This window comes from Pseudomonas sp. 13B_2.1_Bac1 (genome assembly GCF_025466155.1).
Lineage (GTDB): Bacteria > Pseudomonadota > Gammaproteobacteria > Pseudomonadales > Pseudomonadaceae > Aquipseudomonas > Aquipseudomonas aylmerensis.
In genome coordinates, this window is sequence record NZ_JANLOH010000049.1 from 1 (window position 1) to 57671 (window position 57671).

Genomic DNA, 57671 nt, shown 5'->3' on the forward strand with positions numbered 1-57671 from the left:
ACTGCGTACCTCAATCAGGCGATGCTCTGCGTCGTAGGCAAAGTGCTGTACGCCGCGTAGGGCGCTGCGCTTTTCGATCATTCGACCGAAACCATCGTAGCGGTAGCGTTTATCCTGATAGGTCATCAGCTTGTTATGCACCACCAGGCCCGCACTGGCCTGTGGTCCGTCCAGCAGATTGGCGGCGGCGTCGTAGGCGAAGGTTTCGCGCTGGCCGTGCAGGCTGTCCTGGCTGGCGATGATTCGCCCGGTCGCGTCGTAGTGCAGCAGTTGACGCTGGTCCCGATGCTTGTCGCGGTCACGCTCCAGACGGCCGATCAGGTTGTCGGCTGGGTCATAGTCGAAGTGTTTTTGCTGGGCTGCCGGCAGCTGCGTGGGCTGGCCACTGGGGCGGCGTATACGTGAGCGCAGGCGGCCGCTGCGGTCATATTCACTGCGAGTGGTGATCTGGCCTTGGGTACGCAGGACTTCACGGTGCAGGCGGTCGCGCTCGAAGTCGCTGATGACGCGGCCGTCGAGGTTGATCTGGTGCAGGTGGCCACTGCCGTAGTACAGGCGGTTGAGCCAACGGCCGTCGGGCAACTGCGTCTGGATCAGGTTGCCGAGCTCATCGTAGTGGTAGTTCAGGCTGCCGGCGGCGCTTTGTTCGATGAGCAGTTGGCCGCGCGCGTCGTAGGTGAAGGCCAGTGCCTGGATGATTTCGTCATTGCCGATGAAGGTGACAGCGGTGAGTTGGTCCAGCGGGTCATAGGCGTATTCGGTGCGGCCATCATCAGTTTGCTTCAACAGCAAGCGTCCCACTGCATCTCGTGCGAGTCGATGCACAATTGAAGGCTCAGGTGTCTGCCCGGTGGGCACGTACTCAACGGCGGCTACGTTATCCAGAAGATCATAGGCATAACGTCGGGCGCTGCCGTCGAGGTCTTGTTGCTCAACGAGGCGATCGCCCTGATCCCAGGCGAAACGGTAGCTTTCGGCGTTTTCATTGGTCAGGGTTTGCAACCGGCCATAGGCGTCGTAGCGGAACTCAATCTGCCTGCCGTGGGCATCTATTCGTTGGCGCACTTGCCCGCGGCGGCCGTATTGGTAGCGGGTGGTGTGACCCGCTGCATCGGTATAGCCGATCAACAGACCGCTGGTGTCGCGCAGGTACTGTTCGATGCGGCCGTCTGGCATTTCGGTTTGCAGTAGGCGGCCTTGGTTGTCGTGTTGATAACGCTGCCGCTCACCCAAAGCGTCGATGACTACCTGCAAATGGCCCTGGCGATCGTACTCAAACGCTGTGGGGTACCCCGAACAATCGACATGCTGAATTAACTGTCCGGCTTCATTCCAACGCAGGGTTTTGCTTTTGCCCGTGGCGTCGATGATCTCCACCACCTGTCCAAACGTATCGTAGCGATACCGTGTGACATGTCCCAAGGGGTCGATTTCACTGACGCAATTGCCCCGCTGGTCGTACTGAAATTGCCACGCTTGGCCTGCCGCATCGGTCTCCACCAACGGTAGTGACCAATGCTCCAGCCACAACGTGGATTCGATCCGCCCCAACGGATCCTGAGTGCTGCACAGGTTGCCGGATTCATCGTAGCCGAACTGCCATTTACCGCCTTGAGGATCAGTCGCACCGAGCAACTGACGCTCATCGTTCCACTCGAATTGCCAAGCCTTTCCCAGATTGTCGGTGTATTCGGTGATCTGGTACTGCGGGTTCCAGCGGCGCGTGCTTACGCGTTGCAAGCCGTCCGTAATCTGGGTCAAACCGGCCGACAGGTCATAGTCGAACCGATACTCGTCACCTTCGTCGGTCCAGTGCCGTACTACACGCCATTCGCTATCTTCGACATATTCCCACTGGTAGTAGCACCTTAGCCCTGCAGGCAACTGGTGCTCGACCATGCGCTGGCCGGCGTCATAGGCGAAGCGTCGTTGCACATTTGCGGCGGCGTCGCGAACTTCGGCCAGGTCGCCGCGAATGTCGTAGGCATAGCTGACGAGGGTTTCCCGACTGTGATCCGGGTAAACGCGATCGACTTGCTCTACCCGCGCCGGCCATTGTTGGCTGTAGCTCAGCTCGACGCGCACATGATCGAAAGTATCTCGCAAACGGCTCAGCCGACCCTGGGCGTCATAGTCGAGAAAAATGCGGTTGTCATTGCGATCCCCTAACTGGCTGAGGCGCAAGTGCGAAGGGGCGCCTTGCGTTGGCTCGAACAGTCGATAGAGCCCATCAACGCTTTCAATCAGTAGTTGGCCATTGGTATTGCGCCGCACGCTCAAGCCTTCACCTGCGCTGAACACAGCACCACCGAGCGGGATCACGCCCATATCGATCTGGCGCGCTTGCTCATCGGTATAGACCAGTCGCTCGCCACCTTCGGGGTGTGCGCCAATCTCGACAAACACTTCGTAGATCACGCTCCAGCTGGCGCCGAACAAACCATTTCTGCGCTCGTCTCGACTGCTGTAGTAGCGCTGCCATTCGATGGGGAGCAAGCCGGGCAGGGCGAAGTCCAGGTCGTCCTCGCCATCCAATATTTTTGCGCCCGTGGAGCTATGCACCGGGTTGGGCGAGCCGACCACTGCAGAGGTAATTGCATTGGTAACCTGGCTGGTGCCCCACGACACCAGCCCGCCTACCACCATGCACGGCAGCTTGCTGAAGAACTTCGAACCACCGCCGCGCAGCATCAACAGTGCCGTTACCGCCAGACCGACACCCGGCGTCTTGCCGCTGCGAATCTCGCGGACCACCACCGGGCTACCACCTATGCGCACGTTGCTGGATATCACCCCAGACTCGACAATCGATGCGTCGCAGGTGCTGCGGTCGCCACTACGCGCAGCCGGCTGACCGTTGATAGTGACCTTGCTGGAGCCTTCGGCAATAAACTGCGGCGGCATCGGCGGATGCTTAGTGCAGATCACGATATCCAGCGGTTTGGGCACTGCACCTGGCGCAGGCACTGCCACCGTGGGGCGCCACATCTGCGAGAAAAAACCCTTGGCCATGTCCAGGTAACTGGCTTCTTCGGGGCTGCCACCTTCGGCGGGTTGTGAACTAACCGGGCCGATAGCGCCTGCGGCACGTGCAGAAGGTATGCCGTTGGTGAAAGTGTTGTGGGAGCCGGTGGCGATGGTTGCCATCACCACCGGCGGGAATAACGCATTGCCTATCCAGTCACAAACTTTTGTCAGTCCCTTGTCAGCCCCCGTCTTGCTCATGCCTATGCCGACGATGATGCCCACCACCGCGCCCAGTACGAAGCAGCCCAGCCCGCCGGTTACGACCGTAATTCCGGTGGCGGCCACAATCGCAGCAGTGGCAACGGCCGTAATAGCGATATTGGCCGCAATTTCCAGCACACCGCCCAAGATGTCGGCCATCGCCGAGGTATGCAGCAGGCCGTCACCTAGACGTGCCGCCCAGAGTGCGTCAGACATGGAATAGTGGCTTCAAGACTTGGGATTCAGCAGCAGCGTGCTTTTGATGGTTGCCCAATGGGCGCGTTCAGCATCGCCCAGGGGTTGGGCTTTGACATAACTCAGGGCGAGCATCTGCCGAGTGCCGGGTATCACAAGCGCTAACTGGTATTGATGGATACGCTCGGTGCCCTTGCTGAACTGGTTATGCACTTCGATGGCTTCTATGTCCTGCGCCGCACCTACACGAAGTACCTGCGCCGGTTGGTAGCGCAAGTCCTGCACCTGCTTCTCTAGCTTCGCCAGTTGCTCTTCGAAGTTACTTTGCAGCGTCTCACCATCTCCTAGAAGGCTACGGCTGACGATCAACGAAGTACCCAGAGCGGCGAACTTCAGGATATTGATGGAAGCATCCTGAACGTCATCGCTGGGCAGCGTGAATTGCAGTTCATTGAGTTGATAGGTCATGAAACAGAATCTCGTTATTGGCCGGAAGGTGGCTTGGGAAACATGGAGTTGACGGCCGCGTCGATTTCGCCCTTGATCCCTTGGCCCATGGGCGTGGTGCCGCCTTTGCCACCAATGTTCAAATGCAGATTGCCCCCGGTGTTGATCTCGGAGCTGCCTTCGGAATACACATTGATCTGCACGCCTGTGAGGTTAATCTGCCCGCTTGCATTGAGCTCCAGGACGCTCTTGCCACAGACCAGGCGCAGGTTTTCGCCCACCTCAATCAAGTAGCTTTTGCTGATGGCGTCGGTCTTGCTGAACCCCACCATGAGCATGTCGTCATGCTTGACTGCACGCACGCGGTCGTTGCCGACTTTTACCACTTCATCGTGGCCGATAGTCTTATTACGGTCATGCCCCACCGAGTGGCTTTCATCCACCTCCACCACGATGTCCTGGTTACGCTCGGCATGGATGTACAGCTGCTCCAGGCCCTTCTTGTCCTCCATACGGATTTCATTGAAGTTGGCCGGCGTGCCGCCCTTGCTCGAGCGGCTTTTCATGCCGCTCTGGGTCGCGTTTTCCGGCAGGTCGTAAGGCACCGTCTGCTCGGCGTTGTAGACGCGTCCGGTAATGATCGGCCGGTCCGGGTCACCTTCCAGAAAGCTCACAATCACTTCCTGGCCGATCCTTGGGATCTGCATCGAGCCCCAATTCTTGCCGGCCCAGGATTGCGACACACGAATCCAGCACGAGCTGTTTTCGTTGGATTGGTCGTGGCGGTCCCAGTAGAAATGCACCTTCACGCGACCGTACTGGTCGGTCCAGATTTCTTCGCCTTTGGGGCCGACCACCAGCGCGGTTTGCGGGCCCTTGACGATTGGGCGGTGGGTGTTGGCCAGTGGCCGGAAGCTTTGTTGCGCGTCGATGCAGGTCAGGCTGCTTTCGAACTGTGCAGACCCCGAGCCGCCGCCGCTTTCCAGGCTTTCCTGGACGATGTAGTAACGGCAGCCGACGATCAGGTATTCGCGGTTCTGGTCCTGGCGGCTGAAGCCGGTAAGGCTGAACAGGTGACCCGAACCCAGGCCGCGGGCATTGCCGCTGAACTCGATCTGCTCATGCAGGGTTTGCAGGGCTTCGATCCGGGTGCGGGCGTAGTGTTCGCCGTCTGCGCTTTGCACGTAGGTGCCGGGATAGTCATACAACGGGTAGTCGCCGGCGGTGTGCGGGCGCGGCATTGCCGAGCGCACGTCGATGCTGGCGCTGGGGCGCTGGAAGTCGTAGTCGTTGAGCTCCAGCGAGCCCGGTTGTACTTCCTGCGCCAGGTGCCAGTTGTGCATATGGTCGCGTTCGCGCTGCTGCTCGTCCTTGGGGTAGTACGGGATCGACGCGTAGCCGGGCACCGTGGCGTGGGCGCCGTAGGCGTCGGCCAGCACCAGCACGTGGCGGTCCTGTTCGTGGCGGAAGAAGTAGTAGATGCCTTCCTGTTCCATCAGGCGGCTGACGAAATCGAAACTGGTCTCGCGGTACTGCACGCAGTATTCCCACTCGCGGTACGGCCGGCTCAGGGCGTCCTCGAAGTCGGAAAAACCCAGGTCGCGAAACACCTGCTTGATGATCTGCGGGATGCTCAGGTTCTGGAAAATCCGGCAGTCTGAAGTGCGGCTCAGCAGCCACAGCCATGGGCGCAACGTCACCTGGTAGCTGGCGAACTGGCCCTGGTCGATATTCTGGCTGCAGCGCGCGACGATGCCGTGAAAGTGCCGCTCGCCACCGTCCGCCAACTGCAGGCCGACGCTCATCGGCTTGCCCAGCAACTGGTTGAGGTCGATGTTGGCGTCCAGCGAGGTCAGTTGCAGCTCGTAGTTGAACAACCGGCCCAACTCTTCACCGCCGCCCATTTCATTGAGCAGCAGCACATCCGGCCCCAGGGGGCTGGTGATCTTGGCCAGGCGTGTGGCTTGGTTGAATAGCATCGGTTAACCCGTAAATGACTTAATAACTGAAGAAACCGAATCCAATGTGGGAGTTGCCTTGTGTGGGAGCAGGCAAGCCAGCTCCCACACAAGGCAACTCCCACAGTTTTTATCGCATTCCGTCAGGTCAATCGTTGAAGTCGTAGTGCAATTCGTTATCCCTCGTGCTGATACGCACGCCCGCCAGCGCCTTGCCTTCGAGCATGCGCGTGAGGAATTCACGGCTCATGTCCGGTAGCAGGCTGTTGGTCAGAATGGTGTCGATCATGCGCCCGCCGCTTTCGGTTTCGGTGCAGCGCGAGACGATCAGGTCGACCACCGCGTCGTCGTAGTCGAAGGCGACCTTGTGGGTGCTCTCCACGCGCTTCTTGATGCGGTCCAGTTGCAGGCGAGTGATCGCCTTGAGCATCGTGTCGCTCAGCGGGTAGTAAGGAATGGTCACCAGGCGGCCGAGCAGCGCCGGCGGGAAAATCTCCAGCAACGGCTGGCGCAGGGCCTTGGCGATTTCTTCCGGTTCGGGCGTGTTCGCAGGGTCTTTGCAGACATGCGAAATCAGCTCGGTGCCGGCGTTGGTGGTCAGCAGGATCAGGGTGTTCTTGAAGTCGATCACCCGGCCTTCGCCGTCTTCCATCACGCCCTTGTCGAACACCTGGAAGAAGATCTCGTGCACGTCCGGGTGGGCTTTTTCCACCTCGTCCAGCAGCACCACGCTGTAGGGTTTGCGCCGCACTGCTTCGGTCAGCACGCCGCCTTCGCCGTAGCCGATGTAGCCCGGTGGCGCGCCCTTGAGGGTCGACACCGTGTGGGCTTCCTGGAACTCGCTCATGTTGATGGTGATCACGTTCTGCTCGCCGCCGTACATGGCTTCGGCCAGGGCCAGGGCGGTTTCGGTCTTGCCCACGCCCGACGTGCCGGCCAGCATGAACACGCCAATCGGCTTGCTCGGGTTGTCGAGGCCGGCGCGGGAGGTCTGGATGCGCTTGGCGATCATCTGCAACGCGTGGTCCTGGCCAATGATGCGCTTCTTCAGGTGCTGGTCGAGGTTGAGCACGGTCTCCAGCTCATTGCGCGCCATACGGCCCACCGGGATGCCGGTCCAGTCGGCGACTACCGAGGCCACGGCCTGGTAATCCACGGTCGGCAGGATCAGCGGGGTTTCGCCTTGCAGGGCCGTGAGGCGATATTGCAGGTCGACCAATTGGGCGCGCAGCTCATCGTTGCCGCTGTCCACCACGCCGGCTTTTTCACGCAAGGTTGCGCGGGTCGCCAGCAGTTCGTCGACCAAGGTTTTCTCTTCGGCCCAGCGGTTTTCCAAGGTGGCCAGGCGTTCACGCTCGGCACTCAGCAAGGCTTCGCTGTTGGCCTGGCGTGTACCGATGGCGACGCCGATCGCGTGTTCGCGGGCGATGATCTGCAACTCGGTTTCCAGCGCTTCGATGCGGCGGCGGCTGTCATCGACTTCAGCCGGCACGGCGTGCAGGCTGATGGCGACACGGGCGCAGGCGGTGTCCAGCAAACTCACGGATTTGTCCGGCAGCTGGCGGGCAGGAATGTAGCGGTGCGACAACTTCACCGAGGCTTCCAGGGCTTCGTCGAGAATCTGCACCTGATGGTGTTTTTCCATGGTCGAGGCCACGCCACGCATCATCAACAGTGCCTTGTCTTCCGACGGCTCGGCCACTTGCACAACCTGGAAACGCCGGGTCAGCGCCGGGTCCTTCTCGATGTGCTTTTTGTACTCGGCCCACGTCGTCGCGGCCACGGTACGCAAGGTGCCACGGGCGAGGGCAGGCTTGAGCAGGTTGGCGGCGTCACCGGTGCCGGCGGCGCCACCGGCACCTACCAGCGTGTGGGCTTCGTCGATGAAGAGGATGATCGGCTTGGGCGAAGCCTGGACGTCTTCGATGACCTGGCGCAGGCGCTGTTCGAACTCGCCTTTCATGCTCGCGCCGGCTTGCAGCAGGCCCACGTCGAGGCTGCGCAGTTCCACGTCTTTGAGCGCAGGCGGCACATCGCCGGCGACGATGCGCAGGGCGAAACCTTCGACCACGGCGGTCTTGCCCACCCCGGCTTCACCGGTGAGAATCGGGTTGTTCTGGCGCCGACGCATCAGGATATCCACCAACTGGCGGATCTCTTCGTCACGGCCCACGATCGGGTCGAGCTTGCCGCTGCGGGCCTGTTCGGTGAGGTCGACGGTGAAGCGCTTGAGGGCTTCCTGCTTGCCCATCGCACTCGGTGCCATCGCGCCGCTGGCTTCGCCTGGTACCGCACCGGCATTGAAACCGTCGCTGGCGCTCAAGGCATTTTCGGGCGAGTCGCCGACGTATTCATCAAAACGTTCGCTCAGGGCTTCGGCCTTGATCTTGTCGAACTCGGAAGACAAGCCCAGCAACGCGTGGCGCAGGCTCGGGGTCTTGAGAATACCGAGCACCAGGTAACCGGTGCGCACCTGGCTTTCGCCGAACATCAGGCTGCCGTAGACCCAGCCGCGTTCTACGGCTTCTTCGACGTGGGATGACAGGTCAGTGATCGAAGTCGAGCCGCGCGGCAGGCGGTCCAGCGCTTCGGTCAGGTCGCGGGCCAGGCGTGCCGGCTCGACGTTGAACTGGCGAATGATGCGGTGCAGGTCCGAGTCCTGCAGCTGCAGCAACTGGTGAAACCAGTGGGCCAGTTCCACGTACGGGTTGCCCCGCAGTTTGCAGAACACGGTGGCGGCTTCGATGGCCTTGTAGGCCACGCTGTTGAGTTTGCCGAACAGTGCGGCGCGACTGATTTCACCCATGCTCTGGATTCCTTGAGGTGGTGGCGTGATCGGCGTAGTGCCGGGCCAGGATTAGGTCGTTGGCGTCTTGTGCAGGTTTGCCGAGCCAGGTGTTGAAGCCCAGGCGGAACTGGCCGTTGAGTTGCAGCGTCGGCACTTCGGGTTGTTGCAAAACCAGGTTCAGGTCCCAGTCCAATTCATGGCCCAGGTACTCGGCCACCCACGCCACCAGCTCATTGAACGGCTGGCTGCCGGGCAGCATGCCCATGTAGTCATCGAGCTTGAGCGGGCCGAGGCGGATGCGAAATTTATGCTGGCGGTCCCACACGTGGCTGCCCAGGCAAAAGTCCACGCCCAGTTGATTGGCGCTCACGCTGACGCGGCTGCGCTCGGGCAGCTCGAGCCATTGACCGACGTATTCCTCGATCTCCACGGGCAGGCCGAAGTACTCGCCGAGGATCGCCTTCAAGCCGTCCGGATAGCGGGTTTGCGCCGACAGGTGACCGCTGTAGTGCAGCTTCGCGGTGTCCGGAATCAGGCCCTGGTTGAGCAGGCTCGGCATGCCGCGGCCACTCAAGGCCGCCAGGCGTGCGGACCAGTAGTCGTCGTCCGGACGGTCGTGGCTGACGGTCGGCCGCGCCTCGGCCCAGGCCCGGTAGAACAGGCTCAACAGTCGGTGGTGGAAAATATCCAGGAACTGTTTGCTGGTGCTGTCGGCGTTGTTGCGCTGACGCTCGCGCACGTACTCGGTGATGTGCAGCGGCAACGGGCCGTTGGGGCCGCCGAGGCCGAAGAAAAACTGCTCCAGCCGCGCCGGCTTGCCGTCGCCACCCGGATCGACCGAGGCCAGGGTCGCCGGGGCGAAGGTGCAGTCGGCCTGTTGCCCGAGGCGCAGCGGGTCATCCGCCAGGCGCAGGGAATGGCCCAGGCGTGGCAGCTCCGGCGATTCACACTCGATACGCCGCAATGCCTGGAAAAAATCGTATTCCCAGGGCTCCTGATGCATCGCATCCAGTGTATTCACAGGGTCGGACGCCGCCCGGGCTTGGCTTTCCATCGCATGATCTCGCCGCGTTCGGTGGTACGGATCACCGTCTCGGTAAAACTGTTGATCGACACGTAGCGTGCCAGGAAGCGCTCCAGCACTGCACCGAGCAGGAACACGCCAGTGCCGCGAAACGCGTTTTCATCGAATTCCAAGGTGATTTCCAGGCCGCGACCAAACACGATCGGGCCGGGCATCGGCAAGCGTCGGGTCACCGCTTTGCTGCTGACTTCGCGCAGGCCTTCGATCTGCAATTGCAGGGCGGCATCGTTGCTGTCGCCGTACAGGCGCAGCAGTTCGCGCAAGGCACCGGCGCCCTGGCCTTGTTCGCTTAGCGACAGGTAGTTGAGCGACAACTGGCTGATCAGGCGCCAGGCCTTGGCATCATGGGCGTGGCTGGCGCGTGGGCGGCTCGGGCCGGCAACGCAACGCACGGCCAATACCGGGGCGCTGTCGGCCAGGGTGAAGTCGGTCTTGCCGTTGCCCACACTCATGAACAGCGGCAAATCGCGGTTGGTGCACAGCGCGGTCACGCCGAGCTGGCGCAGGTCGTGGCGGTACGGCGCCTGCTGGCTGTCGACCAGGCTGACGAAGGTTTCACTGCCCACATACGTGGAGCGCGGGCCGTTGCGGCGCTGATCGCTGGACAGCACACGCGGCTCGCGCCGCACGGTGTAGTACGCCTGGTCACGGCCATAACGCGACGGATCGCGTACGGCGTAGAACGGCAAAAACGGCTGTTCCGGCCCCGTGCCGTGGCCGGTGATGCCGCTCAACGAATGAATCTCGAAGTCCATCGGCCGGGTGCGGTCGGCGATCACATGGTGTTCGTTGACCCGGTCGGACAAGTGGATGCGGTCCACCCGTTTCGGAAATAGGTTGATGGCCGGCGTGCAGAACGGCATGAACTGCGCGGCGCCGACACTGCCTTCCAGGCTCGGCTCGTGACGGTCGAACAGGACGATCAGCTCCAGCTCCTGGCCGTCGCAGCGTTTGACCGCGCGGCCCAGCTCGGCGAATTCGACGAACAGGAAACGGTGGGGCAGGGCGAAGTATTCCTGCAACAGGCGATAGCCCTGGAATGCCCGCGCGACCACGGGCATCGCCGCGTCGGCGTCGTCAAACCCCCGCGAGCGCAACGCGCCTTGAGGCAGGCGTTCGACCCAGTCGCCACCCGGCTTGCGCGCGAACACCGCGCAGGCATTGCCGAGCAATTGCTCGTAGAGACGGAACGGTTGCTCGTCGGCGCCGCTCAGGTACAGCGGCAGGTTATCGAGGTCGAGGCTGTTGAACGGCAATTCGGCGCCGGTGCGCAGGGTCAGGCGCAGGCCGGCCTTGGCTTTCGGCTCGCTGGCGGCCAGGCGGCCGAGCACGGCGGCGGGGTTGCCGAAGTACTCGGCGCCGCTGACTTGCAACGGCCACAACGTCACCGGGTGTGCGGTGCGGTACTCGCAGCAGGTCTGGGTCTCGCGGCCCAGCGCGGCACGCAACACCGTGTCGCGCGGCAGCGGGAAGCCACTGGCCAGGGAGCCTTCATCGGGATCGGTCTGCAATTGCACCACGGTCATCGACGGTGTCGGTGCCAGGTAGTGCGGGTAGGCGATTTCCAGCAGGTTGTGGGTGAAGGTCGGGTACTCGGCGTCGAGCTTGAGCTGTACGCGGGCCGTCAGGTAGGCAAAGCCTTCGAGCAGGCGTTCGACGTACGGGTCGGCGCAGTCCATGCCGGACAGGGTCAGCCGACTGGCGATCTTCGGGTATTCCTTGGCGAACTCGGCGGCGCTTTCGCGCACGTGGTGCAGTTCCTGGTTGTACAGCTCCAGCAGGCGCGGGTTCATGTGCGCCTCCGCTGGTCGGCATTCACCACGCGCACGTGGCCAGACTCCAGGTCGAGGTCGGTTTGCAGCAGCAGGCGCAACGGCACCGGTTGTGCCCACAGGTCGCCTTCGATCTCGAAACTCAGCGCGTTGTGGTTCATCTCGCCATGGCCGACGCGGGCTTTGACCCGCAAGGTGTGGCGCAGGATACGCGGCTCAAACGTGGCGATGGCCTGGTAGATCAGGGCTTCCAGGGCCTTGATATCGACGCTGGATACACTGTTGCCCGCCAGTGCCGGCAGGCCGTAGTTGACCACCGAAGTACCGGCCGGGGTGTGCAGGGTGGCATCGGCATCCAGCAACGACGTGGTGTTGAGCAGCCACGCCAGGTCGCGCAGAACCGAGGCTTTCAATTGGGTCAGGGACAGCACGCGTTTGTCGGCGCTTTCCTTGGGATTGGTCGGGTCGTCGTCGGTCAACCGGTCCAGCAGGGACGGTTGCAGACGGTCGCGGGAAGCGATTTCAGTTACCACCAAAGCAGCTCCACGGACGGGTTGCGAGAGGAACACAAAGCCTTGGGCCGTGGCGCCGGGCCACGGCCACAAGGGTTATCAGCGCTTGGTGTTGGAACGGATATTCCAGCCAAACTTGATCGCGCCGCCGTCTTTGGTGCCGTCGGCTTTCTGCGGCTGGTAGTCGACCATCACTTGGGCGAAGTTCAGGGTGACGTTTTCGGTCAGGCGGTCATCGGTGCCCGAACCGCCGGTGCTCAGCGAGGTGACCAGCACTTCTTCCAGGTTGATCACCATGTACTCGACCTGGCTCTCGCCACCGGCCTTGCGCACGGTCAGCTTGACCTTGTCGATGTGCTTGCCGCTGGCGCAGTGCATCATCAGGTTCGGCGACGCCTTGTCGACGTACTTGGTCAGCGACAGGTCCTGGATATTCACCTTGCCCGCACCGCCGCCACCGCCCACGTGCATGTTGCCGGACTGGGCCATGCCCCAGCTCCAGTTCAGCACGTCGATTTCGTCCTTGTGGGCCTTGTCCATGGACTCGCCCTTGATGTCGCCGATCTTGATGAAAATATCAACAGCCATGTTTTCTCCCTGTGTGGTCTCAGCCACGATATTTGGTTAACCCAAGGGCGGTGCTTTTCTGTGGGAGCCGGGCTTGCCCGCGATGGCATCACTGCGGTCTGACTGACAGACCGCGTCGCCTGCATCGCGGGCAAGCCCGGCTCCCACAAAAAGCCCGATCCCGGCGGATCGTTATTACGCGCTTTTCGCCGAAGGCAGCTTCGATACCAGGCGCAGCGACACCGTCAGCCCTTCGAGCTGGTAGTGCGGGCGCAGGTAGAACTTGGAGTTGTAGTACCCCGGGTTGCCTTCGACGTCTTCCACGATCACTTCGGCTGCCGCCAACGGGTGCTGGGCCTTGGTGGTTTCGGTGGAGTGCGCCGGGTCGCCGTCGACGTAGTTGAGGATCCAGTCCTGCAACCAGCGCTGCATCTCGTCCTTCTCTTTGAAGGAGCCGATCTTGTCGCGCACGATGCACTTCAAGTAGTGGGCGAAACGGCAGGTGGCGAACAGGTACGGCAGGCGTGCGGCCAGGTTGGCGTTGGCGGTGGCGTCCGGGTCGTCGTATTCGGCCGGTTTCTGCAGCGACTGCGCGCCAATGAATGCGGCGAAGTCGGTGTTTTTCTTGTGCAGCAGCGGCATGAAACCGTTCTTCGCCAGTTCCGCTTCGCGGCGGTCGCTGATGGCGATTTCGGTCGGGCACTTCATGTCCACGCCACCGTCATCGGTCGGGAACGTGTGGGCCGGCAGGTTTTCCACTTCACCGCCGGACTCCACGCCACGGATGCGCGAGCACCAGCCGTAGTGCTTGAACGAACGGTTGATGTTCACGGCCATCGCGTAGGCGGCGTTGGCCCAGGTGTATTTGGAGCTGTCGGCGCCGTCGGTGTTTTCTTCGAAGGCGAAGGCTTCCACCGGGTCGGTCTTGGCGCCATACGGCAGGCGCGCCAGGAAGCGCGGCATGGTCAGGCCGATGTAGCGCGAGTCTTCCGATTCGCGCAGCGAGCGCCAGCCGGCGTATTCCGGGGTGGTGAAGATCTTGGTCAGGTCGCGCGGGTTCGACAGTTCCTGCCACGAGCCCATGCCCATCACGGTCGGCGACGCCGCAGCGATGAACGGCGAGTGCATGGCGGCGCAGACTTTCGACAGCTCGCCCAGCAGCTCGACGTCGGGTGGTGACTGGTCGAAGTAGTAGTCGCCGACCAGGCAACCGTACGGTTCGCCGCCGAACTGGCCGTATTCTTCTTCGTACATCTTCTTGAAGATCGGGCTCTGGTCCCAGGCAGTGCCCTTGAATTTCTTCAGGGTCTTGTGCAGGTCCGGCTTGGAGATGTTGAGCACGCGGATCTTGAGCTGCTCATCGCTCTCGGTGTTGTTGACCAGGTAGTGCAGGCCACGCCAGGCGCTTTCCAGCTGCTGGAAATCCTGGTGGTGGATGATCTGGTTGACCTGGGCGGTGAGCTTGGCGTCGATGGCGGCGATGATCGATTCGATCGACTTGATCGCGTCATTGGACACCAGGTCGGTTTGCGCCAGGGCCTGCTCGGCCAGGGTGCGCACGGCGGTTTCCACGGCTTCGCGGGCACGCTCGGTCTTGGGCTTGAATTCTTGCAGCAGCAGGTTCGCGAACTCGCTGGCTTCTTCGGTAGCCCCCAGGATCTGGGAGCCTTCGCGGGCGGTATTGTCCGTCATGATTATTGGTCCCCTGCAGGCTTGGGTGCGCTGGCAAGTGCCTGGAGCAATGCCGGGTCCTTGATCGCCTTCATGATGATTTCTTCAGCGCCAGTCTTGCCGTCCATGTAGGTCAGCAGGTTGGCCAGCTGGGTACGGGCTTCGAGCAGCTGGTTCAGCGAATCGACCTTGCGGGCCACGGCCGCCGGGCTGAAGTCGTCCATGCTTTCGAAGGTGATGTCCAGGCTCAGGTTGCCTTCGCCGGTCAGCTCGTTGGGGACGTGGAATGCCACGCGCGGCTGCATGGCCTTGAGGCGCGAGTCGAAATTGTCGACATCGACTTCAAGGAACTTGCGGTCGGCCACGGGCGCCAGAGGCTCGGCTGGCTTGCCGGCGAGGTCGGCCATCACGCCCATCACGAAGGGCAGCTGGACCTTTTTCTCGGCGCCGTAGAGCTCGACGTCGTACTCGATCTGCACTCGAGGCGCGCGGTTGCGCGCGATGAATTTCTGAGAACTTTGCTTCGCCACGTTGCTGCTCCTGGTCGCTTGAGCGACGGTGTTGTTACTGCACGCTCGGGCGGCTTACTCGCCGTCCGGACCGCGCAGGTTTTCAAATTGGGACATGCCGTCGGGAATCAGGTTGCGCACGATGGCCGCGAAGTCGGCGTGCACCAGATTCTTGGCCCGGTTCAACAACACCGGCAGCGGGCTCGAAGGCTCGTGCCGGGTGTAGTACGCAAGGATTTTGTCGAGGCTGCGCAGCACGTCATCGCGGCTGGCGATGTCGCCAGTGGGGCGCGGTGCTGCGGGGGCTGCAGCGAAGTCGACCGAGGGGGCATTGTCGTCACTGACGGCCTCGGGTTCGCTGCGGGTGTCGCTGTTCGGTACGAATTGGTTGAGGATTTGCAGGGCCTGCTTGAGCGGTTGCTTCAACAGGCTGAGGTCGACGCCCTGGGCCGAACCGACCTGGTCGCTGACCTGTTGTTCGATGGCTTCGCAAGCGGCGCGCGCGGCGCCCAGGGCATCGCGGGTGGCCTGTAATTGCTCGGGGTCGCTGTCCAGGAACGCGGCGTTGAGTTGCTGCGCGCCGAGCTGCTCATCGGGGAAATTCATCAGGCCGCTGGCGTTCAGCGCGGCTCGCAGGCTGACCGGGCCGAAGGTGCGCGAGCGGGTGAGGATGCTTTCGCGCAGCAGGCGAATGGTCGCGTCGCTGGTCAGGCCGGACAGTGCGTTGATGCGAACCGTGGGGTCGTTATCGTCGTCGGCATCCAGGCGCGGGTGCAGGTCGGCCCAGTATTCGCGCAGCAGCGCGTTGATCAGCGTGAGCACTTCTGCGAGCCCGGCCACGCCTTGCAGGGCGAGCGAGCTTTGCAACAGGAAATGGGTGATTCGCAGGTCCTTGCTGCGCTGCAACAAGTCGAGGCTTTGCTGCTGGATGCTGCGCCATTCCGGCGGTTCAGCGGGCAAAATCGAATCGCCCATGCTGCGCTCGGGTTGGCCCTTGGCATCACGCTCCAGTTGGAGAAAGTCCGCGTCATATTCCATGTCTTCGCCACACGGCGAAGTTGCGGAAACGGCGGTGAGCAGCAACGGCACATCCACTGAAATTGATCTCCCTATCAGCCCGTTAGATGGCGGGCAATGCATGCATTAGTTGCGCGAGGAACTTTGCATGTTTTCTTGGTCATATAAGCAAGATGCCACTAATGTGCCATCACTGGTATTCAAGAAGTTGTGCATTTTTGGTGTAGTACTTAGGGCTTGTCAAGGTAAGCTATTCGCCCTCTGTGACAGATGTGCGGTGCTTAACAACCTGCACGACTGGTGGGTCGAACGGCGTACCCGGACAGGATTTTTGTCATGGAGCCCAGTTAAGATCAGCGATCATGCTGGTATCGGCAGGTTGTGGACGGTCGATTGCACGACCAGATGGGGATCTCCCGGGAACCGCTCGGCCCGGGAATCGACTGCGCGCGAAGTATCAGCAAGGAGGCAAGATGTCGCTGTGTTTGACTATCACTAGTTATCACAAGATCACCCCTGGGCAATGCTCGGAAAAGTCCATGAATCAGGGCTCGATGGCTATCGGCCGCAGCGCGGACAATGACTGGGTGTTGCCTGACCCTGAGCGGCTGGTGTCTTCACAACACTGCGTTATTCAATACAAAGAAGGCCGTTATTATTTAACCGATAACAGCACCAATGGCGTGGAGTTGGTCAACGCCGGTATTCGGATGCGCCGGGGTAACAGCGAACCCCTGCAAAATGGCGAGTTGATCCGCATCGGCGATTACGAGATCCAGGCGCGTATCGACTTCAACGTGCAGGCCGTCGACAGCCAGCCGTTTGCCGGGGATTCACCGAACAGTTTTGAAGCGCTGATGGGCGCCGTGGTGAGCACCCCCACGCCGACGCCGGTGATCGCGCCGCAGTTCCATGGGGCATCGTCGATGGACACGCTGCCGGACCTGTTCGACTTCCTCAGCCCCACTGCCGTGCCGCCCCCGACGGTACCGGACCACGTGCCGTCCGAGCAGCATGACTTCCGCCCCCCGACCCCTGTGGTCGTCGAGAAACCCGTGGTGCCGAGTTCGGTCATTCCCGAAGACTGGGACCTGTTTGGCGACGCGCCCGCACCGGTCGTCAGCGCACCGCCACCTCCGCCGTCACCTCCGCCTGCGCCCATTACCCCGCCGCCGCCCGTGGTCGAGCCCGTGCTCCCCGTGGCCGACAGCCAACAGCCGGATCTGTTGCAAGCCTTCCTGCGCGGTGCCGGCCTGGACCAGTTGCGCCTGGACCGGGCCGATGCCTGCGCGCAGATGGAAAGTATCGGCCGCAGCTACCGGCTGATGGTCGAAGGCTTGATCGATGTGCTGCGCGCCCGCGCCAGTCTCAAGGGCGAGTTCCGCATGCAGCAGACGATGATCCAGCCCGCTGAAAACAATCCGTTGAAATTCGCACCGAATGCCGACGAAGCGTTACTGCTGCTGCTTCGCCATGGCAACCAGGCGTTTATGGCGCCCGATGCTGCCGTGCGCGACAGTTTCGACGACCTGCGTGCCCACCAGTTGGCGGTGATGGCCGGTGTGGAAGCAGCGATCAAACACCTGCTCGGGCGTTTCGAGCCGGCGCAGCTGGAAGAGCGCATGGGCAAGCCCGGCGGGCTCTCGAGTCTTTTCAACGGCTCACGCCAGGCCCAGTACTGGCAGCAGTTCACCGAGCTCTACAGCAACATTTCCCGCGAGGCCCAGGAAGACTTCCAGGACCTGTTCGGCCGCGAATTCAGCCGAGCCTATGAGGAACACAGCGCACGCCAGCGTCGCTGACCCGCAACACATGGATTAACGGATAGCTAAGTACGTCATTGAGGACGCAGGATGATTCCCAGGTTTTTATTCGCAGTCGCCACACTGCTTCTGCTGACGGCGTGTGCCAAGGATGCCGCCAAACCCGACGCCGCCACCGAGGCACCAGCGGACACCGCCGCCGTGGAGCTGCACTTTCACGCGATTGCCGGGCTCAACCCCGGCGCCAACGGCCAGGCCGCCCCGGTACGGGTGCGCATCTTCGAACTGAAAAACGCCGCCACCTTCGCGCGCTCCGATTACTTCGCCCTGGCTGACCGCGCGCAATCCACCCTCGGCCTGGACCTGCTGGACCAGGATGAAGTCATGGTGCAGCCCGGCGAGCAACTGAGCATCCAGCGCGACCTCGACCCGTCCACGCGCCAGATCGGGCTATTGGTCGGCTATCGCGAATTGGACCGCGCGCAGTGGCGCACGGTGATCAACGTGCCAGCGCGCCAATACACCGAATACCAGATCAGCCTCGATGTGCGCGCGGTGCGCGCCGACGTCGTGGTTGCCCCATCCAGCCCTGCCCAATAACGCAATCGGAGCCCCCATGTCCTGGAACAATCGCGTGGTCTGGTCGGAAGGCATGTTCATCGGAACGCAGCACTTCCAGCAGCATGACCGTTACCTGGAAAACCTGATCGACGCCCGCAGCCGCCCGTTGTCCGTGGGCGCCTGGGGGTTCTCCGAGCTGCTGATCGACCAGGGTCTGCTGGCCCAGGGCAAGCTGGCGATCGTCTCGGCGCGCGGCCTGTTGCCCGACGGCACGCCGTTCAACATCCCCCAGGATGACCTGGCGCCAAGCCCGCTGAATATCGATGACTCCCTGCGCGACGGCCTGGTGTACCTGGCCTTGCCGCTCAAGCGTGCGGGTGCCCGTGATACCGTTGATGACGGCGAAGACTTGGGCGCTGCGCGCTATGTGAGCCAGGTACGCGAAGTGCGCGACGACAACGCGCCGTTCGAGAACCGCGCGCCGGTGGCCGTCGGTTCGCGCGCCTTGCGTCTGTTGACCGCGCAGGATGGCATCAGCGACTACGCCGCCATCGGCCTGGTGCGCATCAAGGAAAAGCGTGCCGACCGCGCACTCGTGCTCGATGACGGCTACATCCCGCCAGTCCTCGATGTGGCCGCGAGCAAACCGCTGACCGCGTTTCGCAGCGAACTGCTCGGCCTGCTGCACCAGCGTGGCGAAGCCCTGGCCGGCCGCGTGGTCGCCTCGGGCGCGGGAGGCGCCTCGGAGATTGCCGATTTCATGCTGCTGCAACTGGTCAACCGGGCGCAGCCGCTGCTCCAGCATTTCAGCCAATTGAGCCCGCTGCACCCGGAGCGCTTCTTCAGCGAACTGGTGAGCCTGGCCGGTGAGTTCTCGACCTTTTCCACTGCCGGCCGACGTCCGCAGGAATACCCGCAATACCAGCACGACGACCTGGCCCTGAGCTTCGCCCCGGTGATGGCGGCCCTGCGTGAGGCCCTGTCGATGCTGATCGACAGCAAGGCCACGCCGATCCCGATCGTCGAGAAAGCCTATGGCGTCCACGTGGCGATGCTGGCGGACAAAACCCTGCTCGACAGCGCCAGTTTCATCCTCGTGGTGCGCGCCGATGTGCCGGGCGAAACCCTGCGCGGGCGCTTCGGCCAGCAGAGCAAGGTCGGCTCGGTGGAGCACATCCGCGACCTGGTCAACCTGCAACTGCCGGGCATCGGCCTGCTGCCGCTGCCGGTGGCGCCGCGCCAGATCCCGTACCACGCAGGCTCCACTTACTACGAGCTGGACCGTGGCAGCGAGCACTGGCAGCAGTTGAGCAACTCCGGTGGTTTTGCCTTCCATATCGCCGGGCAATTCCCGGGCTTGAACCTGGCCTTCTGGGCGATCCGAGGATAATCCGCGATGCATCCCAATGACGATGACCGCACCCAGTTCATGCCGCGCCCGGGTGGCCGGGCGCCGGAGCCGGTGCGTGCACAACCGGCTCCGCTGTCGATGCCGGCGGCGCCGATCCTGACCGGCAAGAGCCAGGGCCTCAACCCGCTTGAAAGCGCCGCCGGCCCGCTGCTGGCACTGCTCACGCGCCTGCGCAGCACCATCGCCCATCCGGCGCCGGCGAGTCTGCGCGCGCAATTGCTGGCCTACCTGCGCCAGTTCGAAGAACGTGCCGAAGCCGCCGGTGTGGCGCGCAACGAAGTGCTGCTGGCGCGTTACGCGCTGTGCACCGCCCTTGACGAAGCAGTGCTGAGCACGCCGTGGGGCAGCATCAGCGACTGGGGCAAGCAGAGCCTGCTGATCACTGTGCACAACGAGGCCTGGGGCGGCGAAAAGGTCTTCCAGCTGCTCGACCACTGCCTGCAAAGCCCACGGGAACGCCTGTACCTGTTGGAGCTGTTGTACCTGTGCATGTGCCTGGGTTTCGAAGGCCGCTACCGCGTGATGAACGACGGTCGCAGCCAGTTGGAAGCCCTGCGCGAGCGCACCGCCGCAGCCATTCGCAGTGCGCGTGGCGAGCACGAGCGCGAGCTGTCGCCGCATTGGCGCGGCGTGACGGTGGCACGCGACCGGTTGGCGCAGTTCATGCCACCATGGATCGCCGTGGCCATCGGCCTGGCGCTGCTGCTGGCGCTGCTGTTTGGTTTGCGCATGAAGCTGGCCGCGGACGCCGAGCCGGTGTTCAAGAATATCCATGCCCTGGGCGAAATCCCGGTGCAGGCCATCGACCGTCCGGTGGCGCAGCCCAAAGTCATCGAACGGCCGCGCCTGGCGGGTTTCCTGGTGGAAGACATCAAGGCCGGTCGCGTTGCGGTGGAGGATGCCGTCGACCGTTCCGTGGTGACGATCCGCGGCGATGAACTGTTCGCCTCCGCCAGCTCCAGCATTGTCGATGACTACCAGCCGCTGATGCTGCGCATTGCCGATGCCATCCGCAAGGTCAAGGGCCAGGTGCACGTGACCGGGCACAGCGACAACCGCCCGATTGCCACGCTGCGCTTCCCATCGAACTGGGCGCTGTCCGAAGCACGCGCCAAGTCGGTGCTGGAAATCCTGGCGGCCAAGACCGGCCAGGCCGATCGCTTCAGTGCCGAAGGCAGAAGCGACACCGAGCCGGTGGCGACCAACGCCACTGCCGAAGGCCGTGCCCGCAATCGTCGGGTTGAAATCACCGTATTGGCGGAGGGCGTCGAGTGAAGGCGTTTTTCAGTTTCATGATTCGCTGGGTGATCCCCGTCCTGGGCCTGATCGCCCTGAGCCTGATCATCTGGTTTGTCGGGCCATTGCTCGACGTGCTGGTGCCCGAAGGACGACGCTGGGCGCTGATCATCCTGGTGTTTGCGCTGTGGATCGCCTACCGCGTGTTCCGCATCCTGCAGGCCCGGCGCCAGGCCGCCGAAGTGATGCGCAGCCTGGCGGCGGAAACCCCGGCAGACCCCAACAGCGTGGCCACCGCCGAAGAACTCACCACCCTGCGCCAGCGCATGGACGAAGCCCTGGCGCTGCTGAAAAAGGCCAAGCTGGGCGGTGATGAGCGGCGCAACCTTTACGAGCTGCCGTGGTACGTGATCATCGGCCCGCCGGGTTCGGGCAAGACCACTGCGCTGGTCAATTCCGGGCTGCACTTTCCTCTCGCCGCCCAGTTGGGCGCCGGAGCGGTGCGCGGTGTCGGTGGTACGCGCAACTGTGACTGGTGGTTTACCGACCAGGCCGTTTTGCTCGACACCGCCGGCCGCTACACCACCCAGGACAGCAACTCCACGGTGGACAAGGCTGCGTGGCTGGGCTTTCTCGACCTGCTGAAAAAGCAGCGTTCGCGCCGCCCGATCGATGGCGCCTTTATCGCCATCAGCCTGTCGGACCTGCTGCTGGGCAGTGACGAGGAACGCGCTGCCCACGCCGCCGCGATTCGCCTGCGGATCCAGGAGCTGTACACCCAGCTGGGCGTGCGCTTCCCGATCTACCTGATGCTGACCAAGCTCGACCTGGTGCCGGGCTTCATGGAGTTCTTCGACAACCTGAGCAAGGAAGAGCGCGCCCAGGTGTGGGGCATGACCTTTGCCCTCGATGACGGCAAGAACAGCGACAGCCCGCTGGCGCACTTGCAAAGCGAATTCGCCGGCCTGGAGCAGCGCCTCAACGAGCGCCTGGTCGAACGTCTGCAACAGGAACGCGACCCGGCGCGGCGCGACCTGATCTATGGCTTCCCGCAGCAGTTCGGCGCCTTGAAGGATTGCCTGCAGAGCTTTCTCGAGGGCGTGTTCAAGCCCAATGCCTTTGAAGAGCGCGTGCTGCTGCGCGGCGTGTACTTCACCAGCGGCACCCAGGAAGGCAGCCCGATCGACCGCCTGATCGGCGCGATGGCCCAGAGCATGAACCTGGACCGCCAGCACCTGGCGCGCCAGAGTGGCACCGGGCGCAGTTACTTCATCGAAAAACTCTTCACCGCCGTGGCCTTCGCCGAGCGCGGGCTGGTGGGGGTGAACCCGAAGGTCGAGCGCCGGCGCAAGTGGATCGCGCGCGGCGTGCTTGCGGCCACCGTGGCGTTGGTGGTGGTGGTCAGCGGCCTGTGGTGGGTGAGCTATCGCGCCAACCAGGCGTATATCGCCCAGGTCGACCAGAAGGTCGCGCCCCTCGGCCAGACCGTGCAGAACCTCAGCCCGGCGCAGCGTGATGTGCTCGCGGTGCTGCCGCTGCTCAACGCGGTTAAGAACCTGGCGGGCGACTCGCCGAGCTGGTCCGAAGGGTTGGGCCTGTATCAGGGCGACATGCTTGAAGCCGAGTCCGCGAGCGTCTATCGCAAGCTGTTGATCGCCGTCTTCGCGCCACGCCTGGTGACGCGCATCGAAGAGCAACTGCACGGCGGCGGCAATTCGGACTTCCTCTACGAGGGGCTCAAGGCTTACCTGATGCTCGCCGACACCGAGCACTACGACCCGGACTTCATCAAGGCCTGGATCGCCCTGGACTGGGATCGCAACCTGCCGCGCGACTTGCCGGCCGACCAGCGCCAGGCCTTGACCGGGCACTTGCAGGCCCTGTTCGAACGCCATCCGCCGAGCGCGCGGCTCGACCCGCGCCTGATCGACGACCTGCGTCGCCAGTTGCAGCAACTGCCGGTGGCGCAGCGCGTCTACGACCGGGTCAAGCGTCAGAAGCTGCCCGAAGGCATCCCGGACTTTCGCCTCAACGAAGCCGCTGGGCGTGACGCGGCGCTGGTGTTCAGCCGCAAGAGCGGCAAGCCGCTGGGCGAGCCGTTGAGTGGGTTCTTCACCGCCAAGGGCTATCGCCAGGCGTTCCTGCTGAGCAGCCTGAATCAGACCGGCACCCTGGCCGAGGAGCAATGGGTGCTCGGCCATGAGCAGGCCGACCAGCAAAACGTGGTGAGCCTGGCCGCCGATGTGCGGCGCCTGTATTTCCAGGATTACCAGCGCCAGTGGGATGCCTTGCTCGCCGATATCGACTTTGTGCCGATCACCAGCGTGGCCCAGGCCGCCGACGTGCTGCGGGTGATTTCCGGCCCGACCTCGCCGCTGAAAAAACTGCTGGTGGCGGTGGCCAGGGAAACCGATCTGCAGGCGGAAGAGCGCCAACTGGCGGCCAAGGGCGTACCGGTGGAAGGCGGCGTCGACAAGCTCAAGGAGCGCCTCGGCAGCCTGCTCGGCCAGGAGCAACCTGTCGCCAATGCACCGCAGGCGGCAGACGATCCGGTGACCGCGCACTTTGCCGAACTCAACAGCATCGTCAGCAAGAACGAAGGCGAGCCGGCAGCTATCGATGGCCTGCTGGCGGACATGAACGCGCTGTATGTGCAGGTCAGCGCCATGGTCGGCGCCAGCGGTGATGCCTTGCTCGGCGAGGCGAAGAACCAGGCAGCGGCGGCAGCCACGCGGGTCAGCCTGAATGCCGAACGCCAACCGCCGCTGGTGCAGGGCATGGTCAAGTCGGTGGTCAATTCCACTACCAACAGCATGATGGGCGGCGTGCGCAACCAGCTGAACGCGGCCTGGGTCAGTGAAGTGGTCAACGTGTACCGCCAGTCCCTGGCCGGGCGCTACCCGATGGCGCCGGGCAGCGCGCGGGATGCCACCCTGGATGACTTCGGCCAGTTCTTCGGCGTGGGCGGGGTGATGGACAACTACTTCCGCAAATACCTGCAGCCGTACGTGGACACCTCCGCGCAGACCTGGCGCTGGCAGCCGGGCGCGGCGCAGAAGCTCGGCATTGCGCCGGGCGTGCTGCAGACCTTCCAGCGCGCCGCGACGATTCGCGATGCGTTCTTCCGCGCCGGCGGCACCCAGCCGATCGTGCGGTTTGAACTCAAGCCGGTGTCGATGGACCCGACCATCACTCAGTTCCTGCTTGACCTCGACGGCCAGCAATTGAGTTACGACCATGGCCCGAGCCGCCCGGTGGCGATGCAATGGCCGAACCCCGGCAGCATTGGCGTGGTGCGTATTTCGATCATGCCGCCGTCGGCCAGCGGGCGTTCCGGGGTGACGTTGGACGGGCCGTGGGCATGGTTCCGCCTGCTGGAACAATCGGACCTGACCGCCGGCAACTCGCCGGATCGCTTCAATCTGCGCCTGCGGGTCGACGGCGCGAGCATTGCCTACGAGCTGCGCGCCAACAGCGCTTTCAACCCGTTCAAGAGCCGTGTGCTCAGTGGCTTCAGCCTGCCGGAGCGGCTATGACGACCCTGGGTTTCTACGGCAAGCTGGCCAGTCGCGGCGACTTTGTCAGCCGCGCCTTGCCGCAGAGCTTTATCGGCCCGTGGGACAGCTGGCTGGCGGCGGGTCTGCTCGCCAGCCAGCACAGCCTTGGCGCCGACTGGCTCAACGTGTATCTGGTCAGCCCGCTGTGGCGCTTTGTACTGGCGCCGGGCGTGTGCGGGCCGGACGCGGCGGCGGGCGTGGTGATGCCGAGCATCGACCGGGTCGGGCGCTATTTCCCGCTGGCGGTGGTGGCCTTGCTGGATCACGACACCAATCCTGCCTCGCTGGTGGGCGGGCCGGACACCTGGTTCGAGCACGCCGAAGAGCTGTTGCTCAGCACCCTGGATCCCGGCGCCTCGTTCGAAAGCTTCAATGCTGGCCTCGACAGCCTGGGCGTGCCGGCAAGCGCGTTGCGCGCGGTGGACAGTCGTTTCGCCGGCCTGCAACGCGTGGCGGCCAGCGAGCCCGAGCAGCGCATGAATGCGCTCGCCGAACAGGCCTGCGACGGGGCGAGCCTGTGGTGGGGCCGTGGTTCGCAGACGATTTCCCCTGGTTTATTGCGGTGTCAGGGCCTGCCTGCCACCGGCGATTTTGCGCAGTTTTTGCTCGGACAAGAAGGTGTGGTGTAGATGGGGTCGACGTACAAATCCGCGAGCAAAAGCCATGTGGGCATGGTCCGCCAGGTCAACGAAGACGCGTGCCTGGACCTGCCGGAGAATCGCCTGTGGGTGGTCGCCGATGGCATGGGCGGGCATGCGGCGGGGGACTACGTCAGCAGCCTGATCGTCGACAGCCTGCGCAGCCTCCCCGTGGGGCGTTCCCTCGACGAATACTCGGCGGCGCTGCGCAATGACTTGATCCGCATTAACGCGGCCGTGCGTGAAGAAACCGCCAACCGTGGCGTGACGATGATGGGCAGCACCGTGGTCGTGCTGGCCGCGCGCGGCTTGCGCGGCGTATGCCTGTGGGCGGGCGACAGTCGCCTGTACCGCCTGCGCGACGGCGTGCTCGAAGGCATCTCCCGCGACCACAGCTACGTCCAGGACCTGCAAGACAGCGGCCTGCTCAGCGAAGCCGACGCCCGTGTGCACCCGCGCGCCAACATTGTCACCCGCGCGATTGGCGTGGAAGCCCAGTTGGAGCTGGCGGTGATCGACCTGCTGATCGCCCCTGGCGACAGCTACCTGTTGTGCAGCGACGGCCTGAACAAAACCGTCGAAGACCATGAAATCCGCGAAGTGCTCAGCCACGATGCGCCGGATGAAATCGTGCGCAGCCTGGTGCACCTGGGGCTTAACCGGGGTGCGCCGGACAACATCACCGCCATCGTCGTGAAGGTATCGGCATGAACATCCTGATTCCCGGCTATGACATCGAAGGCGAAATCGGCGAAGGCGCCATGGCCAGCGTGTACCTGGCGACCCAGCGTTCGCTGGAGCGCAAGGTCGCGTTGAAGGTGATGGCGGCGGCACTGGCGGCCGACCCGAGCTTCTGCGAACGCTTCCTGCGCGAGGGCAAGACCCTGGCGCGTTTGTCGCACCCGCACACGGTGACCATCCATGACATCGGCAATGTCGGTGAGCTGTATTACATGGCCATGGAATACCTGCCCAACGGCACGCTGAAAGAGCGCATCGCCGCCGGCCTGACGCCGGAGCAGGGCGTGACACTGATTCGCCAGATCGCCTCGGCACTTGGCTATGCGCATGCCCAGGGCCTGGTGCACCGCGACGTCAAGCCGGCGAACATTCTGTTTCGCGCCGATGGCACGGCGGTACTGTCGGACTTCGGCATCGCCAAGTCCCTGGACGACCGCACCCAGTTCACCCAGGCCGGGTTTGCCGTGGGCACGCCGAGCTACATGAGCCCGGAGCAGGCGCGGGGCCAGGAGATCGATGGCCGCGCCGACCTGTATGCGTTGGGCGTGGTGTTGTATGAAATCCTCGTCGGCAAGCTGCCGTACAACGGCACTGATGCGCTGTCCACGGCGCTGGCGCACCTGACCGAGCCTTTGCCGGAGCTGCCGGTGCACCACGGGCGTTATCAGGACGTGCTGCGCAAGCTGTTGGCCAAGGACCCGGCGGAGCGTTTCCCGGATGCGGCGGCGTTGCTGGCAGCGCTGGACAACCTGCCAGCGGAGTCATTGGAAGCCACCCTGGTGCGGCCGTTGCCGATCCCGCTGAGCTTCGACCTGGCGGGCATGACACCGGTGACCATCGACATCCCGACCGATAAACCCCAGCCGCAGCCGGTGCGTCAGCCGGTGGTCACGCCGACCCAGCACAACGCCGTGTCCGAGCAGCGCCGTGGGCCGGTGTTGGCATTGGCCGCCGTGGCCGTGGCGGTCGCGTTGGCCATTGGTGGCGCGAGCTACTGGTGGCTGAGTGGCAACGATGAGTCCGCAAAGCCGCCGGCTGCCGTGCTGCCCAAGGCGCCGCCGGCTGAGGCGACACCGGCAGTGGCCGAGGTGGACGGCGGTCAGCGCCCGCTGCTGATGGCCGGCAAGAAGACCTTGTTCCAGCGCGTGCTCAGCAAGCCGGGCGCCAAGCTCTCGCATGATGCCGGTGGCGCGCCAGGCGAAGGACTGCCGGCGTTTTCCGTGCTCTACGTTTATCAGCGCAAGGACGTCGATGGCCGCCCGTGGGTCCGCGTCGGCGCCGCCACCGATGGCCGCAGCGATGGCTGGTTGCCGGCCGCGCAAGTCAGTGACTGGAAGCAGAGCCTGGTGCTCAAGTTCACCGAGCGCTCGGGCCGGGCGCCGGTGATGTTCCTGCGCCAGTCCAGCGAAGTCGAGAAGCTGCTGGCCGACCCCGCCGCCGCCAAGGGCGCGTTGGCCAAGGCGCAGAAAAACAGCGACGACAACGGCCAGGTGCTGGCCCTTGAACCGACCGCCAGTGCAGTGCCGCAGAACCAGTTCTACCTGCTGCCGATCTTCGATTCCAAAGAGAGTTTCGACGAAAACGGCCAGCCGGTGCAGTTGCTCAACGTGGCCTCCATCGACCCCGGCACCGCCGCTGCCAAGCCGGCCACGCCGGTGCTCAATGCCAACGCGGACGCCTTCCGTACCGCCGTGGTGCTGGTGGTCGATACCACCGTGTCCATGCAGCCCTATATCGACCAGATCCGCGATGTGGTGCACGAGCTGCAAACCCGCATCGCCGAGCGTGGCGAGTTAGACAGTGTCAGCTTCGGCATGGTCGGTTTTCGCAGCAGCATCAAGAAAACCCCGGGACTGGAATACGTGGCCAAGACCCTGATCACCCTCGACCAGGGCCGCGACCCGCAGCGTTTTCTCGACATGGCGCGCCAGGTCAAGGCGTCCACCGTGTCCAGCCACTCGTTCAACGAGGACGCGTTCGCCGGCGTGATGCAGGCCGTGGACGGCATGGACTGGTCCGGCTATGGCGGTCGCCTCATCCTGCTGGTCACCGATGCCGGCGCACTGCGCAAGAACGACCCTTTCGCGGCCACCCAGATGAACGAAGCCGAAGTACGCCAGGCTGCGCTGGGCAAGCAGATCAAGATCTACGCGCTGCACCTGCGCACCGACGCCGGCAAGAAAACCCACGCCGGTGCCGAGAGCCAGTACCGCATCCTCACGGCCGACGCCAACCCGCAGATCGCCGATCTGTACACGGCGGTGCCGGGTGGCGATGTGCGCAAGTTGGGTGAGCGTGTCGACGAGATCGGCACGGTGTTCGCCAACCTTGTCCACCAGGTGCGCAGCAATACGCCGCAGCCGGTACCGCAGTTGAGCAGTGCGCCGAGCCTGGCGGACAAATCGGCGGCGGTCGGCTACGCGATGCACATGGATTTCCTTGGGCGCAAAACCGCGAGTCAGGCGCCGCAGCTGGTCAGCGCCTGGACCGCCGACCGCGACCTGACCAACCCGGCGCTGCCGGCGTTCCAGGTGTGTGTGATGCTGACCAAGTTGCAGCTCAATGACCTGCAGCAGTCGCTGAAACTGATTGTCGACGCGGCGCGCAAGACCCAGACCTCGCCCAAGGATTTCTTCCAGGAAATTGCCAGCGCCTCGGCTTATATGAGCCGCGACCCGCAAGCCCTGCGCAAGGGCGGCAACCTGGCCGACGGCGGCATTCTCGGCGAATACCTGGAAGGCCTGCCGTACCGCAGCAAGTCGCTGAACATGACCCAGGACTTGTGGTTGTCGTTGAGCGTGGCCGAGCAGGAAGACTTTATCGACGAGCTGGACTCGAAGATCCGTCTCTACGAAACCTTCCACAATGACGTGGCCAACTGGGTCCGTTTCGGCGATGCCGAGCCGGGCGATGCGTTGTACCGTGTGCCGCTGTCGACGCTGCCTTGATGCTGAACCTGAGCGCGGTGCACAAGAGCCGGGGTGTCGGTAGCCAGCGTTACAGCCTGGTGATTCCGGCGCTGGCGCTGCGTGCCGGTGAGCAAGTGGCAATCGTCGGTCCGAGCGGCTGTGGCAAAAGCACCTTGCTGGATTTGCTCGCGCTGGTATTGGCGCCGGATCAAGTCGGTCAGTTTGACTTCCATCAGCAGGATATCGCCGCGTTGTGGCGCGCCGATCAGCAATCCACCCTGGCCGAGCTGCGCAGCAGGCACCTGGGTTATGTGCTGCAAACGGGCGGGCTGCTGGGGTTTCTGGATGTGCGCAGCAATATCGCGCTGTCGCGGCAACTGCTGGGCCTGAAGGATGACGGCAGCGTGGCGCGCCTGGCCGCGCAGTTGGAAATCAGTGATCAGTTGATGAAGAAGCCGGCAGCGCTGTCGGTGGGGCAACGCCAGCGTGTGAGCTGCGCCCGCGCGCTGGCCCATGCGCCGCAGCTGGTGCTGGCGGACGAGCCGACCGCCTCGCTTGACCCGCTGAACGCCGAGCGCGTGATGCACGCGCTGCTGGCCCAGGCCCGCGAGCATCGCGCTGCCTGTGTGATTGCCACCCATGACGAGGCCCTGGCGCGTGCCAGCGGCTTGCAGGTGCGGCGCATCAGTTGTCGTCGTGACACCGACGGCGGTGTCACCGCGACGCTCGGGGAGGCGAGCTGATGCGCATCCCTCTGGTGGCTTCCCTGGCTTGGCAGGATTACCGCAACGACGCGTGGCTGTCGGCCTGCTCGGTGCTGGCACTGGTCGCCGTGATCGCGCCGTTGCTGGTGTTATTCGGCCTGAAATTTGGACTGGTTAGCAGTTTGACCGAACGTTTGGAGACCGACCCCGCGACCCGTGAAATTATTCCGTTGGGCGGTGGTCGATTCAGCAGCGCATTTGTCGAGCAGCTGGGCCAGCGCCCGGATGTGACGTTTGCACTGCCACGTACGCGGCAGATTGCAGCCACCGCGCAAGTGGGCACGCTGACCCTGGAAATGCTGCCGACAGCGTCGGGCGATCCGTTGCTGGCGGGCGTGCCGATGCCGCGCGGGCTGGACCAGATCGTGCTGAGCCACACCGCCGCCGAAAAGCTCGCGGCGCGGCCAGGCGATTGGCTGGAAACCAGCTTTGCACGGCAAGTGGCGGGGCGCGTCGAGGCTCGGCGCACACGCCTGCAGGTGCTGGCGGTAGTGCCGCTGGAAGCCTTCGCGCGCGACGGGTTGTTTGCTGATTTGAGTTTGCTGGAAGCGGCCGAGGATTACCGCGATGGCCGCGCCGTACCGGCATTGGGTTGGGACGGTGAAGCCGTGGGCGTGAGCGAGCAGCGCGTGTACCCGGCGTTTCGCTTGTATGCGCGCAGCCTGGTCGACGTAGAGCCGCTGCGGGTGTATTTCGCCGGGCAGAACCTGCTGGTGTCGACCCAGGCGCACACCATCGCCCAGGTGCAGTCGTTGAGCCGCAACCTGTCGATTGTGTTCTGGATCATCGCCGGGTTGGCGTTGGCGGGGGCGTTCGCGGCGATCTTCGCCGGGGCGTTGGCTGCGGTGGCGCGCAAGCGTCGGGAATTGTCGGTGCTGCGCCTGCTGGGCTTTTCCACCGGCGCGCTGTTGCTGTTTGTGGTGATGCAGGCGCTGTACAGCGCAGGTTTCGCCGCCGTGCTGAGTGCCGGGCTGTATGCACTGGCCGAGGCGGGGTTGAATCAATTATTCGTGCAGGTGCCGGGCGAACACGCCAGCCACCTGCTGGCGCGTCATTACGCCCTGGCCCTGGTTGCAGTCCTTGGCGTCAGCGCCGTGGCGGCGGCCTGTGGCGGTTGGCGAGTGGCGCGTATCCAGGCTTCTGAAGGAATCAGAGATGTATAAGTTACTGGGCGCCTGTGTGGCGCTGAGCCTGGCCTCGATGGCCTGGGCCGATGAGGCAAGCGACAAGCTCGACAACCCCAAGCCGTTGCCCGGCGACGTCAGCCTGCCGCTGCCGTGCGAAGGCAATATGCTGTTTCGCTACGCCTACGTCCTGGCCCAGGGCACCCTGGACGATCGCGAGATCAGCCTCGGCTATCCCTTTGCCGAAGGTGAAGCCGGCTACCAGCAGTCGTTTATTTCCGGTTACCGCCGCGACTTCATCAACGGCCAGTTCACCCTCAAGGACCTGCCGAAGGAGTGGAACAAAGTCATCGCGCCACTGATGCCGAAGACCGACGCCAAGACCCCGCTCAAGCCCATGCTCTACTTCATCGGCAAGTACGAAGTGACTGCCCGCCAGTACGCCCAGGTGATGTCCCAGGCGCAGTCGCTGGCTAGCGGCGAGCCGGCGCCGGCCTGCGATGTTCCCAGCGGCATGGCCGGGCGTTTGCCCAAGGTCAAGCTCTCGCGCTTTGAGGCCGAGCGCTTCTCGGCGGTGTACAGCGCCTGGCTGATGAAATACCACCGCGACTTGCTGCCGGTCAGCGGGCGCGGTTCGTCGGCGGATGACGGCGGCCTGGGGTTTGTGCGCCTGCCCACCGAAGTGGAGTGGGAGTTCGCCGCGCGCGGCGGCCACGCGGTGAGCCGCCAGGATCTGGAAGGGCGCCTGTTCCCGCGCCGCACTGACGGCAGTGACAGCGACGGCCCGCTAGGTGATTACGCAGTCTTCAACCAGGTCGCCGGTGGCACCGGGCAGGCGGCGCGGCTGATGCCCATCGGCACTAAATTGCCCAACCCGATCGGTATGTTCGATGTGATCGGCAACGCCGCGGAAATGGTTCAGGAGTCTTTCCAGCTGGTGCACGCCGGGCGTCGCCAGGGCACCTACGGCGGCTTTGTGGTCAAGGGCGGCAACTACCTGGAAGGTGAGGGCACGCTGTTCACCGGCATGCGTCGCGAATATCCGCTGTTCGCTGCCGATGGCACCGAGCAGAGCAACGAAACCACGGGGTTTCGCGTGGCGATGGGGGCCTTGTCGGCGCCGCGCTCGCGCTACAAGGAACTGTTCGCGCAGTGGCAGAAAGAAGGTCGACTGGCCTCGCTGACCGACGCCATCGACGATGCCCAGGACCCGACCAAGCGCCTGGACAGCATCATCGCCGCCAGCGCCGACCCCAAGCTGCAGGCCGAGCTGGGGCTGGTCAACGAAGAGCTCAAGCGCAATGTCTCGCTGATCGCCCAGCAACGCGAAGAGGCGGCGGGCAACCTGATCCAGTCGGCCGCGTTGGTGGCCGAGACCATCAGTAACTACAACATCCGCCTGGCCAACCTGCAGAAGAGTCGCCAGCAGGCCCTGGACAACAAGGACGAGGCCAGCGCGCAGCTGTTCGCCACCGCCATCGACAACGGACGCAGTGCCCTCGACGGCGCGGTGGCGATCTACATCGACAACCTGGCCACCGGCACGCGCTACACCGACGCGGTGATCCAGGCACAGTTTCAACGAATCAAGGAAGAGTTGGATCGCAAACCCGTGCTCGGCAAGAGCCTGGTGACGCGCGCAACACTGTTCGTCCGCCATGTCGGCAACTACCGCAAGCAACAGCGGGCCGACCCGGCGACGATCTTGAAGGAATTGCTCGCAGCGAGCGGTCAGCGGTCTTGATCGTTGGCTGTATGGCGAGCTTGGAAGGGACTCAGGCGGCGGTGGGCCGTGCTGGGCAAGTCAAACTTAAAAGAGAACACATCTATGCTTTTTTCCCGTAAGGCGGTTTCCAAGCGTCACTTGCTGCTGATCGCGGCCGGTTTCAGTACCGTGCTGACTGGCTGCGCCACGTCGCCGGCGTCCAAGGTCGCGTCGAGCACCAAGGTCGAGTACTACCCCAACTGCTACGAGCCGGTGCAGCACCTGCGCGCCACCGATTCGGACATGACCAAGTCGGTCGTCACCGGTGCCGCCCTCGGCGCGGCCGGCGGTGCACTGCTTGGCGCCTTGACCGGCGACTCCGACAAGCGCGGCCGCAACGCGGCGATCGGCGCAGCGGGCGGCGCCCTGGCCGGCGGCGCGGCGGGTTACTACACCGAGCGTCAGAAGCAGATCACCGATGACAACCAGCGCATCGCGTCGTACTCCACCGACTTCAACAAAAGCGCCTCCGACATCGACCGCAGCACCGCCTACGCCAAGGCGTCCCAGCAGTGCTACCAGAGCGCGTTCACCAAGCTGGTGGCCGACCGCAAGGCCAAGACCGTCAACGACACCGAAGGCCGCAAGCGCCTGGCAGAAATCGTCGCGGGCCTGAAGGAGTCCAATGACCTGATCGTCGCGGTCAACGGCAAAGCCAGCGAAGACCTGAACAACTACACCCAGGCCTACGAGCAAGACCTGCAGCAGGTAGGCGTGCAGCGCGCCGACGTGGTCACCGTGGCCACCGCCGACACTACGCCGCCCGTGGCCCCTGCCAAAGGCAAGAAAGCCGTGAAGCCAGCGAAGAAGCCTGCGCTGCCAGTGGTGCCTAAAGAAGCGGTAACCACCGAGAAGAGCATCCAGACCGTGCAGGCCAAGCAAGCTGAAAGCAAGCAGGTCGCCAGCGCCGGCAAGGCGCAGATCGAAGGCACCTGCCGCGATCCAAACCTGGCCGACTGGGCACCGGTGCCTTGCCCTAACGTTTAAGCAACATGTTGCTATAAGCGTTAAACGCCAGCCGATCTCCGTCTAAAGTGCGAGATCGGTGGCGTTCCTCGATCAAATCGTTACACTGCTGCGGCCACTCAATAATTACACCGAGGCCGTGTGCATGAAATTTCGTCTTCTGCTGTGGGTGCTGGGCCTGCTGATGGGCAAAGCCAGCCGCACCAATCCTGCTTTCCAGCAACAGCTGGGTGACAAAGACCTGGCGTTCCAGTTGCAGACACTGGACGGCAAGGTTGCCCGTCACTTCATCGTCAAAGACCAGCGCATTACCAGCCACTCGGGTGTTCATCCGACGCCGGCGTTTGCCATCGCGTTCAAGGATGCCGCCTATGGCTTCGCCACGATGCAGGCGAAGAACAAGCAACTGGCGTTCATGACGGGGATTCAGGACAAGTCGATCCAGATCAAGGGCAACCCGGCGCTGGTGATCTGGTTCCAGGGGCTGACCAAGTATTTGAAGCCGAAGAAAAAGAAGAAAACCTGAAGCCACCTTTTTGGCAGGCGATCCTTTTTGTGGCGAGCGGGCTTGCCCCGCGTTGGGCTGCGCAGCAGCCCTCTATTAAGGCCACCGCGTCATTTCATCAGAGTGGGGTGTCAGGTTTTAGAGCCGCTTCGCGGCCCAACGCGGGACAAGCCCGCTCGCCACAATTGCGCTTGAGGGTTAGGCCTGGCTGAACTGCGAAGCCAGCTCACGCAACAGCACCTCGGCATCCAGTACCTTGCCGACAACTTCTTCAGCCTTGTCGCGCGTCAGTCCCAGGCGCTCAAGCAGCGCGTCCGGAATCGCCTCGTCCGGCCCGGAACCGATCCCACGGCTGCGCAGCAGGCGCACGGCCAGGCACACCAGGTTCGGGTACTCGGCGTATTGGCCGTCGTAGGTCGGGTCGTGCTGGAAGCGCAAGGCGGTGGACAGTTCGTCCGGCATGTCCCAGTAGCGCATCAACCAGGCGCCGATCTGCTCACGGCTGATGCCCAGCAAGTGCTGTTCGACATAGCTGTGGCACAGGTGCGGGTTGACCTCCAGGTGCCGGCAGATCAGCGAAAAGTGCGGCGGGAACACGTGGGCCAGCAACAGGTAGCCGAAGTTGTGCAGCAAGCCGGCCAGGTAGGTCAGGCCGGCTTCCGGGCGCTGGGCGCGCGGCATGGCGCGGGTCAGGCCTTCGATCACGGCGGCGGTGTAGATCGACTGGTGCCAGTACGGCGTCGACTGGTGCGGGTGGTCCTTGGGCAGGCTCAGGGTCTTGCCCAGGGCCAGGCCCAGCGCGAGGTTGATCACCAGGTCAAAGCCCAGCACGCGCACGATGGCGTCTTCCACCGAACGGATCTTGCCCGGCGACGCGTAGTACGGCGATGCGGCCCAGCTCACTACCTGCGCGGCCAAGGCCGGGTCGGTCTCCACCACACCGGTGATGTCGTCGATGGTGGCGTTGGGGTCGACCCGCAGCTTGATGATTTTCTGCGCGGTATCGGCCAGCGGTGGAATCTCGATGGTCGCTTCCAGGCGCTGCTGGATCCGGCGGGCAGTGAACGCCTGCATCGCCTGGGTGATTTCCTCGCGGTCATCATTGGGACGATCGAGGTTGGGGCGAATATTACTCAGCGGCTCGCCGAAGTGGCCGGCGCTGGCCTTGGTGAGCATCGTCTTGAATGCGTCGCTGGTGATTTCCAGCAGCAGCCCGGCTTCGCCCGAATGCACCAGCAGGCTCGGCTCGTCGAGCAGGCTGCCTTCATACAGGCACGGCGAACTGGTGAGTGGCGGCAGGCCCGGCAGCAGGCTCAGGTCATGCTTGCCCAGCATGCGTTCAACGCGGTCCGGCGACACGGCGGTGAGGCGGCGCCCGGTGAGTTCGGCGAGGCGGTTGAGATCGAGCAACTGGTTCTGCGGGAACAGCACCATCAGTGCGCCCACCGCATCTTCCAGCAGCACGGCCTGGACCTTTCGCGCAGGATTCAGGCCCGGTTGGTCGGCAACTTCCGTGTAGCTGACGGCGAGCTTAGCGAGCAGAGCCCGAATGACCGGCGGGGCGGTCAGTGGGGCTGTGGCGAGGGCAACTTCTGACATGGCCTGATCCAATTTCCTACAGTCACCGAAGTATAACCAGCTTGATACATATGTTGGTCGACTAACTGCGGTTTGTGACGCGGTTAGCGAAGGGGCCGGGCGTTCTGGCGCTATCGCCGGCAGGGAGGGTCAGACCTGGCCGTATTGTTGGCCGTGGCGCAACCAGCGATCCAGCAGCGGGCTGACGTGGTCCGGCCAGCGCTCGAGCAGCGCCTGCGCGGCATCGCGTACGGCGGGCAGCAGGTCGGCGTCGCGCATCAGGTCGGCGACCTTGAATTGCAGCAGGCCGGTCTGGCGCGTGCCGAGCATTTCGCCGGGGCCGCGCAGTTCGAGGTCTTTCTCGGCGATGACAAAACCGTCGTTGGTTTCGCGCATGATGCCCAGGCGCTGGCGGCCGATCTGCGACAGCGGTGGGTGGTAGAGCAGCACGCAGTGGCTGGCCGCGCTGCCCCGGCCGACGCGGCCGCGCAATTGGTGCAGCTGCGCCAGGCCCAGGCGTTCGGGGTTTTCGATGATCATCAGGCTGGCATTGGGCACGTCCACGCCGACTTCAATGACGGTCGTGGCGACCAACAGTTGCAGGTTGCCAGCCTTGAACTCGGCCATCACCGCGGCCTTTTCCACGGGTTTCATGCGGCCGTGGATCAGCCCGACCTTGAGTTCGCCCAAGGCGCTGGTGAGGTCTTCATAGGTGGTTTCGGCGGCCTGGCAGGTCAGCTCCTCGGACTCCTCGATCAGTGTGCACACCCAATAGGCCTGGCGGCCCTCGGCGCAGGCTCCGCGCACGCGCTCGATGACTTCGACGCGGCGGGTGTCGGTGACCAGCACGGTGTTGACCGGGGTACGGCCGGGGGGCAGTTCGTCGAGGATCGACGTGTCGAGGTCGGCGTAAGCGCTCATGGCCAGGGTGCGCGGGATCGGGGTGGCGGTCATGATCAACTGGTGCGGGCTCATGCGTCCGCCCACGCCTTTCTGGCGCAGCGCCAGGCGTTGTTGCACGCCGAAGCGGTGCTGTTCGTCGATGATCACCAAGGCCAGGTTCTTGAATCGCACTTCGTCCTGAAACAGCGCGTGCGTGCCCACCACCATGGGCGCGCCGCCGGCGATTTGCTCCAGCGCTGCTGCGCGGTTCTTGCCCTTGAGCTTGCCAGCCAGCCAGGCCACTTCCAGGCCCAGCGGTTCAAGCCAGCGCTTGAACGTGATGAAGTGCTGCTCGGCGAGAATCTCGGTGGGCGCCATCAGCGCCACTTGGTAACCGGCCTCCAGGGCCTGCAGGGCCGCGAGGGCCGCGACCACGGTCTTGCCTGCGCCCACGTCGCCCTGGATCAGGCGCAGCATGGGTTCTTTCTGGCTCAGGTCGTAGGCGATTTCATTGCCTACGCGCTGCTGGGCACCAGTCGGCGCAAAACCGAGGTTGGCCAGGTATTGCGCAGGCAGGCGCGTGGCCTTGGGCATGGCTGGCGCGCGCAACGAACGCATGCTTTCGCGCAGGCGTTGCTGGGACAGTTGGTGGGTCAGCAACTCTTCGAAAGCCAGGCGGTGCTGGGCCCAATGATGACCGAGGGCCAACTCGTCGACGTCGGCGTCGGCCGGCGGGTGATGCAGGTAGCGAATCGCATCGTCCAGCGGCGCCAGTTGGTAGTCGCGGGCCAGCTCCAGGGGCAGCCAGTCGGGCAGGCTCTTGGGGCCGAGCAGGGTCAGGGTTTGCATGCACAGCTGGCGCAGGCGCTGTTGGGTCAGGCCTTCGGTCAGCGGGTAGATCGGGGTGAGCGTGGTGTCCACCGGTGGCGGCTCGTCGCCGGTGATGGCGCGGTATTCCGGGTGGTAGATCTCCAGGCCGGACGCGCCGGGGCGAGCTTCACCGTAGCAGCGCACGCGGGTCCCGCGCTTGAGGCCTTCTTTCTGGGCGTTGCTGAAATGGTAGAAGCGCAGGCTCAAGCCGCCGGTGCCGTCCTGCAGGCGCACGACCAGACTGCGGCGCTTGCCCATCACCACGTCGGCGCCGCTGACGGTGCCCTCGACCACTGCATCCTGCCCAGGGCGCAAATGGCCAATCGGCACCACGCGGGTACGATCCTGGTAACGCAGGGGCAGGTGGAACAGCACGTCCTGGAGGTTTTCCAGGCCGACCTTGGCCAGCTTTTCAGCCATGGCCTCACCGACACCCTTGAGTGCCGTCACCGACACCTGCGACAGCTCAGTCATACCGTTAATCAGCTCGCAGCAGGCGGCTTGGCCACCGAACACAGGCGGATCGAGTCCGCGAGGATCTCAATGGCCTTGGGCCGTGGGAAGCTCGCGCGCCAGGCGATCGCCACGGTACGAAACGGCACCGGTGGCGTCAGTGGGCGTACTTCGATCACGCCGGGGGCGTAGTGATGGCTGTCCACCGCCGACAGCGGCAGGATCGAAATGCCCAGGCCGGAGGCGACCATGTGGCGGATGGTTTCCAGGGAGCTGGATTCCACGGTGGTGTGCTTGGCGCCGTCGTTGCCTTTGGTCAGGGTCGGGCAGGCTTCCAGGACCTGGTCGCGGAAGCAGTGCCCTTCGCCGAGCAGCAGCAGGCTCTTGTCATTGAGCAGGCCGGCGTCGATGGTGTCTTTTTTCGTCCACGGGTGGGAGGCCGGCATCAGCACGTAGAACGGCTCGTCGTAGAGCGGCAGGGTCAACACATCCGCTTCATTGAACGGCAGGGCGATGATGATCGCGTCCAGTTCACCGTTGCGCAGCTTGTCGCGCAGGATGTGGGTGAAGTTTTCTTCGATATAGAGCGGCATCTGCGGCGCGACGCGATGCAGTTGCGGGATCAGGTGCGGGAACAGGTACGGGCCGACCGTGTAGATGGCGCCGACTTTCAGCGGTGCGGTCAGCTGGTTCTTGCCGGCCTGGGCCAGTTCGCGAATGCTTTGCGCTTGCTCCAGCACCTTCTGGGCCTGGGCCACGATACCTTCGCCCACGGGGGTGAGGCGCACGGCGCTCTTGCTGCGCTCGAAAATCAGCACACCGAGTTCGTCTTCAAGCTTCTTCACGCCCACCGACAGCGTCGGCTGGCTGACGTGGCAACGCTCGGCCGCATGGCCGAAGTGCTGCTCTTGGGCGAGGGTAACGATGTAGCGTAATTCTGTAAGAGTCATAGCGGGCGTCCATGAGGTTGCGAGCCAAGCATACCGGCTGCAATCGATAGACGCACGTTATCAGAACTTTGGAGGGGATTGAGCGGGGAGTGGGGCGGATTTTGCTGAAGTGACAAAAACAATCTGGGCTTGCCCGCGATGCACACACCTCGGTCTATCCGTTGCACCGAGGTGATGCTATCGCAGGCAAGCCAGCGCCCACACAAGTTGACTCCCGCAATCCTTAGCGGCGGCGTTTCTCGATGTTGTACACGAACGGTGCAACGATCTCGATGCTGCCGCCCTTGAGCATGTCGGCCGGAGGCTTGGGCAGCGGCTGGGCACGACGGATCATGTCCAGGGTGGCGCGGTCCAGGTCGGCGTTGCCGGAGCGGCCCACCAACTCGTAGGACAGCACATTGCCGTCGGCGTCGACCACAAAGCGCAAGCGGTTCAGGCCTTCCTTGCCACGCGCCTGGGCACCTGGCGGGTACTTCTTGTATTTCTGCAAGTGAGCCAGCAAGGTGCCTTCCCAGGACGCCTTGGCCGCGACTTGCTGCGGCGACGGGCCTGGAACCGGCTGGGCCGATTTCTCAGCCGGCGCGTTGGTCGGCGGAGCGTCGCTCGGCGGCTCTTCGGACGGTTTCTCCTTGGGCGGCTCGGGCTTTTTCTCCACCGGCTTGGGCGGTTGTGGCTTGGGCTTGGGCTTGACCGGCTTGGGCACCTGGATCGTCGGCTTGGGTGCCTCGGCCAGTTTCGGCAGCGGCAGCTCTTCCACCGGCGCCGGTGGTTGCGGCGGCGTTACGACTTTGGGCGGAGCCGGCGGCGGCGGTGCAGGCATCGGTGACAGGTCGATGACCATGGCGGCCGGTGGCAACTGCACGGTATGCGGCGCCGACCAGTGGAGCGCGATGGCAATCGCGACGGCATGCACGCCCAGCACGACGGCGAGGCTGGTGCCATAACGCGTCAGTTTGTGGCGCGTCGTGATCATTTTTTGGCTGCCGTCTCGAGTCCGACCAGGCCCACCTTGAGGTAGCCGGCTGCCCGCAGGGCATCCATCACGCTCATCAGGTCGCCGTAGTCCACGCCCTTGTCAGCCTGGAAGAAGATCGTCGTGTCTTTCTTGCCTTGGGTCTTGGCGTCGAGCACCGGCCCCAGGGTTTCAGCCTTGACTTCTTCTTCGCCCAGGAACAGGCGTTGGTCCGCCTTGACGCTGAGGAAGATCGGTTTCTCTGGCCGCGGCGCCGGCTTGGCGCTGGAGGCGGGCAGGTCAACCTTGATGTCCACGGTGGCCAACGGTGCTGCCACCATGAAGATGATCAGCAGCACCAGCATCACGTCGATAAATGGCGTGACGTTGATTTCGTGGTTCTCGACGAGTTCGTCGTCGCCTTGATTCAAATGCAGGCCCATGGCCGATTACCCCACTTTCACCATGTGCGGTTGCGAGCTGCGCTCGGTAGGCAGGTGATCGAGGTCGCGGCTGACCAGCAGCAGGACTTCTGCCGACGCGTCCGACACCTGGGCCTTGTAGCCGGCGATCGAACGGGCGAAGACGTTGTAGATCACCACCGCAGGAATTGCCGCAACCAGGCCCAGGGCGGTTGCCAGCAGGGCTTCGGCGATGCCCGGGGCAACGACGGCGAGGTTGGTGGTCTGGGTTTTGGCGATGCCGATGAAGCTGTTCATGATGCCCCATACGGTACCGAACAGGCCGACGAAAGGCGCGGTGGAACCGATGGTCGCCAGCACGCCGGTGCCGCTGCTCATGTTACGACCGCAGGCGGCTACCAGGCGCTCCAGGCGGAAGGCCACGCGCTCCTTGATACCTTCTTTTTCGCGGGTGTTGGCCGACAGGCGCATTTCTTCCAGCGCGTCGTGCACCAGGGTGTTGGCCAGGGTGCCCTTCTTGGTTGCCGTCTCGCTGGCTTCCTTGAGGGTGGTGGCTTTCTTCAGGTGGACGATCTCGGTGCGCAGGCGACGCTTGGCGCCCAGCAGCTCGAAGCCCTTGGCGATCCAGATGGTCCAGGTGATGATCGAGGCGATGGCCAGGCCGATCATCACGGCTTTCACCACCACGTCAGCGTTCTGGTACATGCCCCACGGCGACAAGTCGTGGGCCATGCCCAGGGTGTTGTCTTCTTCCAGGACCACACCGGTATCGTCAGCGGGAGCGGCTGGATCTGCAGCCTGGGCCGGGTCGGTGGCGGCTGGCGCAGCGGCTGGAGCAGCCGTGCTGTGCTCGGCTGCCGGGGTCGTGGCGGGTGCGGTGGCGTCAGCGAATGCGGCGGTCGGTGCCAGCAGTACGCTGAACAGCAGCGCAGCAATCGCGCGCCAGGCGCGGGATGGGCTGTGAAGCTTGGTTGGCGAAGCGGGGTTTGTATTACGTGTCATGCTGGCCGGACCTGAGTAAAGAAAATGAGTTGAGCGTCCTTCCAGGCCTGGGGGCCGAGGACAAATGGGCGGTTATTATTGCAAGTAATTCTTGTTAACAGAAGTAATACAGTTACTTTATTTGTCCTTTTTGTGGCCGCCTGTCATGTGTGAAGGCTAACCTAGACCTTTCTGTACGGAGTTTTCTGATGTCTGCGCCTTCTGTTGTGATTGCCGGTTGTGGCGATGTGGGTAGTCGGCTGGCTAGCCAATTGCTTGCCTCGGAATGGGAGGTTTATGGCCTGCGACGTGATATTTCACGCCTGCCCGACGGGGTGATCGGCATCGCCGGCGACCTGTTCAAAAAGGATTGCCCTGACACCTGGCCGATCGGCGGGGTGGATTACCTGGTGTATTGCGCCGCCGCAACGGATCACGATGAGGCCGGCTATCGCGCAGCCTACGTACAAGGTTTGCAGCACGTGCTGGAGTGGCTGGGCGACTACGGCCAGGTGCCGAAACACCTGCTGTTTGTGTCCAGCAGCAGCGTCTACGGGCAGCAGAACGGCGAGTGGGTCGACGAAACATCCGAGACCCAGGCGAAGGGCTATTCCGGCCAGGTAATGCTGGAGGCCGAGCAAGTCGCGCTCAACAGCGGTATCCCCGCCAGCATCGTGCGCCTGACCGGCATCTACGGCCCGGGCCGTGAGTGGCTGTTGAGCCAGGTCCGGCAGGGTTACCGCGTGGCGATCGACCCGCCTTTATATGGCAACCGGATTCACGCGGACGATGCCGCGGGCCTGTTGGCTTTTTTGCTGCGGCACGTGGAGCAGGGCGGTTCGCTGGACAAGGTCTACATCGGCGTCGACGACGCGCCTGCGCCATTGGCGGAAGTGGTGGGCTGGTTGCGTGAATACCTGGGCGTGACCGAGTGGGCCGCCGACGCCAGTGTGCGTCGTGCCGGCAGCAAGCAGTGCAGCAATGCCCGCGCCAAGGCGCTGGGCTGGAAGCCGGCCTACCCAACCTATCGAGAAGGCTACGCGTCGATTCTCAAAGGCTGAAACACGGCCAGAGAATGTGGACTCTGGCTTGCCTGCGATGACGGTGGCACATCCAGCAAAGCGGGTGACTGGTAAACCGCTATCGCAGGCAAGCCAGCTCCCACATCGGGGCCGCGGTGCTCCAGCCAATGCGCAGGGCTGGAAGCCGACTTACCGAGAGGCTACGCGGCGATCCTCGAGGATTGAAACGCGGTGAAAATGTGGGAGCGGGCTTGCTCGCGAATGCGCAGTGTCAGTCACTGAATATGTTTCTGACGCACCGCTTTCGCGAGCAAGCCCGCTCCTGCATTCAGTTCAGCGCTCGGCCACTTATTGCTTTTCCAGCAACCACTGGCGAGGGCCTGGGGTGAACGAGGGCACTTCGTCTGTCTGGGCAGTGTTGATGGCCTGGAAGATTTCCAGCTGCTTGCCCTTGCGCACGAAGATCCACGGGTTGCCCTGGCCGTTGAGCTGCAGCCAGATACTGTCGTAGCCGCCGCTCATGGAGGCGCAATCGCCCGCCAGGCACAGTGAGTACTGATCCACATTGGGCAGGCCCGCGACCTTGCCGTTGGCCTGGAACTGCACGATGGCGCCGTTGCCGAAGCCGTCCGTGATCTTCCAGTCGCCGCCCATGTAGGCCGCATACAGTGCCCGCTCGAAGTTGGCGCCCAGGGGCGCACCCTCCGGGGCCGGGTCTTTGGCGCGGGCGAACAGTTGCTCGGGCTCGTTATCGTTGGCCACCTGCAGCAATTGCTTGCCTTTGCGCTTGAGTTCGGTCGCGGAGCTGCCGTAGAAGTCCACGCTCCAGGCACCGGATTTTTCGCCGAGCAACTTGCCCTCGGCGACTTCGAAACCGTTGTAGTAGCGCGCCTGCGAAGCCTTGGTGTTGATTTCCCACTCAAGGTTCGGGCCGTAGCTTTGCAGCGCTTCACGCAAAGGGCCGCCCTTGGACGCCGCGTCGATGGCGGCCTGGTTGATCCAGGTACCGCTCACATCCACATCGGCAGGGTTGCTGGCGCAGCCGCCGAGCAACAGGGCGAGCGTTGATAGGGCTACAAGCGCTTTGCGCATCATGAAATCCTTCTGAAACGAAGTCGGCGCAGCTGGGGAAGCTGCGCCGGGTGTTTTACTCGATGACCAGGATCGCGTCCATCTCAACCTGCGCACCCTTTGGCAGGGCGGCAACGCCAATGGCGGCGCGGGCTGGGTACGGCTGTTCGAAGTACTTGCCCATGATCTCGTTGACCTTGGCGAAGTGGCTCAGGTCGGTGAGGAAGATGTTCAGCTTGACGATGTCCTTGAACGAACCGCCAGCCGCCTCGGCCACCGACTTGAGGTTTTCGAAGACCTGTACAGTCTGTGCTTCGAAGCCTTCAACCAGTTCCATGGTCTTTGGGTCCAGCGGGATCTGGCCGGACATGTAGACGGTGTTGCCCGCCTTGATGGCCTGGGAGTAGGTGCCGATGGCGGCCGGGGCCTTGTCGCTGGTGATAACGGTCTTGGTCATGAGTGACTCCTTGTAAGAGGTGGGTTATGCACGCATACGGGTGATGCGGATCACACCGGTCAAGGCGCGCAGTTTCTTGATCACGCGGGCCAGGTGCACGCGGTCGTGCACGCTGACCACCAGTTGGACCACGCTGATGCGACCATCACGCTCGTCCATGCTGATTTTCTCGATATTGCCGTCGGCCGCGTTGACGCTGCTGGCCAGCAGGGCGATCAGGCCACGCTGGTGCTCCAGCTCTACCCGCAGCTCGACATTGAATTCGCCGGTGACATCCTTGGCCCAAGAGAGCTGGATGCATTTTTCCGGGTTGTGGCGGATTTCGCTGATATTGCGGCAGTTGTCCAGGTGCACCACCATGCCTTTGCCCGCCGACAGGTGGCCGACAATCGGGTCGCCCGGGATCGGCGTACAGCACTTGGCGTAGCTGAGCACCAGGCCCTCGGTGCCGCGAATCGCCAGTGGGCCTTCCGGGCTTGGGAGCTGTTCGCCTTCGCCGAGCAGGCGGCGGGCGACCACGTAGGCCATGCGGTTACCCAGGCCGATATCTTCCAGCAGGTCTTCGATGGTTTCCTGGCGATACTCATGCAGCATCGCTTGCACGCGCTCTGCAGGAATCTTGTCCAGGGCGCTGTCGAAACCGTTGAGCACTTTGTTCAGCAGGCGTTCGCCGAGGCTGATGGATTCGGAACGGCGTTGCAGTTTCAGGGCGTGGCGAATATGCGTACGCGCCTTGCCGGTGACCACGAAATTGAGCCAGGCCGGGTTCGGGCGAGCGCCTGGAGCGCTGACGATCTCGACCGTGGAGCCGCTTTGCAGCGGTTCGGACAGCGGCGCGAGACGACGATTGATCCGACAGGCAATGCAGCTGTTGCCCACGTCGGTATGCACCGCGTAGGCAAAGTCGACAGCCGTGGAGCCTTTGGGCAGCTCCATGATCCGGCCTTTTGGCGTGAACACGTAGACCTCGTCCGGGAACAGGTCGATCTTCACGCTTTCGATGAATTCCAGGGAGTTGCCAGCACGTTGCTGCATCTCCAGCACGCCCTTTACCCACTGGCGGGCGCGGGCATGCGTGCCTTTTGGCTGCTCGTCGCCGGTGGACTTGTACAGCCAATGGGCGGCAATGCCGTTGTTGGCCATCTCTTCCATTTCGCGGGTGCGGATCTGGATCTCGATCGGCACTCCGTGCATACCGAACAGCGTGGTATGCAGCGACTGGTAGCCGTTGGCCTTGGGAATCGCGATGTAGTCCTTGAAGCGCCCCGGCAGGGGTTTGTACAAATTATGTACAGCGCCGAGCACGCGGTAGCAGGTGTCGACCTTGTCGACGATGATCCGGAACGCGTACACATCCATGATCTCGTTGAAGGCCCGGCGCTTGCCGCGCATCTTCTTGTAGATGCCATAGATGTGTTTCTGCCGGCCGCTGACTTCGCCTTCGATCTCGTCGATCGCCAGGCAATGGCTCAGCGACTCTTCGATCTTGTTGACGATTTCCTTGCGGTTGCCCCGGGCGCGCTTGACCGCCTGGTAAATGCGCGCCGAGCGCATCGGGTGCATGGCCTTGAAGCCGAGGTCTTCGAACTCGATACGAATGGCGTGCATGCCCAGCCGGTTGGCGATGGGCGCGTAGATTTCCAGGGTTTCCTTGGCGATGCGCCGGCGCTTTTCGCCGGACAGCACTTCCAGCGTGCGCATGTTGTGCAGCCGGTCGGCCAGCTTGACCAGGATCACCCGGATGTCCCGGGCCATGGCCATGGCCATCTTCTGGAAGTTTTCCGCCTGGGCTTCGGCCTTGGTCTCGAAGTTCATCTGGGTCAGTTTGCTGACCCCGTCGACCAGTTCGGCCACGGTTTCGCCAAATTGCGCGCTGAGCGCTTCCTTGGCAATGCCGGTGTCTTCGATCACGTCATGCAGCATCGCGGCCATCAGGCTCTGATGGTCCATGTGCATGTCGGCAAGAATATTTGCCACCGCAAGGGGATGGGTGACATACGCCTCGCCGCTGCGGCGGCGTTGGCCGTCGTGGGCTTGTTCGGCGTAGAAATACGCTCGGCGGACCAGGTTGACCTGGTCTGGGCCGAGGTAGGTCGATAAGCGATCGGCGAGGGCGTCTATGCTCGGCATAGGAATGGCTCCTGCCGTTGGCTGTGACCCTGCGCCGTGCTACGTCGACCAGGCATAGGCTTAGACGGCCTCGTTGGACTCGTCCTCGAACGCTGCAAACAGCGGTTCGTCTTCAACGATTTCGGCGTTGGCGATGAACTCGTAGCTCATCAGGCCTTCAGCGATTTCACGCAGCGCTACAACGGTAGGCTTGTCGTTTTCCCACTGGACCAGGGGCTCTTTGCCGCCAGTGGCCAGTTGACGGGCACGCTTGGTAGAGAGCATGACCAGCTCAAAGCGGTTATCCACGTGTTCTAGGCAGTCTTCAACGGTTACGCGGGCCATGGTATTCCTCGGAGCGAATGCAAGATGCGCGCTGCCCGGTTGGGCGAGCGGACTAAACAGTTTAAAAAATCACCAGCGTTTAGGGAAGCGCTGATTTTTCCCGCGTCCTCGCAAAACCGCTACAAGTGCCAATGTAAAGCCCTTGCAGCGGTTTTGGGAAGAGCCATTCAGCCGAGCAGTTCGGCGAGTAATTTGCCGAAACGTTGCTGTTGGCGCTTTTGCTGGAGTTGATTGGTGCGGAAAATCGCCTTCAAATCATCCAGCGCGTGGGCAAAATCGTCGTTGATGATCAGATAGTCGTAGTCGACGTAGTGGCTCATTTCGCTGACGGCTTCACGCATGCGGCCTTCGATGATCTCGTCGCTGTCCTGGCCACGGTTGGTCAGGCGCTGGTGCAAAGCCTCAAGCGACGGCGGCAGGATGAAGATCGAGCGCGCCTTGGGCATCAGTTGGCGCACTTGCTCGGCGCCCTGCCAGTCGATTTCCAGGATCAGGTCGTGGCCTTCATCCAGGGTCTGCTGCAGGTGGCTTTGCGAGGTGCCATAGAGGTTGCCGAACACTTCGGCGCGCTCGAGGAAGTCGCCGTGCTCGATCATCTTGACGAACTCGGTGCGCTCGACGAAGTGATAGTGCACGCCGTTCACTTCGCCCGGGCGCATGGCACGGGTGGTGTGGGAGACCGAAATGCGGATCTGCTCGTCGGCGTCGGTCAGGGCCTTGACCAGGCTGCTTTTGCCCGCGCCCGAGGGGGCGGAAATGATGTAGAGGGTGCCGGTACTGTGGGTCATGGAGGTTGCCTTACTCAATATTCTGTACTTGTTCGCGCATCTGCTCGATCAACACCTTGAGGTTGACCGCTGCCTGCGTGCTGCGCGGATCGAATGCCTTGGAGCCCAGTGTATTGGCTTCGCGGTTGAGTTCCTGCATCAGGAAGTCCAGGCGCCGACCGGCGGCACCGCCGGACTTGAGGACGCGGCGCACTTCGAGGATGTGGGTGCTCAGGCGGTCCAGTTCTTCGGCGACGTCGCTTTTTTGCGCGAGCAGCACCATTTCCTGTTCCAGGCGAACCGGGTCCAGGTCTGCCTTCATGTCGGTGAAGCGGTCGAGGACCTTCTGGCGCTGGGTGGCAAGCATCTGTGGCACCAGTTCGCGCAGGGTCACCACGTCTGCTTCGATCGAGGTCAGGCGCTCGTTGATCAGGCGGGCCAGTTCGGCGCCTTCGCGTTCGCGGCCAGCCTTGAGCTCCTTCAGACCCTGGTTGAACAGGGCAAGGGCTTCGGCATTGAGGGCTTGCGGATCGGTGGCGTCGGCCACCAGCACGCCAGGCCACGCCAGCACTTCCAGGGGGTTGAGCGCGGCCGGCTGCTTGATCAGGCTGGCGATGGTTTCGGCAGCGGCAACCAGTTGCGCAGCGCGCTCGCGGTCGACCTGCAGCGGCTTGCCGGTGGTTTCCTCGGTGAAGCGCAGGGTGCATTCCAGCTTGCCGCGGGAGATGCCCTGGCGCAGCGCTTCACGCACGGCCCCTTCGAGGTCGCGAAATGATTCGGGCAGGCGCAGGTGCGGTTCCAGGTAACGGCTGTTGACCGAGCGCAGTTCCCAGCTCAGGGTGCCTTGTACGCCGGCTTTTTCGACGCGGGCGAAGGCGGTCATGCTGTGCACCATGGAGGTACCTCGCGATGCAGTCCCGCATAACGGGCTGGTGGATGGGTTGCAGCCGACCGGCTGCGAAGGCGCAGGAGTGTAGCGCAACGGCGTGGGAGGCCCCAAACGCTGGCGTTAACAAAGCATGACAAACCGCCCATTCGTAACCGAATTTTAAGAAGTGCCCCGAATCGGCTCGCGGCTCTATAATGCTCGGCAGTTTTTCGTCCTCAGTACAGGTATCCCCTATGAAACGTCCAAGTGGTCGCGCTGCCGATCAGCTCCGCTCGATCCGCATCACCCGCAACTACACCAAACACGCCGAGGGATCCGTACTGGTCGAGTTTGGCGATACCAAGGTGATCTGCACCGTCAGCGTCGAAAATGGCGTACCACGTTTCCTCAAGGGCCAGGGCCAGGGCTGGTTGACTGCCGAATACGGCATGCTGCCGCGCGCCACTGGCGAGCGTAACCAGCGTGAAGCCAGCCGTGGCAAGCAAGGCGGGCGTACCCTGGAAATCCAGCGCCTGATCGGTCGCTCGCTGCGCGCCGCCCTGGACATGTCCAAGCTGGGCGACGTGACCCTCTACGTCGATTGCGACGTGATCCAGGCCGACGGCGGTACCCGTACCGCGTCCATCACCGGCGCCATGGTGGCCCTGGTCGATGCGCTGAAAGTGATCAAGAAGCGCGGCGGCCTGAAAGCCGGCGACCCGCTCAAGCAGATGATTGCCGCTGTCTCGGTGGGCATGTACCAGGGCGAGCCAGTGCTGGACCTGGACTACCTGGAAGACTCGGCCGCCGAGACCGACCTGAACGTGGTCATGACCAGCACCGGTGGTTTCATCGAAGTGCAGGGCACCGCCGAAGGTGCGCCATTCCAGCCGGCCGACCTGAACGCCATGCTCGCCCTGGCCCAGAAAGGCATGACCGAAATCTTCGAACTGCAGAACGCCGCCTTGGCTGACTGAACCCGCCTCAAGGAGAAGCGCCATGAATGACAACCAGATGCTGGTGCCCACGCCTTCCTACGAAGTGCGCCAGGCGGCAATGCTGTGCCATCTCGCGGCGTTTCTCGGGTTTGTGTTCCCCTTCGGCAGCGTCGTCGGGCCGCTGATCCTGTGGCAGATGAAGAAGGAAGTGGACCCGTTCATTGATGACCAGGGCAAGGAAGCCTTGAACTTCCAGATCACCGTGGCCATCGCCTGGATAGCCTGCATCGTGCTGGCCTTCGCGGTGGTCGGGTTTTTCCTGATGTTTGCCCTGGCGATCGCCACCGTGGTGCTGACCATCATTGGCAGCATCAAGGCCAACAAGGGGATCGTCTATCGCTACCCCTTGACCTGGCGTGTGATCAAATAATGAGCGCCCACAAAAAAACCGACAGTGATGTCGGTTTTTTTGTGCCTGGCAAAAGACCTCAGATGGTCAGTGTCCAGTCGTAGTCCACGATCAGTGGCGCGTGCTGCGAGAAGCGCGGCTGGCGCGGCAAGCGTGCACTGCGCACGAATCGACGCAGGCCCGGAGTCAGCAACTGATAGTCGAAACGCCAACCCAGGTTGAGCATCTCCGCCTGTTCGTTGTCCGGCCACCAACTGTACTGGTCGCCTTCGCGACTGACTTCGCGCAGGGCATCCACATAGCCCATGTTGCCGACAATCTCGTCCATCCAGGCCCGTTCCGGCGCCAGGAAGCCCGGGGATTGCTGGCTGTCGCGCCAGTTCTTGATATCCAGCTTCTGTTGCGCCACGTACAGCGAGCCACAATAAATGTACTCGCGACGTTTGCGTCGCTGTTTATCCAGGTAACGGGCGAAATCGTCCATTAGCTTGAACTTCTGGTTCAAGTCTTCATCGCCGTTCTGCCCCGAAGGAAGCAGCAAGGTCGCGATGCTGACCTTGTCGAAATCGGCTTGCAGGTAGCGCCCGTAGCGGTCGGCTGTCTCGAAGCCGAGGCCGCTGATGACCGCCTTGGGTTGCAACCGCGAATACAAAGCCACGCCACCTTGGGTGGGCACTTCGGCATCGCAGGCATAAAGGAAGTAGCCATCCAGTTGGAAGGCTGGGTCGTCCAGTTCAAAGGCGGAGGCGCGGGTATCCTGCAGGCAGATGACGTCGGCATTCTGGGCTTGCAGCCAACTGAGCAAACCACGCTCGACTGCAGCCTGAATACCATTAACGTTCACACTGATGATCCGCATAAATGGCCCCAAAAATCGCGTGCGTGTATGATACACGCCGTCTACCTAATTAGCTAAATCCGTGGTATCTGAGGCTTTTTTCATGCAGGCGTATCAACGCGATTTCATTCGTTTTGCCATCGATCGCGGGGTTTTGCGCTTCGGTGAGTTCACCCTGAAGTCCGGGCGCACCAGCCCGTACTTCTTCAACGCGGGCTTGTTCAACTCGGGTTCGGCCCTGGCTCAGCTGGGTCGTTTCTACGCGGCAGCCATCGTTGACAGCGGCATTTCCTTCGACGTGCTGTTTGGCCCGGCCTATAAGGGCATTCCCCTGGCGGCCGCGACCGCCGTGGCGTTGGCTGAACATCATGAGCTGGATCTGCCGTGGTGCTTCAATCGCAAAGAAGCCAAGGCTCATGGCGAAGGCGGCAGCCTCGTCGGGGCTGCGCTCAAAGGCGACGTGCTGATCATCGACGACGTGATCACCGCTGGTACTGCGATCCGTGAAGTGATGCAGATCATCGCTTCCCAGGACGGCGCCAAGGCCGCGGGTGTGCTGATCGCGCTGAACCGCCAGGAACGCGGCAACGGTGAGTTGTCGGCAATCCAGGAAGTGGAACGTGATTTCGGCATTCCCGTGGTCAGCATCGTGTCGCTGAACCAGGTGCTGCAGTTCCTGGAAGATGATCCACAGCTCAAGCAGCATCTGCCGGCTGTACGTGCGTACCGCGAGCAATACGGCGTCTGATACCGGGCCTATAGGAGCTGGCTTGTGTGGGAGCGGGCTTGCTCGCGAAAGCGTCAGGTCAGTTAGCGCATGTGTCACTGACAGACCGCTTTCGCGAGCAAGCCCGCTCCCACAGGGGGATGCATTTAGCAGTTGGATTGCGATCGCATGCATAAAAAAGCCCCGCTCAATTCGATTGAGCGGGGCTTTTTTGTTTTTGCTTAAGGACGCTTGCGGTTGCTGATCAGCGTGCCCATTCCGGTATCGGTGAAGATTTCCAGCAGTACCGCGTTCGGAACCCGGCCATCGATGATCAACGAGCTGCCCACGCCGCCTTGCACCGCTTCCAGTGCGCAGCGGATCTTCGGCAGCATGCCGCCGTAGATGGTGCCGTCAGCGATCAGGTCGTCGACCTGTTGGGTGGTCAGGCCGGTCAATACCTTGCCTTCCTTATCCAGCAGGCCGGCGATGTTGGTCAGCAGCATCAGCTTTTCAGCCTTGAGTGCCTCTGCCACTTTACCGGCTACCAGGTCGGCGTTGATGTTGTAGGACTCGCCATTGGCGCCCACACCGATCGGTGCGATCACCGGAATGAAGTCGCCCTTGACCAGCAGGTTCAGCAGGTCGGTGTTGATGCCGATCACTTCGCCCACTTGGCCGATGTCGATGATTTCCGGCTGGGTCATTTCCGGCGTCTGGCGGGTCACCGTCAGTTTTTTCGCGCGGATCAGCTCCGCGTCCTTGCCGGTCAGGCCGATGGCGCTGCCGCCGTGGCGGTTGATCAGGTTGACGATGTCCTTGTTGACCTGGCCACCGAGGACCATCTCCACCACGTCCATGGTCTGCGCGTCAGTGACACGCATGCCATCGATGAAGTGACTCTCGATCGACAAGCGCTTGAGCAGGTCGCCGATTTGCGGGCCGCCGCCGTGGACCACTACCGGGTTGATCCCCACGGCTTTCATCAACACGATGTCGCGGGCAAAGCCGGTTTTCAGCTCGTCGCTTTCCATGGCATTGCCGCCGTACTTGATCACCAGCGTCTTGCCGACATAGCGTCGGATGTAAGGCAACGCTTCGGACAGGACCTTGGCAGTATTGGCAGCGGCTTCGCGTTCGAGGGTCATTCAGGGCTCCGGTAAAAAATCAGAACGGTAATTGGAGATCAGGGGCAACACGTTTCAACTGGGCGTGGAACACGTCCTTGATGCGCTGCAACTCAGCCTCGGTATCCGCCTCGAAGCGCAACACCAGCACCGGTGTGGTGTTGGATGCGCGCACCAGGCCCCAGCCTTTGGCGTAATCGACTCGCACACCATCAATGGTGGTCAGGTTGGCGCCTTCACCCCATTGCGCATCGTGCAGTGCGTCAATGATGCTGAATTTGCTCTCCTCGGTCACATGGATATTGATCTCTGGCGTAGAAATATCGTTCGGGAAGGTCTCAAACAGCCCTTGCGCGGTGGATTTTTCCTTGCTGAGGATCTCCAGCAGGCGCGCAGCACTGTAAATGCCGTCGTCAAAGCCGAACCAGCGTTCCTTGAAGAATACGTGACCGCTCATTTCGCCGGCCAACAGGGCGCCGGTTTCCTTCATTTTCTTTTTGATCAACGAGTGACCGGTCTTCCACATTAGCGGGCGGCCGCCATATTCCTTGATCAGCGGGGTGAGACGGCGGGTGCACTTGACGTCGAAAATGATCTCGGCGTTGGGATTGCGCGCCACCACGTCACGGGCGAACAGCATCAGCAGGCGGTCCGGGAACACGATCTCGCCGGTTTCGGTCACCACGCCCACGCGGTCGCCGTCGCCGTCGAAGGCCAGGCCGACGTCGGCGCCGGTTTCCTTGACCTTGGCGATCAGGTCGACCAGGTTTTCAGGCTTGCCGGGGTCCGGGTGGTGGTTGGGGAAGTGGCCGTCGACATCGCAGAACAGCGGGATCACTTCGCAGTTCAGGGCTTCGAGCAGTTGCGGGGCGATCACGCCGGCTGCACCGTTGCCGCAGTCCACCACGACTTTCAGGCGGCGCGCGAGTTTGACGTCGCGGGTGATTTCATCGGAGTAGCGCTGGAGGATGTCGACCCGGGTGATGCTGCCTTTGCCGCTGGTCAGGTCGTTGGTCTTCAGGCGCTGATGCAAGGCCTGGATCTGTTCGTTGGCGAGGGTGTCGCCCGCGATGACGATTTTGAAACCGTTGTAGTCAGACGGGTTATGGCTCCCGGTCAGCATCACGCCGGACTTGCCGGCCAGCACGTTGGCGGCGTAGTACAGCGCAGGCGTAGGCACCAGGCCGACGTCGCTGACATGGCAGCCGCTGTCGGCCAGGCCCTGGATCAGTTGCTCCACCAGCTCCGGGCCGGACAGGCGACCGTCACGGCCGACCGAAACATTGGGCTCACCCTGGGCCTGGCTCTGGGAGCCGATGGCGCGGCCGATCCAGTAGGCGGTTTCGGCGGTCAGGGTCTTGGGCACCACGCCACGGATGTCATAGGCGCGAAAGATGCTGTCGGGGAATGTCGGGGCTACTCGGGCTGCGGTACTCATCGCGGGGGGAAACTCCATCTGAAGGGGGCAAGGCTGGCCTTAAAGTGGCGGACCGGCAGGCTCAAACTGAAGGGTATGACGGTGTTTTCGGCAGAGAGTTCGTGGTGCAAAAATGCCATCGGCGCTTGCGATCCGACTGTTACGCGCTGTAATGCATTGATTTCAAAGGGGAAATCTTGATGATTAAGTCCGCGCATTCTTCGTCCTGAAAAGCCTTGCGGTGGGCGTCGAGCCGGGCAGTGACGCCCGGCCAGAATCAGCTTAGTCAGTGACTGCCGGAATGCCCAAACCCCCCTGCGCCACGTTGTGTTTCATCGAATTGCTCAACCAGTTCGAAATGCGCCTGCACCACGGGCACCAGCACCAGTTGGGCAATGCGCTCGCCGACTGCGATGTTGAACGCGGTCTGGCCACGGTTCCAGCACGACACCATCAGCTCGCCCTGGTAGTCGGAGTCGATCAGGCCCACCAGGTTACCCAGCACGATCCCGTGTTTGTGGCCCAGGCCGGAACGCGGCAGGATCAGCGCCGCCAGGCCTGGGTCGCCGACGTAGATCGACAGGCCGGTGGGAATCAGGATGGTCTGGCCCGGCTCGAGGACGGTGTCTTCCTTGAGCATGGCGCGCAGGTCCAGGCCGGCGGAGCCCGGGGTGGCATAAGCCGGCAGTGGGAAGTCGGTGCCGATGCGTGGGTCGAGGATCTTGGCTTGCAAAGCGTGCATGGAAATTAAACCTGGTTCAGCCGTTGGGCGATAAAAGAGATCAGTTGGCGGGCAATCTTGCCCTTGCTGGTCTGGGCGAAAACGGTGGCGTGCAACTCGCGGTCGATCACGCTGATGGCATTTTCCTCGCTGTTGAAGCCGATGCTCGGGTTGGCGACATCATTGGCAACGATCAGGTCGAGGTTTTTGTCTTTCAGTTTGCGTGCGGCGTAGTCCAGCAGGTGCTCGGTCTCGGCGGCAAAGCCGACGCTGAACGGACGGTCCGCACGCGTGGCGATGGTGGCCAGGATGTCCGGGTTACGCACCATTTGCAGGAGCAGGCCGTCGCCGCTCGTAGGGTCTTTCTTGAGCTTTTGCGGGGCGACGACTTCCGGGCGGTAGTCTGCAACCGCAGCGGACGCGATAAACAAATCACAGGGAATAGCCGCCTCGCAGGCCGCCAGCATGTCCCGCGCGCTGACTACGTCGATTCGCGTGACGCGATCGGGGGTCGGCAAATGCACCGGGCCGGTGATCAGGGTGACGCGTGCGCCTGCCTCGACCGCGGCTTCGGCCAATGCGAAGCCCATTTTTCCTGAGCTATGGTTGGTGATGTAGCGCACCGGGTCGATGTTTTCCTGGGTCGGGCCGGCGGTGATCAGCACGTGCTTGCCGGTCAGGGCCAGGTGCTGAAAGCACTCGGCGGCGCACAGCGCCAGGTCAGTGGCTTCGAGCATGCGGCCCATGCCGACGTCGCCGCAGGCCTGGCTGCCGGAGGCCGGGCCGAACACCTTGAGGCCACGGCTTTGCAGGAGTTGAGTATTGGCTTGGGTGGCCGGGTCGCGCCACATGGCCTGGTTCATGGCTGGGGCGATGGCGACGGTGGCGTCGGTGGCCAATACCAGGGTGGTCAGCAGGTCATCGGCGATGCCCTGGGCCAGGCGGGCGATCAGGTCGGCAGTGGCCGGGGCGATCAGTACCAGGTCGGCCCATTTGGCCAGCTCGATATGGCCCATGGCAGCTTCGGCCGCCGGGTCCAGCAGGTCCAGGTGAACCGGGTGCCCGGACAAGGCCTGCATGGTCAGCGGGGTGATGAACTCACTGCCGCCGCGGGTCATGACCACGCGCACTTCGGCGCCCTGGTCCAGGAGCCGGCGGACCAGCTCTGCGCTCTTGTAGGCGGCAATGCCGCCGCCGACGCCGAGAACGATGCGTTTCCGATACAGACGCTGCATTGGTTTGCCTTTCCAGTTCAGTGATGCCAGTTCAGTGACGCGTGCGATGCCCCCTCCCCAGGTGAAATCGCATGCAAAAAAGAGGGCCTACGATAACACAGCGCCTGCCGTGCAACAGCGGCGTACATGTGGCGCACAGGGAGAGGGAGGTGAGATGAGTATTCGCGATTGGCCATTGGCAGAACGGCCGCGGGAGAAACTTCTGGAGTGGGGGGCGGCGAGTCTGTCCGACGCCGAGTTGCTAGCAATCTTCCTGCGGACCGGGGTTTCCGGCAGGAGTGCAGTGGACCTGGCGCGCCATCTGTTGGCGCAATTTGGCGGCCTGCGCCCGCTGCTGGAAGCCAGCCAGACGCTGTTCAGTCAGCATCTGGGCCTCGGCCCGGCGAAGTTTGCGCAATTGCAGGCCGTGCTGGAAATGTCCCGACGGCATCTGGCCGAGCGGCTGCGCAGCGACTCGGTGTTGGAAAATCCGGTGGCGGTGCGCGATTACCTCAAGGCCCTGTTGCGCCATGAACCCCACGAGATCTTCGGCTGCCTGTTCCTGGATTCAAAGCACCGGGTGCTGGGTTTCGAGGCGCTGTCCCAGGGCACTATCGACGCCGCGACCGTTTATCCCCGGCAGGTGGTGAAGCGCGCCTTGGCGTACAACGCTGCGGCCTTGATCTTGTGCCACAACCATCCATCGGGGAGCGTGGAGCCCAGCGCGGCTGATCGAAAATTGACCAAGCTGCTGCAAAAAGCCCTGGAAGTGGTGGATGTGCGGGTGCTGGATCACATCATCGTGGGCGATGGTGACCCACTGTCGATGGCCGAATATGGATGGATGTAAGGGCTTTCAGCAGGAGCCGGCGTGCTGGCGATGACATCCGCAAAATCACCAGGGATTTAACGGACGCCATCGTCGGCAACTCGGCTTCTACAAGAGGATGGTCAAGGTTTCACGCTGACCTTGGAGAAATCCTGGCGCCCGAACGGGCTCACCTGGTATCCCTCGACGTTCTTGCGCGCCAGGGCAAACGCCGTCGGGTATGCCAGCGGTAGCCACAGTGCCTGCTGCTGGATCTGTGCCTGGGCCTGCTGATACAGCTTGCTGCGCACGCCTTGCTCGTTGGTGGTCTTGCCGGCGCTGATCAGCTTGTCCAGCGCCGGGTCGCAGTAACGGGCGAAGTTGGTGCCGGATTTTACCGCCGCGCACGAGAACTGCGGGGTCAGGAAGTTATCCGGGTCGCCGTTGTCGCCGGCCCAGCCCATGAACAGCAGGTCGTGCTCGCCGGCCTTGGCGCGGCGAATCAATTCGCCCCATTCGATCACGCGAATCTCGGCCTGGATGCCGACCTTGGCCAGGTCAGCCTGCAGCAATTGCGCGCCGAGGTTAGGGTTGGGGTTCAGCAGGCTGCCGGTGGGGCGTGTCCAGATCGTGGTCTTGAAGCCGTCCTTGAGGCCGGCGCGGTCCAGCAGTGCCTTGGCCTTGGCGAGGTCCTGTGGATAACCCGGCAGGTCCTTGGCGTAGCTCCAGGTGTTGGGCGGGTAGGGGCCGTTGGCGGCTTCGGCGGTGCCCTCAAACACGGCCTTGAGGTAGCTGGCCTTGTCGAAGGCCAGGTTGATCGCCTGGCGCACTTCGGGCTTGTCCAGTGGTGGGTGCTGGCTGTTGATGGCGACGAAGGCGGTCATGAACGCGGCAGTCTTTTCTACCTTGAGTGCGGGGTCCTTCTCGGCCTCGCCGACATCCAGGGGCTTGGGCGACAGGGCGATCTGGCATTCATCGCGATGCAATTTCTGCAGGCGCACGTTGGCGTCAGGGGTAATGGCGAAGATCAAGTTATCCACAGCCGGTTTGCCGGCGAAGTAGTCCGGGTTGGCCTTGTAGCGCACCACGGCGTCTTTCTGGAAACGGCTGAAGATAAACGGGCCGGTACCGATTGGCTGGCTGTTTAGTTTTTCCGGGGTGCCGGCCTTGAGCAGTTTGTCGGCGTATTCGGCCGGGTAGATAGAGGCAAAGCCCATGCTCAGGGCGGCGAGGAAGGTGGAGTCGGCGTGGTCCAGGGTAAAGCGCACGGTCAGCGGGTCGAGGGCGTCGATCTTCTTGACCAGGGTGGGCAATTGCAGGGACTGCGCATGCGGGAAACCGCTCTGGGCGATCTGGTGCCATGGGTTGGCCGGGTCGAGCATGCGTTCGAAGCTGAAACGCACGTCTTCGGCGGTCAGTGTGCGGCTTGGGGTGAAGTAGTCGGTGCGATGGAATTTCACCTCCGGGTGCAGCTTGAACGTGTAGGTCAGCCCGTCTGGCGAGACTTCCCAGCTGTCCGCCAGGCTGGGCACCAGTTTGCCGCTGGCGGCGTCGTAGTCCACCAGGCGGTTCATCAGCACGTCGGCCGAAGCGTTGGTGGTGGTCAACGAGTTGTATTGCACCACATCGAACCCTTCGGGGCTGGCCTCGGTGCAGACGCTCAGGTTGCTGGCGGCAGATGCCAGCGGCGCGATAAATAGAGGGGCTAGCAATAGCGGTAGGGCAGCGAGGCGCATGTTCGGTTTCCTTTGCAGATCGAAGGCCCATCTGCGAGTGCAGTCTGGAAAAGTCCTACCGTAGTGGTCTGCCGGATAAATGACTAGCCCATTTTTGCCTGTGCTTTTGCCTCAAATGCTGTTTTGATGGCGCCTCAGCGCGTTTCGTCGTGCGCTTTGCCGCGCGCAATGCCGCTGTAAATCATTCTGTGCGACGAGCGGTCGGCTGTTGCAGCGGCCCCTCCTGGCAACGGTTCGGGCGTCTGTCGCCGAGATTTACGCCGTGAAAAACACACGGGCTGTTGTTGCACTGGGGTCTTTCTGGTATAAAGCAGCGCTCTTTTCTAGGGGCCCGGTTCCTTC

The 57671-nt window shown here is 63.1% G+C and carries 46 protein-coding genes and 1 pseudogene; 18 read left to right on the top strand and 29 right to left on the bottom strand.

Annotated elements, in window-relative coordinates:
- The 11 genes from NTD80_RS11135 to tssA all read right to left on the bottom strand — a co-directional run.
- Nucleotides 1-3444, bottom strand: a 3444-nt coding sequence (locus NTD80_RS11135) for a DUF6531 domain-containing protein (protein WP_262133580.1), incomplete at its 3' end; no start/stop codon positions are given.
- Between the two features lie 12 nt (nt 3445-3456).
- Nucleotides 3457-3891 carry a DUF1795 domain-containing protein gene (locus tag NTD80_RS11140; RefSeq protein WP_262133582.1) on the bottom strand — a complete coding sequence of 145 codons (435 nt, stop codon included), beginning with the start codon at nt 3889-3891 and terminating at the stop codon, nt 3457-3459.
- Between the two features lie 14 nt (nt 3892-3905).
- A complete protein-coding gene (locus tag NTD80_RS11145) occupies nt 3906-5849 on the bottom strand; it encodes a type VI secretion system Vgr family protein (protein WP_262133584.1) in 1944 nt (647 codons plus the stop codon).
- Between the two features lie 127 nt (nt 5850-5976).
- Entirely contained in the window at nt 5977-8634 is a 2658-nt protein-coding gene (tssH, locus tag NTD80_RS11150) for a type VI secretion system ATPase TssH (protein ID WP_262133585.1), read from the bottom strand.
- Nucleotides 8627-9670: a type VI secretion system baseplate subunit TssG gene (gene tssG / locus NTD80_RS11155; RefSeq protein ID WP_065902535.1), complete on the bottom strand. Its 1044-nt coding sequence runs from the start codon at nt 9668-9670 to the stop codon at nt 8627-8629. The genes tssH and tssG overlap by 8 nt, the downstream gene beginning before the upstream one ends.
- Nucleotides 9634-11493, bottom strand: coding sequence for a type VI secretion system baseplate subunit TssF (gene tssF, locus NTD80_RS11160; protein WP_106802279.1), 1860 nt, complete (start codon nt 11491-11493; stop codon nt 9634-9636). The genes tssG and tssF overlap by 37 nt, the downstream gene beginning before the upstream one ends.
- The gene (gene tssE, locus NTD80_RS11165) at nt 11490-12005 is read right to left on the bottom strand and encodes a type VI secretion system baseplate subunit TssE (protein ID WP_262133589.1); all 516 of its coding nucleotides are present in this window, start codon (nt 12003-12005) and stop codon (nt 11490-11492) included. Before tssE ends, tssF begins: the two co-directional genes overlap by 4 nt.
- A gap of 78 nt (nt 12006-12083) precedes the next feature.
- On the bottom strand, nt 12084-12572 hold the full coding sequence (locus tag NTD80_RS11170) for an Hcp family type VI secretion system effector (protein WP_005792512.1): 489 nt from the start codon (nt 12570-12572) through the stop codon (nt 12084-12086).
- A 174-nt stretch (nt 12573-12746) separates the two neighbouring features.
- Entirely contained in the window at nt 12747-14243 is a 1497-nt protein-coding gene (gene tssC / locus NTD80_RS11175) for a type VI secretion system contractile sheath large subunit (RefSeq protein ID WP_032884437.1), read from the bottom strand.
- Nucleotides 14244-14245: 2 nt separating this feature from the next.
- Complete coding sequence (gene tssB, locus NTD80_RS11180) at nt 14246-14752, bottom strand: type VI secretion system contractile sheath small subunit (protein ID WP_010207547.1); 507 nt, start codon at nt 14750-14752, stop codon at nt 14246-14248.
- A gap of 54 nt (nt 14753-14806) precedes the next feature.
- Nucleotides 14807-15826, bottom strand: a complete 1020-nt coding sequence (tssA, locus tag NTD80_RS11185) for a type VI secretion system protein TssA (protein WP_106802280.1) — start codon at nt 15824-15826, stop codon at nt 14807-14809.
- Between the two features lie 395 nt (nt 15827-16221).
- Here tssA and tagH point away from each other — a divergent pair, with 395 nt between their 5' ends.
- The 13 genes from tagH to NTD80_RS11250 all read left to right on the top strand — a co-directional run bounded on the left by tagH (nt 16222) and on the right by NTD80_RS11250 (nt 33709).
- Complete coding sequence (gene tagH, locus NTD80_RS11190; RefSeq protein WP_262133594.1) at nt 16222-17550, top strand: type VI secretion system-associated FHA domain protein TagH; 1329 nt, start codon at nt 16222-16224, stop codon at nt 17548-17550.
- A 51-nt stretch (nt 17551-17601) separates the two neighbouring features.
- Nucleotides 17602-18111 (top strand): type VI secretion system lipoprotein TssJ, encoded by a 510-nt coding sequence (gene tssJ / locus NTD80_RS11195; RefSeq protein ID WP_213551336.1) that lies wholly within the window; start codon nt 17602-17604, stop codon nt 18109-18111.
- Nucleotides 18112-18127: 16 nt separating this feature from the next.
- Nucleotides 18128-19462, top strand: coding sequence for a type VI secretion system baseplate subunit TssK (gene tssK, locus NTD80_RS11200; RefSeq protein ID WP_262133599.1), 1335 nt, complete (start codon nt 18128-18130; stop codon nt 19460-19462).
- Nucleotides 19463-19468: 6 nt separating this feature from the next.
- The gene (locus tag NTD80_RS11205; protein ID WP_262133600.1) at nt 19469-20758 is read left to right on the top strand and encodes a DotU family type VI secretion system protein; all 1290 of its coding nucleotides are present in this window, start codon (nt 19469-19471) and stop codon (nt 20756-20758) included.
- Entirely contained in the window at nt 20755-24255 is a 3501-nt protein-coding gene (gene tssM, locus NTD80_RS11210; RefSeq protein WP_106802282.1) for a type VI secretion system membrane subunit TssM, read from the top strand. The genes NTD80_RS11205 and tssM overlap by 4 nt, the downstream gene beginning before the upstream one ends.
- Nucleotides 24252-24905, top strand: a complete 654-nt coding sequence (tagF, locus tag NTD80_RS11215; protein WP_262133602.1) for a type VI secretion system-associated protein TagF — start codon at nt 24252-24254, stop codon at nt 24903-24905. Before tssM ends, tagF begins: the two co-directional genes overlap by 4 nt.
- Entirely contained in the window at nt 24906-25625 is a 720-nt protein-coding gene (locus NTD80_RS11220) for a PP2C family protein-serine/threonine phosphatase (protein ID WP_065902515.1), read from the top strand. It begins immediately after the preceding gene.
- A complete protein-coding gene (locus NTD80_RS11225) occupies nt 25622-28603 on the top strand; it encodes a serine/threonine-protein kinase (protein ID WP_262133604.1) in 2982 nt (993 codons plus the stop codon). Before NTD80_RS11220 ends, NTD80_RS11225 begins: the two co-directional genes overlap by 4 nt.
- Nucleotides 28603-29307 carry an ABC transporter ATP-binding protein gene (locus NTD80_RS11230; RefSeq protein ID WP_120450519.1) on the top strand — a complete coding sequence of 235 codons (705 nt, stop codon included), beginning with the start codon at nt 28603-28605 and terminating at the stop codon, nt 29305-29307. The genes NTD80_RS11225 and NTD80_RS11230 overlap by 1 nt, the downstream gene beginning before the upstream one ends.
- Nucleotides 29307-30491, top strand: a complete 1185-nt coding sequence (locus tag NTD80_RS11235) for an ABC transporter permease (protein WP_262133607.1) — start codon at nt 29307-29309, stop codon at nt 30489-30491. The genes NTD80_RS11230 and NTD80_RS11235 overlap by 1 nt, the downstream gene beginning before the upstream one ends.
- Complete coding sequence (locus NTD80_RS11240) at nt 30484-32196, top strand: formylglycine-generating enzyme family protein (RefSeq protein WP_262133608.1); 1713 nt, start codon at nt 30484-30486, stop codon at nt 32194-32196. The genes NTD80_RS11235 and NTD80_RS11240 overlap by 8 nt, the downstream gene beginning before the upstream one ends.
- Before the next feature lie 84 nt (nt 32197-32280).
- Nucleotides 32281-33204, top strand: a complete 924-nt coding sequence (gene tagQ / locus NTD80_RS11245; RefSeq protein ID WP_065902504.1) for a type VI secretion system-associated lipoprotein TagQ — start codon at nt 32281-32283, stop codon at nt 33202-33204.
- 124 nt (nt 33205-33328) lie between these two features.
- A complete protein-coding gene (locus NTD80_RS11250) occupies nt 33329-33709 on the top strand; it encodes a helicase (RefSeq protein WP_065902893.1) in 381 nt (126 codons plus the stop codon).
- A gap of 177 nt (nt 33710-33886) precedes the next feature.
- Here NTD80_RS11250 and NTD80_RS11255 read toward each other — a convergent pair whose 3' ends face one another.
- The 6 genes from NTD80_RS11255 to exbB all read right to left on the bottom strand — a co-directional run bounded on the left by NTD80_RS11255 (nt 33887) and on the right by exbB (nt 40797).
- Nucleotides 33887-35287, bottom strand: coding sequence for an aminoacyl-tRNA deacylase and HDOD domain-containing protein (locus NTD80_RS11255; protein ID WP_065902502.1), 1401 nt, complete (start codon nt 35285-35287; stop codon nt 33887-33889).
- 129 nt (nt 35288-35416) lie between these two features.
- Nucleotides 35417-37492 (bottom strand): ATP-dependent DNA helicase RecG, encoded by a 2076-nt coding sequence (recG, locus tag NTD80_RS11260; RefSeq protein ID WP_262133612.1) that lies wholly within the window; start codon nt 37490-37492, stop codon nt 35417-35419.
- Nucleotides 37493-37500: 8 nt separating this feature from the next.
- On the bottom strand, nt 37501-38421 hold the full coding sequence (locus tag NTD80_RS11265; RefSeq protein ID WP_065902501.1) for a hydrogen peroxide-inducible genes activator: 921 nt from the start codon (nt 38419-38421) through the stop codon (nt 37501-37503).
- A gap of 223 nt (nt 38422-38644) precedes the next feature.
- Nucleotides 38645-39394 (bottom strand): TonB family protein, encoded by a 750-nt coding sequence (locus NTD80_RS11270; RefSeq protein ID WP_262133614.1) that lies wholly within the window; start codon nt 39392-39394, stop codon nt 38645-38647.
- Nucleotides 39391-39816 (bottom strand): TonB system transport protein ExbD, encoded by a 426-nt coding sequence (gene exbD / locus NTD80_RS11275; RefSeq protein WP_003195519.1) that lies wholly within the window; start codon nt 39814-39816, stop codon nt 39391-39393. Before exbD ends, NTD80_RS11270 begins: the two co-directional genes overlap by 4 nt.
- 6 nt (nt 39817-39822) lie before the next feature.
- Entirely contained in the window at nt 39823-40797 is a 975-nt protein-coding gene (gene exbB / locus NTD80_RS11280; protein WP_106802287.1) for a tonB-system energizer ExbB, read from the bottom strand.
- 188 nt (nt 40798-40985) lie between these two features.
- Here exbB and NTD80_RS11285 point away from each other — a divergent pair, with 188 nt between their 5' ends.
- Nucleotides 40986-41837, top strand: coding sequence for an SDR family oxidoreductase (locus NTD80_RS11285; protein WP_262133617.1), 852 nt, complete (start codon nt 40986-40988; stop codon nt 41835-41837).
- Nucleotides 41838-42146: 309 nt separating this feature from the next.
- Here the strand turns inward: NTD80_RS11285 and NTD80_RS11290 are convergent, their stop codons facing one another.
- From NTD80_RS11290 to NTD80_RS11315, 6 genes are all read right to left on the bottom strand, one after another.
- Nucleotides 42147-42890 (bottom strand): hypothetical protein, encoded by a 744-nt coding sequence (locus NTD80_RS11290; protein ID WP_065902495.1) that lies wholly within the window; start codon nt 42888-42890, stop codon nt 42147-42149.
- Between the two features lie 55 nt (nt 42891-42945).
- On the bottom strand, nt 42946-43326 hold the full coding sequence (locus tag NTD80_RS11295; protein WP_003176922.1) for a RidA family protein: 381 nt from the start codon (nt 43324-43326) through the stop codon (nt 42946-42948).
- A 24-nt stretch (nt 43327-43350) separates the two neighbouring features.
- On the bottom strand, nt 43351-45456 hold the full coding sequence (spoT, locus tag NTD80_RS11300) for a bifunctional GTP diphosphokinase/guanosine-3',5'-bis pyrophosphate 3'-pyrophosphohydrolase (RefSeq protein ID WP_065902493.1): 2106 nt from the start codon (nt 45454-45456) through the stop codon (nt 43351-43353).
- Between the two features lie 60 nt (nt 45457-45516).
- A complete protein-coding gene (gene rpoZ, locus NTD80_RS11305) occupies nt 45517-45780 on the bottom strand; it encodes a DNA-directed RNA polymerase subunit omega (RefSeq protein ID WP_003176920.1) in 264 nt (87 codons plus the stop codon).
- Nucleotides 45781-45947: 167 nt separating this feature from the next.
- On the bottom strand, nt 45948-46568 hold the full coding sequence (gmk, locus tag NTD80_RS11310) for a guanylate kinase (protein ID WP_010168203.1): 621 nt from the start codon (nt 46566-46568) through the stop codon (nt 45948-45950).
- Between the two features lie 10 nt (nt 46569-46578).
- Complete coding sequence (locus NTD80_RS11315) at nt 46579-47442, bottom strand: YicC/YloC family endoribonuclease (protein ID WP_262133620.1); 864 nt, start codon at nt 47440-47442, stop codon at nt 46579-46581.
- Between the two features lie 227 nt (nt 47443-47669).
- Between NTD80_RS11315 and rph the strand changes: the two genes are divergently transcribed.
- The gene (rph, locus tag NTD80_RS11320) at nt 47670-48392 is read left to right on the top strand and encodes a ribonuclease PH (RefSeq protein WP_010207511.1); all 723 of its coding nucleotides are present in this window, start codon (nt 47670-47672) and stop codon (nt 48390-48392) included.
- A gap of 22 nt (nt 48393-48414) precedes the next feature.
- On the top strand, nt 48415-48783 hold the full coding sequence (locus NTD80_RS11325) for a DUF4870 domain-containing protein (protein ID WP_106802289.1): 369 nt from the start codon (nt 48415-48417) through the stop codon (nt 48781-48783).
- A 58-nt stretch (nt 48784-48841) separates the two neighbouring features.
- Here the strand turns inward: NTD80_RS11325 and NTD80_RS11330 are convergent, their stop codons facing one another.
- On the bottom strand, nt 48842-49621 hold the full coding sequence (locus NTD80_RS11330; RefSeq protein ID WP_003195493.1) for an exodeoxyribonuclease III: 780 nt from the start codon (nt 49619-49621) through the stop codon (nt 48842-48844).
- Nucleotides 49622-49703: 82 nt separating this feature from the next.
- Between NTD80_RS11330 and pyrE the strand changes: the two genes are divergently transcribed.
- Nucleotides 49704-50348, top strand: a complete 645-nt coding sequence (gene pyrE, locus NTD80_RS11335; RefSeq protein WP_106802290.1) for an orotate phosphoribosyltransferase — start codon at nt 49704-49706, stop codon at nt 50346-50348.
- A gap of 200 nt (nt 50349-50548) precedes the next feature.
- On the opposite strand, the gene argB is transcribed toward pyrE, so the two are convergent.
- From argB to coaBC, 4 genes and pseudogenes are all read right to left on the bottom strand, one after another.
- Nucleotides 50549-51454, bottom strand: coding sequence for an acetylglutamate kinase (argB, locus tag NTD80_RS11340; protein ID WP_065902486.1), 906 nt, complete (start codon nt 51452-51454; stop codon nt 50549-50551).
- Nucleotides 51455-51473: 19 nt separating this feature from the next.
- A pseudogene (locus NTD80_RS11345) lies at nt 51474-52895 on the bottom strand (phosphomannomutase/phosphoglucomutase); the annotation flags it as partial.
- Between the two features lie 241 nt (nt 52896-53136).
- Nucleotides 53137-53592, bottom strand: coding sequence for a dUTP diphosphatase (gene dut, locus NTD80_RS11350; protein ID WP_065902484.1), 456 nt, complete (start codon nt 53590-53592; stop codon nt 53137-53139).
- A gap of 5 nt (nt 53593-53597) precedes the next feature.
- Nucleotides 53598-54806 carry a bifunctional phosphopantothenoylcysteine decarboxylase/phosphopantothenate--cysteine ligase CoaBC gene (gene coaBC, locus NTD80_RS11355; RefSeq protein ID WP_010207499.1) on the bottom strand — a complete coding sequence of 403 codons (1209 nt, stop codon included), beginning with the start codon at nt 54804-54806 and terminating at the stop codon, nt 53598-53600.
- Nucleotides 54807-54960: 154 nt separating this feature from the next.
- Between coaBC and radC the strand changes: the two genes are divergently transcribed.
- Complete coding sequence (gene radC / locus NTD80_RS11360) at nt 54961-55635, top strand: RadC family protein (RefSeq protein WP_065902483.1); 675 nt, start codon at nt 54961-54963, stop codon at nt 55633-55635.
- 101 nt (nt 55636-55736) lie between these two features.
- Here the strand turns inward: radC and NTD80_RS11365 are convergent, their stop codons facing one another.
- Complete coding sequence (locus NTD80_RS11365; RefSeq protein ID WP_262133627.1) at nt 55737-57329, bottom strand: ABC transporter substrate-binding protein; 1593 nt, start codon at nt 57327-57329, stop codon at nt 55737-55739.
- Nucleotides 57330-57671: the final 342 nt, after the last annotated feature.

Excerpts from the sequence above, each read along its gene's own strand:
- NTD80_RS11140 (WP_262133582.1), bottom strand. The coding sequence starts at position 3,891 with ATGACCTATCAACTCAATGAACTGCAATTCACGCTGCCCAGCGATGAC.
- NTD80_RS11145 (WP_262133584.1), bottom strand. The coding sequence starts at position 5,849 with ATGCTATTCAACCAAGCCACACGCCTGGCCAAGATCACCAGCCCCCTG.
- tssH (WP_262133585.1), bottom strand. The coding sequence starts at position 8,634 with ATGGGTGAAATCAGTCGCGCCGCACTGTTCGGCAAACTCAACAGCGTG.
- tssG (WP_065902535.1), bottom strand. The coding sequence starts at position 9,670 with ATGGAAAGCCAAGCCCGGGCGGCGTCCGACCCTGTGAATACACTGGAT.
- tssF (WP_106802279.1), bottom strand. The coding sequence starts at position 11,493 with ATGAACCCGCGCCTGCTGGAGCTGTACAACCAGGAACTGCACCACGTG.
- NTD80_RS11170 (WP_005792512.1), bottom strand. The coding sequence starts at position 12,572 with ATGGCTGTTGATATTTTCATCAAGATCGGCGACATCAAGGGCGAGTCC.
- tssC (WP_032884437.1), bottom strand. The coding sequence starts at position 14,243 with ATGACGGACAATACCGCCCGCGAAGGCTCCCAGATCCTGGGGGCTACC.
- tagH (WP_262133594.1), top strand. The coding sequence starts at position 16,222 with ATGTCGCTGTGTTTGACTATCACTAGTTATCACAAGATCACCCCTGGG.
- tssJ (WP_213551336.1), top strand. The coding sequence starts at position 17,602 with ATGATTCCCAGGTTTTTATTCGCAGTCGCCACACTGCTTCTGCTGACG.
- tssK (WP_262133599.1), top strand. The coding sequence starts at position 18,128 with ATGTCCTGGAACAATCGCGTGGTCTGGTCGGAAGGCATGTTCATCGGA.
- NTD80_RS11205 (WP_262133600.1), top strand. The coding sequence starts at position 19,469 with ATGCATCCCAATGACGATGACCGCACCCAGTTCATGCCGCGCCCGGGT.
- tagF (WP_262133602.1), top strand. The coding sequence starts at position 24,252 with ATGACGACCCTGGGTTTCTACGGCAAGCTGGCCAGTCGCGGCGACTTT.
- NTD80_RS11220 (WP_065902515.1), top strand. The coding sequence starts at position 24,906 with ATGGGGTCGACGTACAAATCCGCGAGCAAAAGCCATGTGGGCATGGTC.
- NTD80_RS11225 (WP_262133604.1), top strand. The coding sequence starts at position 25,622 with ATGAACATCCTGATTCCCGGCTATGACATCGAAGGCGAAATCGGCGAA.
- NTD80_RS11230 (WP_120450519.1), top strand. The coding sequence starts at position 28,603 with ATGCTGAACCTGAGCGCGGTGCACAAGAGCCGGGGTGTCGGTAGCCAG.
- NTD80_RS11235 (WP_262133607.1), top strand. The coding sequence starts at position 29,307 with ATGCGCATCCCTCTGGTGGCTTCCCTGGCTTGGCAGGATTACCGCAAC.
- NTD80_RS11240 (WP_262133608.1), top strand. The coding sequence starts at position 30,484 with ATGTATAAGTTACTGGGCGCCTGTGTGGCGCTGAGCCTGGCCTCGATG.
- tagQ (WP_065902504.1), top strand. The coding sequence starts at position 32,281 with ATGCTTTTTTCCCGTAAGGCGGTTTCCAAGCGTCACTTGCTGCTGATC.
- NTD80_RS11250 (WP_065902893.1), top strand. The coding sequence starts at position 33,329 with ATGAAATTTCGTCTTCTGCTGTGGGTGCTGGGCCTGCTGATGGGCAAA.
- NTD80_RS11255 (WP_065902502.1), bottom strand. The coding sequence starts at position 35,287 with ATGTCAGAAGTTGCCCTCGCCACAGCCCCACTGACCGCCCCGCCGGTC.
- recG (WP_262133612.1), bottom strand. The coding sequence starts at position 37,492 with ATGACTGAGCTGTCGCAGGTGTCGGTGACGGCACTCAAGGGTGTCGGT.
- NTD80_RS11265 (WP_065902501.1), bottom strand. The coding sequence starts at position 38,421 with ATGACTCTTACAGAATTACGCTACATCGTTACCCTCGCCCAAGAGCAG.
- NTD80_RS11270 (WP_262133614.1), bottom strand. The coding sequence starts at position 39,394 with ATGATCACGACGCGCCACAAACTGACGCGTTATGGCACCAGCCTCGCC.
- exbD (WP_003195519.1), bottom strand. The coding sequence starts at position 39,816 with ATGGGCCTGCATTTGAATCAAGGCGACGACGAACTCGTCGAGAACCAC.
- exbB (WP_106802287.1), bottom strand. The coding sequence starts at position 40,797 with ATGACACGTAATACAAACCCCGCTTCGCCAACCAAGCTTCACAGCCCA.
- NTD80_RS11285 (WP_262133617.1), top strand. The coding sequence starts at position 40,986 with ATGTCTGCGCCTTCTGTTGTGATTGCCGGTTGTGGCGATGTGGGTAGT.
- NTD80_RS11290 (WP_065902495.1), bottom strand. The coding sequence starts at position 42,890 with ATGCGCAAAGCGCTTGTAGCCCTATCAACGCTCGCCCTGTTGCTCGGC.
- NTD80_RS11295 (WP_003176922.1), bottom strand. The coding sequence starts at position 43,326 with ATGACCAAGACCGTTATCACCAGCGACAAGGCCCCGGCCGCCATCGGC.
- spoT (WP_065902493.1), bottom strand. The coding sequence starts at position 45,456 with ATGCCGAGCATAGACGCCCTCGCCGATCGCTTATCGACCTACCTCGGC.
- rpoZ (WP_003176920.1), bottom strand. The coding sequence starts at position 45,780 with ATGGCCCGCGTAACCGTTGAAGACTGCCTAGAACACGTGGATAACCGC.
- gmk (WP_010168203.1), bottom strand. The coding sequence starts at position 46,568 with ATGACCCACAGTACCGGCACCCTCTACATCATTTCCGCCCCCTCGGGC.
- NTD80_RS11315 (WP_262133620.1), bottom strand. The coding sequence starts at position 47,442 with ATGGTGCACAGCATGACCGCCTTCGCCCGCGTCGAAAAAGCCGGCGTA.
- rph (WP_010207511.1), top strand. The coding sequence starts at position 47,670 with ATGAAACGTCCAAGTGGTCGCGCTGCCGATCAGCTCCGCTCGATCCGC.
- NTD80_RS11325 (WP_106802289.1), top strand. The coding sequence starts at position 48,415 with ATGAATGACAACCAGATGCTGGTGCCCACGCCTTCCTACGAAGTGCGC.
- NTD80_RS11330 (WP_003195493.1), bottom strand. The coding sequence starts at position 49,621 with ATGCGGATCATCAGTGTGAACGTTAATGGTATTCAGGCTGCAGTCGAG.
- pyrE (WP_106802290.1), top strand. The coding sequence starts at position 49,704 with ATGCAGGCGTATCAACGCGATTTCATTCGTTTTGCCATCGATCGCGGG.
- argB (WP_065902486.1), bottom strand. The coding sequence starts at position 51,454 with ATGACCCTCGAACGCGAAGCCGCTGCCAATACTGCCAAGGTCCTGTCC.
- dut (WP_065902484.1), bottom strand. The coding sequence starts at position 53,592 with ATGCACGCTTTGCAAGCCAAGATCCTCGACCCACGCATCGGCACCGAC.
- coaBC (WP_010207499.1), bottom strand. The coding sequence starts at position 54,806 with ATGCAGCGTCTGTATCGGAAACGCATCGTTCTCGGCGTCGGCGGCGGC.
- radC (WP_065902483.1), top strand. The coding sequence starts at position 54,961 with ATGAGTATTCGCGATTGGCCATTGGCAGAACGGCCGCGGGAGAAACTT.
- NTD80_RS11365 (WP_262133627.1), bottom strand. The coding sequence starts at position 57,329 with ATGCGCCTCGCTGCCCTACCGCTATTGCTAGCCCCTCTATTTATCGCG.